Source organism: Cryobacterium frigoriphilum (assembly GCF_004403305.1).
In the GTDB taxonomy this organism is placed as follows: Bacteria; Actinomycetota; Actinomycetes; order Actinomycetales; family Microbacteriaceae; genus Cryobacterium; species Cryobacterium frigoriphilum.
Map to the genome: position 1 here is coordinate 56,108 of NZ_SOHE01000053.1, position 56,797 is coordinate 112,904.

A 56,797-nucleotide genomic window follows, 5' to 3' on the forward strand; every position below is an offset into this window, starting at 1 on the left:
GCTCGTGCGGGTCTTCGACGACGTGCTCAAGCCCACACGCGACGTGCAGGTCACCCACGTCGGTGAATCCCGCTACCTCGTCGAGCGGGTCCAGGTGGAACAGAAGGTCACGGACGTATTCGAGACCCGGTTCTACCGACCCATGCTCAACCTCCTCCAGCGTTTCGGCATCATCGTGCGGCACGTCGCCAACGGCAGCATCCACCGCTACCTCACCTACTCCTTTACCGCCCTGTTGATCGTGCTGATTGTGGTGTCGCTGTGACTGTGCAGGATCTGAACTGGCCCGCCGTGGTCATCGCCCTCGTGCAAGTCGTGCTGTTCGTCGTGATCTCCCCGCTTCTGGTCGGCCTGATCCGTCAGGTGCGCGCCCGCATCGAGGGCCGCCGCGGTGCCGGCATTCTGCAACCGTGGCGCGACCTGCGCAAGCTGCTCGGCAAGGAGCCGGTGCGTGCCGTCGACAGCAGCTGGATGCTGCGGGTCGGCCCGGTCGCCCTCGTCGTCTCGAGCCTGTTGCTGTGCGTGCTGCTGCCGCTCGTTGGCGCCCTCTCGCTCGATTTTCTGCCGAGCGACCTGTTCGTGATCGTCTCCGTCATGCTCATCGGAGTTGTCGCCCTGGCCCTCGTCGGCCTCGACGGCGGCACCGCGTTCGGCGGCATGGGTTCGAGCCGGCACATGACGGTCGCGGCGCTTGTCGAACCGACCCTGCTGCTCTCGGTCTATGCCCTGTCGATCCCGGCCGGCACCTCGACGCTGTCGCTCATCGTCGGCACCCGGCTCGACTCCCCCGGGGTCATCATCTCGCCGGTCAGCGTGCTGGCTCTCGTCGCCCTGTCGATCGCGATCATGGCCGAGACCGGGCGGCTGCCCATCGACAACCCCGGCACCCACCTGGAAGTCACGATGTTGCACGAGGCGATGACGCTCGAGGCCTCCGGCCGTGATCTGGCCTGGCTCGAACTCGGCTCCTGGCTGAAGCTCGCTGCCCTGCTCGGCCTCGTCGGCAACCTCGCCTTCCCGTGGGGTGTCGTCACCGAGTTCAGCGTGCTCGGCGTGTTGATCGGTGCCGCCGCAATCACCGTGAAGGTGCTGCTGCTCGGCGTGCTGCTGAGCGTCGGCGAGGTCTTCCTCGCCAAGGTACGCCTGTTCCAGGTGCCCGAACTTCTCGCGGGGTCGTTCGCCCTCGCGTTCCTCGCCGTAACCGCTTCCTACCTGGTCGCTTAGGAGCATCCGTGTTTGACAGTGTGTATGCCCAACTGGTCGGTCTGTGCACCGGCGCCCTGCTGCTGACGAGTGCCCTGATGGTGTGGCGACACACCCTGCTCGCCTCGATCCGGCTGTTGTCGGCGCAGGGCCTGTCCCTCGCCGCCCTCGTCGCCGTGATCGGCGTGCAGGAGAACGAGGTCGAGCTGCTCTTTGTCGCGCTGCTGATCGTGGCGACGAAGGGCGTCGGCCTGCCCTGGGTGCTGGCCCACGAGTCCGAGGCCGGCGTCAGGGCGATCAAGGAAGCGCCACGGCTCAACCCGACGGCGTCGCTGCTGATCGTGACGATCCTGACCATCCTCAGCTACATCGTGGTGAGCCAGTTGATCGGCCTCGGCACGAGCGTCACCTCGCACGCCGCGCCAATCGGCCTGGCGATGGTGCTCATCGGTTTTCTGCTGCTGATCTCCCGCCGCCGCGCCCGCTCGCAGCTGATCGGCTTCCTGCTGCTCGACAACGGCATCGCGACGATCGCCTTCCTGACCAGCGGCGGCGTTCCCATCCTTCTTGAATTCGCGGTGTCGCTCGACGTTCTGCTCGTCGTCGTCATCCTGTACGTCTTCGCCGGCCGCATGCGCACCAAGTTCGGCGGAACCGACGTCGATCAACTCAGAGAGCTGCACGACTAATGTCATTCGCCCTATTGACTCCCCTGGTCGGCCCGCTCGTGCTGGCCGTGCTCAGCCTTGCCCTCGGGTCGAGCCCGCTGCGCCGGTTCCTCGGCCTGGCTTCGAGCATCGTCGTGCTCGGCTCCGGCATTGCGCTCGTGACCGCGGTCATGAACGATCAGGTCCCGACGGCCGGCGGCGGCATGCTGCGGGCCGACGCGCTCTCGGCCTACATGCTCACCGTCGTGGGCGCCGTCGGCCTGATCTCCACCTGGGGCGGGCTGAAGACCGCTGCCGACAGCCGCGGGCAGGGTGCCGGCATCTTCGAGGCCCTGATCTCGCTGTTCCTGGCGGCGATGAGCCTCGCGGTGCTCGCCGACAGCATCGGCCTGATGTGGGCGGCGATCGAGGCGACGACCATCACCACCGCCTTCTTGGTCGGTCACCACCGCACCCGCACCTCGCTCGAGGCGGCCTGGAAGTACGTCATTCTCGGCAGCGTCGGCGTCGCGATCGCCCTGCTGGGTATCGTGCTGATCTACGCCGCGAGCCGGGAGACAGAGACTCCCACGCTGTCCTGGCTGCTGCTGAGCCAGGCTGGCCTCTCCCTTGACCCCGCCCTGATCACCGCCGGTGGCGCCCTCGCCGTACTCGGATTCGCGACCAAGGCCGGCCTCGCCCCGATGCACAGCTGGCTGCCCGACGCACACAGTCAGGCGCCGGCGCCGGTCTCCGGGCTGATGTCCGGGGTGCTGCTCGCGGTCGCGCTCTACGCGATCCTGCGCATCCAGACCATCACGAACCTCGTCATCGGGCCGGATTTTCTGCGCACCATGTTGAGCATCGGTGGTCTGCTCTCACTCGCAATCGCCGCGTCGCTGCTCATCCGCCAGGTCGATTACAAGCGGATGCTCGCCTACTCCAGCATCGAGCACATGGGCCTGATGGCCCTCGGTGTCGCGATCGGCCCGGCCGCGCTGCCCGCCGTGCTGCTCTACATGCTTGGCCACGGCCTGATCAAGGCGACGCTGTTCGTGATCTCCGGCCGCATCCTGCACATCGAGGGCACCCCGGTGATCAGCAACGTGCGGGCGCTGCTCGCCCGCCGGCCCGGACTTGCCGTGCCCTGGCTCGCGGCCATGGCCGCGCTCGTCGGGTTTCCGCCGTTCAGCATCTTCTTCTCCGAGGTCGGCATCATCATGGCCGGCTGGGCCGAAGGCATGGGCCTGGTCGTCATGATCGCCCTGTTCCTGCTGCTCGTCATCTTCGCCGGACTGACCCGCCTGACGGTGGGCATGGTTCTCGGCTCGCCGACGCCAACGCCCACGCCCGCCTTCGTGTCGGCGACGGGCTCGATCCCCTCCGGGTCAACCCAGTCGATCGCGACAATCCAGTCAGGGCCGGGCGACGAGACCCTGCTGGTGCGGGACTTCTCGACCCACGGGCCGATCCTGCCGATCATCCTCGCCCTCGCCGTCACGGCGAGCGTCGCCTTTATCGCCCACCCGATCGGGGACCTCCTCGAACGTGCGGTCTCCGTTCTGGGAGGGACGAACTGATGACAGAACCCCTGACCAGTCCTCAGAAGACCCAAGCCCCTCTGGCACCGATAACCGAGTTTCGCTCGGTCAGCCGCGACGACCTCAGCGCGGCGGCATCCGCCCTGCTCTCCCCCGGCGCGGCGGGCGAGAGCTTCCGGCTGGCGCTCGTGGCCTGCCACGACGAGGGCGATGAGTTCCGCATCGTCTACGTCTTCGCGGCCACCGCACGCCTCGTGGAACTCACCGTGCGCATCCCGAAGACGGATGCCTGGATCCCGTCCCTGGCGCACCTCTCGCTCGCCGCCGGTAACTTCGAACGCGAGATGCGCGACCTGTTCGGCGTGCGCCCGCACAACCACCCGCAGCCGCACCGCCTCGTGCGTCACGGGCACTGGCCGCGCGGCTGGTACCCGATGCTCGCAGGCCTCAACCCGATGCCCGAGTTCGAACCCGATGTGGAGTCCTTCCCGTTCGTTGAGGTCGAGGGCCCCGGCGTGTACGAGATCGCCGTCGGGCCGATTCACGCCGGTGTCATCGAACCTGGACACTTTCGCTTCTCGGTCGTCGGCGAGACGATCGTGCGCATGGAGGCCCGGCAGTATTATCTGCACCGCGGTATGGAGAAACTGTTCCAGGGGCGCGAGCCCGCCCGTGGCATCGAGCTGGCCGAGCAGATCAGCGGCGACACCGCGATCGGGCATTCACTCGCCTATCTGATGGCCGTCGAGGCAGCCGCCGACATCGAGGTCAGCGAACCCGACCGTCTGGTGCGGGCCGTGCTGCTCGAGATGGAGCGTTTGTACAACCACGTCACCGACCTCGGGTCGCTCGCCAACGACACGGGTTTCGGCGTCGTCGACGCGCACGCCCAGCAGCTGCGCGAGACCCTGTTGCGCATCAACAAGTCGGTCACCGGCCACCGGCTGCTGCGCGGCGCGCTGAGCCTCGGCGGCGTGTCGGTCCGTACCCTTCCCGACCCGGTCGAACTGCGACGCATCGCGGCCGCGATGGCCGAAATCGTCGCCGTCACCCTGAGCCACGCCATTGTGCGTGACCGGTTCACCGGCACCGCTGCGCTGCCCACCACGCAGGCTCGCACGATCGGCACCCTCGGCTATGTCGCTCGGGCCTCTGGCCTCGGCGTCGACGCCCGGCGTGATCACCCGTTCGTCGAGCTCGGCGACGCCTTCGAGGTCGTCACCGAAACCGGCGGCGATGTACTCAGCCGCTACCAGGTACGGGCACGGGAATTCCAGGTGTCGACGGCCGTCATCATCGGGCTCATCTCGCGCCTCGACGTGGCGTTCCCCGAAACTAGACTCGGCAGCGGTCGCGTCGCCGAGGTCGGTGCTGCTACCGGTATCCGCTCGGGGCTGGGACTTGTCGAGGGTTGGCGCGGCACGATCGCACACCGAGTGGAACTGGCCCCCGACGGCACGGTCGGCCGCGAAAAGGTCGTCGACCCGTCGTTCCTGAACTGGCCCTCGCTGCCAATCGCCCTGGCCGTGACGATCGTTCCCGACTTCCCGCTCGCCAACAAGAGCTTCAACCAGTCCTACGCCGGAAACGACCTGTAGCCTCTGCAGCTCAGTCGGAAGCCACCCGTGGGCGGGTCTCGCCGCCCTCAGGCGCCGCTGCCGTCAGACTCCGCACAAGTCAGGCTGTGGTCTGGCACCACGCCGCTACCGGGTTCGCCACCTGCAGGTCTGCGACGAGCACCACCGAGGGACGCGCGTCGACGCGGTGACCCACAACGCCCTCTCCCCTGGGCGCGCGCGTCGGTGCCACCACGCTCACGTGCACACGCGAATCCCCCTCCAGAGCCTTGGGCAATGACAGGCCGTGGAGCACGGCCGCTGTGGAATGGCTGAAGAAGCCGGCCAGCGGCATCCTCGCCTGGAACGCCCGGCAGCGATCGAACAGGGTGCGCACTGTCATGACTCCACGCGTTTCGCGCGGGTGAGGCGTCACAGTGTGGTTGCGAGATCGGGCGCCCGTGCGGACTACTTCGGTTCCTGCTCGAGGGTGCGCAGCACGGCGTGCGAGTCCGTGAGGTTGGCCACCAGCATCCGCCTGGCCGCATCGAGCAGCTCGGCGACGTTCCCGTCGCGCAGGGCATAGAAGATGGTATTGCCCTCGCGGCGGGTGACTACGACGCCGGCGCGGCGCAGCACGCCGAGCTGCTGCGACAGGTTGGAGAGTTCGCAGCGCAGTTCCTCGGCGAGGCTGCCGACCGAACGCTCGCCGTCGACCAGTTCTTCCAGAACCTGCACGCGTAGCGGATGCCCCAGCGCCTTGAACAGGTCGGACTTCAGTTGGGCGACGGGCTGGCCAGGAGATAACACAGGTTTAGCATATCGCTAACTTGCAATTCTTTCAACTAGGTTACTCCTGACCCGGCACCACGCCTGCCGCACAGCTATGGCCGCCGCAGCACCCCCTCGTTCAGCAGCGCCCGGTAGTAGCCCAGGGAATTGCCGAGTGCGTTCGGGTGAAAGTTGATTGCCGCGAGCGGATCAGCGGGATTGTAGGCAATGAACGGAAGGCGAGACCCGATTCCGTGCCCGGCAAACTCCTGCGTCGCATCAACATAGACGACCCGCGGGTTCGCGACGGCGGCGACGGCGAGCTGAATCGTCTGGTTCAACAGCACCGTACCCGCGTTGAATGTGTCGCCGAAGGCAGAGATGCCGGGCTGGAACTGCAGCGGGTAGTTGAGCACGGCGATTCGAGCCGAGGGCAGGGCCTGGGCAATGCCCGCATACGTGCCCACGAGCATCGCACCGACGGCCGGGAGGCTGGCAATACTGGCGTCGATGGCGGCCTGGCACACGGGCAACGCCGGGTTAGGCGCACACGCCGCGGCAATCACGTTCGAGCCGGCGTCGATACCGCCCACGGTGAGCGTCACGAGCTTTGTCGACGGGCTCACGCCGACGAGTTGGGCCTGGATACTTGCGGCACTGGCCCCGGAACACGCCCGGTTCGCCGTGAGCCGGTACGGACTCAGCAGGCCCGTCACTGTCGGGTAGCCGCCGTAGCGGCTCACCAGACACGTGCCCGACGCCGTCGTGTACGGCGGTGCGCCCTGGCCAGAGGTGTATGAATCGCCGAGCGCGACGTATCCGTTCGACGATGTCGTCAAGAGGGGCGCGGATGCCGCCATCGTCCCGGACGGCAGCGACGTTGCCGCCCCGGCCGTGGCCGGTACGGCACCGACGCCGGCGACCAGTCCGAGAATGAGCAGGCCGAGGCCCAGAGCCCCGCGGGCGCCGAAGCGCGACAAAGAAGTGCTCGAATGTGATTTCATGCCGGCACCATACTCCCGTGGCAGAGAATTCCACGGTCTATCCCGGCCTCATCCACCACCGCTCGGTGCCGAGTCCGGTGCCGGGTGCGCAAAAGGCCCGCACTGCCGAAGCAGAGCGGGCCCTTCGTCTTACCGGCACACCTGGCGAGAGGTTGGCCGGCAGACCTTATCTGACTACGCTTCGACGGTTCCGTCGACGCTGACGGATGCCGCAGCGCGGCTGTCCGTGTCAGCAGAATCTTCGAGCACCGGAGCAAGCGACAGCTTGCCACGGTCATCGATCTTGGTGATCTCAACGAGCACCTTCTGGCCAACGCCGAGAACGTCTTCGACGTTCTCAACGCGCTTGCCACCAGCAAGCTTACGCACCTCAGAGATGTGCAGCAGACCATCCTTGCCCGGAAGCAGCGAAACGAAGGCTCCGAACGCGGCGATCTTCACGACGGTTCCGAGGAACTGCTCGCCAACCTCGGGGTTGGTCGGGTTCGCGATGGCGTTGACCTGGGCGCGGGCGGCCTCGGCCGACGGTCCGTCGACGGCGCCGATGTACACGGTTCCGTCTTCCTCGATCGAGATGTCGGCACCGGTGGTGTCCTGGATCGAGTTGATCGTCTTGCCCTTCGGGCCGATCAGCTCGCCGATCTTGTCGACCGGGATCTGCACGCTGATGACGCGGGGCGCGGTCGGCGCCATCTCGTCGGGAGCATCGATCGCGGCGTTCAGCACGGAGAGGATCGTGGTGCGGGCTTCCTTCGCCTGCGTCAGCGCGCCCGCCAGGACCGAGGCGGGGATGCCGTCGAGCTTGGTGTCGAGCTGGATCGCGGTGATGAATTCGCTCGTACCGGCAACCTTGAAGTCCATGTCGCCGAGTGCGTCTTCGGCGCCGAGGATGTCGGTCAGGGCCGCGTAGCGGGTCTGACCGTCAACGGTGTCGCTGATCAGGCCCATGGCGATGCCGGCGACCGGGGCGCGCAGCGGCACTCCGGCGTTCAGCAGCGAGAGGGTCGAGGCGCAGACGGAACCCATCGAGGTGGATCCGTTGGAGCTGAGCGCCTCGGAGACCTGACGGATGGCGTAGGGGAACTCCTCACGCGTCGGCAGCACGGGAACCAGGGCACGCTCGGCGAGCGCTCCGTGGCCGATCTCGCGGCGCTTCGGCGTTCCGACGCGGCCGGTTTCACCGGTCGAGTAGGGCGGGAAGTTGTAGTTGTGCATATAGCGCTTCTTGGTGACCGGGCTCAGCGAGTCGATCGACTGCTCGAGCTTGAGCATGTTCAGCGTGGTGACGCCCAGGATCTGGGTTTCGCCACGCTGGAAGATGGCCGAACCGTGCACGCGCGGGATGACCGCAACCTCGGCGTCGAGCGGACGGATGTCGGCCAGGCCGCGTCCGTCGATGCGCACGCCCTCGTTGAGCACGCGGGTGCGCACGACGAGCTTGGTGACCGACTTGTACGCGGCGGAGACCTGGTTCAGGGCGCTGGCGTCGAGCGTGCCGGCCTCGACCTGGGCCGCGATGGCGTTCTTGACGGATGCCTTGAGCGCGTCATCGGCGTCCTGGCGGGCAACCTTGTCGGCGATCTGGTAGACGTCCTTGAGGGCGTCATACGACAGGGCGGCAACCGCGTCGTAGGTGGCGCTCTGGTAGGGCGGGAACAGGCTGTAGTTACCGGTGGGCTTGGCGGCCTGGTCGGCGACGACCTGCTGAGCGGCAATGAGCTGCTTGATGAACGGCTTCGAGGCTTCGATGCCGCCGGCGATGACCTCTTCGTTCGGCGCGATGGCGCCGCCCTTGATGAGCGTCCACGCGTTGTCGGTCGCTTCCGCCTCGATCATCATGATCGCGACGTCCTGGCTGCCATCGGCATCCGTCACAACGCGGCCGGCGACGACCATGCTGAACACGGCGTCGGAGAGCTGCGAGTGCTTCGGGAAGGCAACCCACTGGCCGCCACCATTGCTGTCGGGCATGAGGGCGACGCGAACGCCACCGATGGGACCGGAGAACGGCAGGCCGGCGAGCTGCGTCGACATGGACGCCGCGTTGATCGCGAGCACGTCGTACAGTTCGTCGGGCTCGATGGCCAGAACCGTGATGACGACCTGGATCTCGTTGCGGAGGCCGTCAACGAACGACGGACGCAGCGGCCGGTCGATCAGACGGCAGGTGAGGATCGCCTCGGTGGAGGGGCGACCTTCGCGGCGGAAGAAGCTGCCCGGGATGCGACCCGCGGCGTACATGCGCTCTTCAACGTCGATGGTCAGCGGGAAGAAGTCGAAGTTGTCCTTCGGCTGCTTGCTCGCGCTCGTGGCGGAGAGCAGCATTGTCTCTTCGTCGATGTAGGCGGCGGCCGAGCCCTGCGCCTGCTGGGCGAGACGGCCGGTTTCGAAGCGGATCGTGCGGGTGCCAAACTTACCGTTGTCGATAATGGTTTCGGCGAATGTGATTTCTGGACCCTCCATGCGGGGGTTCTCTCCTTTTTTTAGACTCGTTTGCCCGTGTGGCGTGCGAGTGGGGCACGGGGACGAGGAGCAGAAACACGCACAGTGCGCTTGCTACCGGCCCGCCCAGGTGCTGCGGCTGGCCCATAATCGGGCCTCCGCAAGCCTAACAGACGCCTGCCGGGCGTCTACCTTGAGCCGGTCGCGGCGGCAGCGGCCAGCCGGCCAGCGTGCGTCGGCCCGCTGGGCACGTTCGCGGGGCGATTCAGGGCAAGCTCACGCCGCAGCACCGGAACGACCTCACCGCCCAGAATGTCGAGCTGTTCCAGCACCGTCTTCAGGGGCAGTCCGGCGTGGTCCATCAGAAACAGCTGGCGCTGGTAGTCGCCAAAGTGATCGCGCATGCCGGCGTAGCGGTCGATGACCTGCTGCGGGCTGCCGACGGTCAGCGGGGTCTGTTCCGTGAACTCCTCGAGAGACGGTCCGTGACCGTAGACCGGCGCGTTGTCGAAGTAGGGGCGAAATTCGTCCACGGCGTCCTGCGAGTTGGCGCGCATGAAAGCCTGACCGCCGAGGCCGACGATCGCTTCGGCGGCGGGGCCGTGGCCATAGTGCTCGAAGCGAGCGCGGTAGTAGCCGATGAGCTTCATATAGTGCTCCTTGGGCCAGAAGATGTTGTTGGCGAAGAAGCCGTCACCGTAGAACGCGGCCTGCTCGGCGATTTCGGGGCTGCGGATGCTGCCGTGCCAGACGAAAGGCGGCACCCCGTCGAGCGGGCGCGGCGTCGACGTGAAGCCCTGCAGCGGGGTGCGGAACTGGCCCTCCCAGTCGACGACGTCGTCGCGCCACAGTCGGCGCAGCAGAGCGTAGTTCTCGAGGGCCAGCGGAATGCCCTGGCGAATGTCCTGCCCGAACCACGGGTACACCGGGCCGGTGTTGCCGCGGCCGAGCACGAGGTCGACCCGTCCGTCGGCGAGGTGCTGCAGCATCGCGTAGTCCTCGGCGAGCTTCACGGGGTCGTTTGTGGTGATGAGGGTCGTCGCCGTCGAGAGAATGATGCGCGAGGTCTTCGCGGCCAGGTAGCCCAGCAGCGTGGTCGGCGACGACGGCACGAACGGCGGGTTGTGATGCTCGCCGGTGGCGAAGACGTCGAGTCCGACCTCCTCGACCTTTTCCGCGATCGCGACCATCGAGCGGATGCGCTCGTGCTCGGTGAGCGAGCGACCGGTCACCGGGTCGACGGTGATGTCTCCGACGGTGAAGATTCCGAACTGCATGAGCACCATCCAATCCCGAGCAGACTCAGTCGTCGCTGTTCCCGCAGGCACCATACGCTGGAAGGGCCCAGCCACCAACGGTGAAAGGAACAGTCCATGGAGGATACCGCCGCCCCGAAGCTCCCTGCGACCCCCTGGTGGACCCGGGCTGTGGTCTACCAGGTGTATCCGCGCAGCTTTGCCGACTCGACCGGCGATGGCATCGGTGACCTCGGCGGCATCCGCGGCAGGCTCGATCACCTGGCCGAGCTCGGCGTGGATGCGATCTGGCTCTCGCCGGTGTATCCGTCACCGCAGCACGACAACGGCTACGACATCAAGGACTACCAGGACATCGACCCCATTTTCGGCAGCCTCGCCGAATTTGACGCTCTGCTCACCGAGGCCCACGCGCGCGGCCTCAAGATCGTGATGGACCTCGTCGTCAATCACACGAGCGACGAACACCCCTGGTTCATGCAGTCGCGCTCCTCGGCCGACAACCCCAAGCGGGACTGGTACTGGTGGCGGCCCGCCGCCGAGGGCGGCGGACCGCCCAACGGCTGGGGCAGCGCCTTCAGCGGCCCGGCCTGGACCCTCGACCCGACCACCGACGAGTACTACCTGCACCTGTTCGCCACGCAGCAGCCCGACCTCAACTGGGAGAACCCCGAGGTACGCCGGGCCGTCTACTCGATGATGAACTGGTGGCTCGACCGCGGCGTCGACGGCTTTCGCATGGACGTCATCAACTTCATCGCCAAGCACACCGAGCTGGTCAGCGGCCCCCAGCGCAGCCTCGACGGCGGCTCCCCGATGGGCCCGCAGATCCACGACTACCTGCAGGAGATGCACGCGGCCGTTTTCGCCGGGCGAAGCGGGGAGCACCTCACGGTGGGTGAGATGCCGGGCGTCACGATCGACGACGCGCTGCTCTTCACCGACCCGGCCCGCGCCGAGGTCGACATGATATTCCAGTTCGAGCATGTCTCGCTCGACCAGGGCGAGTCCAAGTTTCACGCACTCCCCCGCAGCCTGCCGGCCCTCAAGGCCAGCCTCGGGCGCTGGCAGACCGGCCTCGCCGCCACCGGCTGGAACAGCCTCTACCTGAACAACCACGACCAGCCGCGACTCGTGTCGCGCTTCGGCAACGACACCGAGTTTCGCTACGAATCGGCGACCCTCTGGGCGCTCGTGCTGCACCTGCACCGCGGCACCCCGTACATCTATCAGGGCGAAGAAATCGGCATGACCAACGTGCGCTTCGAGTCGATCGACGAGTACCGCGACATCGAATCGCTGAACCACTACCGGGAGGCAGTGGCCGAGGGCGACCAGTCTCCCGCCACCGTGCTCGCGGGGGTGCACGCGATGGGCCGGGACAATGCCCGCACACCGATGCAGTGGGACGCATCCGCTCACGCCGGGTTCACGACCGGCACCCCCTGGATCGCCGCGAACCCGAACTACACGCAGGTCAACGTTGCCGCGGACCGGGCCGGCGACCGGAGCATCTTTCGCTTCTACCAGCGGCTGATCGAGCTGCGACACACCCTGCCCACGGTCTGCCTCGGAGACTTCACGATGCTCGAGCCGCAGCACGAGTCGCTCTACGCCTTCACGCGCACGCTCGGTGCCGAGACCCTGCTGGTGGTGGCCAATGCAGCGGATGCCCCACTCGACATGCCGCTGCCGGCCGACGTGACCGGAGCCGAACTGTTGCTCGGCAACTACCCGGCGAGCAGCGGGGCAGCCCTGCGACCCTGGGAAGCCCGCCTCTACCGCCTCGCGGCTCACACGGCAAATTCATAGCCCGCTCACAGCCCCCGTCCGGTGGCAGAACGATCGGCGACCCTCCAACTGGTGTCAGTCGTGCCCGCAATGTATGACGACAAACGGTCGTTCTGTCCCTACAGTGGGAGTGAACACGGGGGCAGTCATGTTAGAAGTTTCGAGAATATTAATGGCACCGCTGGTGCGCGCGTGGGCCGCACTGGCCTTCGAGGGCAAGGATTCCGTGCCACGCCCAACGGATCGTCCGCGCTCCCACGCGCCAGGTCCGGACCCCGACAGCGTGCTCGTGTTCGGCAGCGGCCCCGCCTCCGGCTGGGGCGTGCGAACCCACGATCTCGCCATTCCGGGCTCCCTCGCCCGCGCACTGGCCGCCCACACCGGTCGCGGCGCGGACGTCGATCTGAACTCCAACCCTCTGGGCAGGATCACCGACGGCTTTCACGACCTGGTCGGGATCGACCTCTCGGGATTTGACGCCGTGATCGTCACCCTCGGCGTCAACGACGCCGTCGAGCTGGTCTCGCCGAAGATCTGGCAATTCGAACTCGCGCGCATCCTGACGCACATCTCCGAACACACCCCGCCGCACACCCGCATCTACCTGCTGGGGATCCAGCCCATTCGCACGATTCCGGTGTTCGACAATCGTTTCTTCGGCACGCTGGCAGACCGCCACGCGACCGCACTCAACAAACTGACCGAAGCGCGCTGCGCGATGATGCCCCGCACCACGTTTGTTCCGCTGACCGGGCGCCCCTTCATCGTCGCCGGACGCTACCGCACGTCAACGGACTACCACCAGTGGGGTGAATTTCTGGCGACCGAAATGGCCGCCAACCTCACCGCGACGAGTCTGAGCCGTCGCTGACGACCGCCGCTGTGGCGGCGTCGACCCTGGCAGCCTCAAGCCGTGCGGCCTCCACTTTGGCGGCCTCAACTTTGGCGGCCTCAACCTTGGCGGCCTTCAGCTTCAGGCCCAGCACCGAGTGACGGCGACCGTACAAGAAGTAGACGGCGAAGCCGATGACCAGCCAGACACCGAATCGTGCCCAGGTCAGGGTCGTCAGGTTGAGCATGAGCCAGACACAGAGCACCGCCGACAGAATCGGCAGGAACGGTGAGAACGGTACCTTGAAGGCCCGCGGCAGGTCGGGGCGGGTCTTGCGCAGCACCACGACGGCGATGCTGACGAGCACGAACGCCGACAGCGTGCCGATATTGATCATTTCCTCGAGCACACCCACGTCGGTGAGCCCGGCGATCAGCGCGACGGCGAGCCCGGAAATGATCTGGATGCGGGCCGGCGTGCGACGCTTGTCCGAGGTGACGCTGAGCCAGCGCGGCAGCAGGCCGTCCCGGCTCATCGCGAACAGCACCCGGGACAGTCCGAGCAGCAGCACCATGATGACGGTCGTCAGACCGACCAGAATGCCCACCGAGATGATCTGCGCGGCCCAGCCCGCACCGACCGAGACGAACGCCGTCGCCAGCGAGGCATTCGGGTCGTCGGCGAGAACCGTGTACGGCACCATACCGGTGAGCACGAGGCTGACGCCGATGTAGAGCACGGTCACGATCGCGAGGCCCGCGAAGATGCCGCGCGGCAGGGTCTTCTGCGGGTTCTTGACCTCTTCGGCGCTCGTCGCGACGACGTCGAAGCCAATGAACGCGAAGAACACGAGCGAAGCGCCGGCCAGCAGGCCAAACAGGCCGTACTGCGCCGGGGCGGCACCGGTCATGAACGAGAAGAGTGACTGCATCCACACGTCGCCCTCCCCCTGCGGGGTCGGCACCGATTCGGGAATGAAAGGGGTGTAGTTCTCGAGCTTGATGTAGAACGCACCCGCCACGATGACGAAGACGACGATCGCGACCTTGATGATCGTGAAGACGCTCGCGACGCGGGCGGAGAGCTGGGTGCCGAGCACGAGCAGGGTGGTGAAGATGGCAACGATGACGAACGCGCCCCAGCTCACGTTGAGGCCGACGACGTTGATGGTCGACGGAACGTCCCAGCCGGCGAGGTCGAAGACCGTGCTGAGGTAGATGCCCCAGTACTTCGCGATCACGGCCGCGGCGGTCAGCATTTCGAGAATGAGGTCCCAGCCGATGATCCAGGCCAGCAACTCGCCGAGGGTCGCGTAGGTGAAGGTGTAGGCGGAGCCGGCGACCGGCACGGCCGACGCGAACTCGGCGTAACACATGATGGCGAGCGCGCAGGTGAAGGCAGCGAGCAGAAAGGCGAGGGTGACGGATGGCCCGGCGTAGCTTCCGGCGGCCTTGGCACCGACCGAGAAGATTCCGGCACCGACGGCGACCGCGACGCCCATGATCATGAGGTCCCAGGTGCCCAGGGTGCGTTTGAGACTGTGGCCCTTTTCCAGCGAGTCGGCTATGGAATCTTCAATACTTTTGGTGCGCCAGAGACTCATCGCTGCTGCGTCCGTTCATTCAACTAGTTCCGCGGAAGGGCCGGTGAGAGGTCGCAGTGCCGCTGAGGTCACCGTCATCACTCGTGCCAAGGATCAATGTTAGACCCGGCATGCAAAACGGGCCGCCACCTGCAAGGTGACGGCCCGTTTTCAAGAAGTTCGCGTTATCGACGAAGTCCGAGCTGTTCGATCAGCTTGCGGTAACGACTGATGTCGATGTCCGAGAGGTAACCGAGCAGACGGCGACGCTGACCAACCATGAGGAGCAGGCCACGACGCGAGTGGTGGTCGTGCTTGTGCTCCTTGAGGTGCTCCGTCAGTTCGACGATGCGTGCAGTGAGCATCGCAATCTGAACTTCAGGGGACCCGGTGTCACCGGGATGGGTAGCGTACTTTTCGATGATCGCCTTCTTAGCGTTGGGCTCGAGTGCCATAGATGGGATCCCCTTTCTCTCACTGCGCGGTGCCCTTGGCAGAATGCCTGAGCTCTCTTTGTCCGCGGCCGTTGAACGGCAACCTCAATACTTTAGCAGAGTCTTGAGCTGGCCTCAGCGTCGGGGCGGCGCCGCGACCAGGTTGAGCCGGCGCAGCGGTTTCGCCGACAGCGCGGCGACCGCGTCCGTGAGGCTCAGGAAGGTGCTGAACTCAATCAGCGAGCCACCGATCCTGGTGACCTCGTAGCTGCCGCCGACGAGCTGGATGAACCCCAGGATCGCCGAGGAGCTGCCGACCGCGGTGGAGGAGTCCGAGACCATCCATTCGGTCGGGGACAGCTCGGTCGTGCTGCCGATATCGGGCTCGGAGATTGTGGCGCGAGTGCGACGCGACGACACCGTGTGTGAGGCCGGCACGGTATGAATGGACAGTCCGCGTAGAGGCATGAACAGCTCCGATCTGCAGGTGGAAAAACTATCATCCGCTGATGAGGACAGACTATCCGAACGTCCCCGCCACCGATATCGCCGCCACACCCCCCAAACTCCCGGCACTAACGGGGGGTCGAACTGCCCCTGTCAACCCGTATCGCTCAGGGGTTTTTCTCTCCATACTGGGGTCTGATCAAAGGAGATATATTCGTGCTGATGACCTGCCCGCACTGCCGTGCCGCCGCCAAACTGGCCCCAAACCCGTCCATCCAGGGGTTCACGTCCGAACCCCGCTATCGTCTGACCTGTTCCGGCTGCACCGAAACCACGGTGGGCCAGCCCGCGAACGCGGCGGGCAGCATCCGGTCGGCGATTCTCGTAGCGGCCTGAACACAGCAGCGACCTGAGAAAAGTCCCATCGTGTTCCCCGACGCCCGCTAGGGTGAAGCAACACTGGGGGCACGATGGGCACACTGCTGTACGGCAATTCCGGCATCGTGATCAGCTTTGACGATCGCGCTTTAATGCACCTGCAAATCGTCATCAGCGCCAAGCTCCGTCGCCGGGAGAGCTTCGTTTTCTCGTGGATCGACGCGGCCGATGCCAGCAGCGGTCGCAGCGCCATCTGGCTCGACCCGGCGAGCACCCTCTACTATCGGTACTTCGGCAGCCGCGTTCCCACCATCAACCGGGAATGGATCGACGCCCTGATGCTCTCGGCCAACAGCGCCGGCGGGCTCGTTTTCATGTCCGAGCCGCCTCCCGCGGTGTCGGGCGCGGGGCCGCAGCACGTCGTCCCGGCATCGCCGGCACGGTGATGAACACGATGGCTGCCACGATCGTGGCGCCGTGGACGGCCACCCTGACCGAAGCGCAGTACCTGCTCACGCAGTACTTTCTGGTCTTGGCGGGTCTGGCCCTGTTCGCCGGCTTCGTGCGCACCTGGATGACCCAGGGCGAGGTCGGAGCGCGCTACCGGTCGGCCGTCGTGGCTCGTCTCTCGGTCATGGGCGTCGCGTTTCTGAGCTACGTCTATATGCTGATCAACCTCCGGCTCGGGTACGACCTCACGGTGTCGGGGTACGTTCCCAACGAACTGGCCATCAACGCGATGGTGCCCCGATTCATGGAGTGGTCGCTGACCGTTCCCCTGCTGAGCGTCGAACTTCTCACCGTGTGCACGCTCGTCGGCACGGCCGCGCGGCGCACCCGCATCGCGGCGATGGGCGGCGGGTTCCTGATGATCTTCACCGGCTTCCTCGGGGCGGTCGTGATTGGCGGCGGCACGAGCCTGACCGCCCTGCTCGTCTGCGGCAGCCTCTGCGCGGTGTTCTGGATCTTCACGATGAGCGTGCTGATCCGCCAGGTGCGGCGCTCCCTGCCACAGCTGACCGTCGAGTCGGCCGACCTGCTGCGCTCGGCAACCATCGTGCTGCTCTCTGGCTGGTTCATGTATCCGGTCATGTTCATGATCCCGATGCTCGGTTCGGGCGGTGCCTGGACCACCGCCATGCAGATCGGCTACAGCGTCGCCGATATTTTCGTCAAGGTCATCTTCTGCGGACTGGTGCACCGCGTCGCCAAGCTCCGCACCGCCGAAGACGTACGCTCCGGTCTCGACGTGCACCCCGAAGCGATCTGGATCTCCTCGATCAAACAATCGGATGCCGGACTCCCCCGCGAAGTCTTTCTCGACGACGCCTCGACCGTTCACCACCGGCGGCCCAGGCCGCCGCTGAGCTCAGCGGTCGCGGCCGCGCCGACCAAGATGCCCGGCTACACCGAAACCTGACCCGCCGCGCATTTGTGCCGCGTCCCGCCGGAGGTGGTTTCATTGACAAATGCAGACTCGCCCGTTCGATCTCCAGCTCGTCGCCGCTCCAATGCTGAGTTACGCGCTCGCGCACAACCGTCAGAGCGTGCTGACGAGCGTCACCATCACCAATTCGGGGCCAGCGGTGCGGGCGGCCGTGCTGCGACTCACGGTCGAGAGCGCCGGCCAGTCACTCGCGGCGGCGTGTGAAATTCTGGTCGACCTCGCGGCGCAGCGCCCGGTCACGCTGACCGAACTGAATCTGCGCGGCGACCCGGCCATCATGCTCACGGTCGAGGAACAGCGCCCGGCCACGATTCACGCTGCGCTGTCGATCGGCGACGAGGTTGTCGCCGAGGCCCGACACGACATCCAGCTGCTCGCGGCCCAGCAGTGGATCGCGCGCCCGGTCGAACTCGGCCTTGAGATGCTGTCCGCACACGTGCTGCCGAACCACCCGGCAATCTCGACGCTGCTCGCCGAGACCGCCGACCTGCTCGAACGCACCACCGGCAGCGGCTCCCTGCAGGGCTATCAGGCCGGCGAGACCCGCGTCGACCAGATCGTCGAGGCGGTCTTCGATGCGATGCGGGGCCACGGCATCCGCTACAGCAACCCGCCCGCCAGCTGGGACGTTGACGGCCAGAAGATTCGCACCCCCGGCGAGGTGTTGCACGGCCGGGCCGGCACCTGCCTCGACACCACGGTCGTGATGGCCGCCGCGCTCGAACAGGCGGGCCTGCACCCGCTGCTCATCGTCGTCACCGGCCACGCCTTTCTCGGCTACTGGCGTGAGGAGCAGACGCTCGGCTCCCCCGCCGTCACCGACGTGGATGATGTCATCAATCTCATCGACCTCGGCCTGATCGCGCTCGTGGAGACGACGGATGTCACCACCGACCGTTCCGAGGTGCCGTTCGCCCAGTCGCAGCGCGCGCCCTACGTCGCGCACCTCACGGGTGACCTGTCGGCCGTGGTCGGCATCGCCGACGTCGTGCAGGCCCGACTGGGCGGCATCATCCCGCTGCCCGCTCGCACGACGGATGCGGCCGGTACGGTCATCGTGACGGAGTACCGCCCGGCCGCCGCGTCGACGCCCGCCGCGGAACGGCCGGGCCGGACTCCCGGCATCGGCACGGAGTCCATGCCGATCCCGCCGCGCGTCGAACAGTGGAAAAACTCGCTGCTCGACCTGAGCCTGCGCAACCGGCTGATCAACTTCACCGATCGCGGCAAACTCGCGCTGACCGTTCCCGACCGCACCCTCTCCGCTATCGAAGACCAGGTCAACGCCGGCACCGGGCTCGGCCTCGTGCCGAGCGACCGGGTGTCGCAGGTTGACCGGGAGCGCGGCATCCGCTTCGGGCGTGATCTGCCGCTGACCCAGCTCACCGCACTGCTGCAGGAGAAGCGGTCGGTCTACGCCGATGTCACCGAGGCCGCCTACGACACCCGACTGCGCGGGCTTGCCTACAAGGCCCGCACAATCGTGCAGGAGACCGGAGCGAATAACCTCTACCTGGCCTTCGGCACCCTGGTCTGGACCGTGGCCGATCGAGAGCTGCGGTCGCCGCTCGTGCTGGTGCCGGTCGTGCTCGAAGCCACCCGCGGCGGCTACCGCATCGCGCTCGACGAGTCGGGGCAGTCCACGCCCAACTATTGCCTGCTCGAGAAGCTGCGTCAGGTGCACGGCCTGCACATTCCAGGCCTCGAAACGCCGAGCGATGACGAGTCGGGGCTCGACCTGGAGGCCGCCTTCCGCGCCACCCGCGAGGCGCTCGTCGAGGCCGGCCTGCCCTACCGCGTCGACGAGACGCTCGACCTGTCGATTCTGCAGTTTGCCAAGTTTCGACTGTGGAAAGACCTCGACGACAACTGGCAAACCCTCGCCGAGAATGCGCTCGTTGGTCATCTGATTCACTCGCCGACGCTGCCGTTCACCGATCCGGCACCGGCACCGGTTGCTCCCGACCTGGACGCTCTGGGCGCCCAGTGCCCGGTTGCCGGTGACTCCTCACAGCTGGCCGCCGTCGCCGAGGCCGTCGCCGACCGTACCTTCGTGCTCGAGGGCCCGCCGGGCACCGGCAAGAGCCAGACCATCACCAACCTGCTGACCCGCGCGGTCGCCGACGGCAAGAAGGTGCTCTTCGTCGCCGAGAAGCGCGCCGCCCTGCAGGTCGTGCAGAAACGCCTCGACGAGGTCGGCATGGGTGCCTTCGCCCTCGACCTGCACGACAAGGCCAGCAAACCCGTGCAGGTGCGCGCCCAGATCCGGCGCGCCCTCGAACATCGCGTCGACGTCGATGCGCAGGGGCTGAAGAGTGACCTCGACCAGCTCGGCACCGCCCGCCGCAGCCTCGCCCGCTATGCCGCGCGACTGCACGAGCAGAACCCGGCCGGCCTCTCGTTCTACTCCGCCCGCACGCAGGCACTCGCGGCCGCTGATGTGCCGGCCCTGCCGGTGCCGAGCAGCCTGCCCGCGACCGTGACACCGGAGCAGCTCACCGCCCTGCGCCACACCCTGCGCGACCTGCCCGGCGTCACCGAACCCGCGAACCCCCGCCGGGGGCACGCCTGGGCATTCATCGGCGCGCACTCCATCACAGCGGATGCCCTGGCGGCCATCGATTCGCAGACCGTCGCGGCCGCCGCCGCGCAGCTCGACGCGGCCTGCGCGGCGCTGCCGGGCGGTGCGGCTGCACTCGGCGCCGCCGAGGCTGCCGCGGTCGTCGCGACGCTGTCGACCCCGAGCGAGTTCGCGGCCCTCGGCACCCTCGCCGCCTCCGGTCGACGACCGCTTGAGGTGCTCGACACGGTTCGCGGTGCGCCCTGGATTCGCGATCACGCCGCCGCCACGGCCGCCGTCGACGCTTTCGTGCAGACGCCCCACCCCGCGCTGCTGCTGTGTACCCCGGCCGCTCTGGTGCTCGACGTGCACGCCATCCACGCGGCGGCGTTCGCCGCGGACTCCTCCGGATTCTTCGGGCGCGCGAAGCGCCGGCGGGCCGTGCTCGCCGAGCTTCAGGCCACCCTGCGGCCCGATGCTCAGGTCGCCCTGCGGCATCTCTCCGTTCTCACCGGACAACTCGTCGAGACCCGCGTGCGGCTCGATGCCCTGCACGCACGGGTGTCCGCCCTGCCCGGCGTGCACCTCGCCCCCGATTGGAATCCGCTCGCCGCGGCCGACGGAACCCTGCTCGCGCAGCAGCTCGCCTGGCTGACCTGGGCCGCGAGCGTCGTCGCTGCGCCGTCCGAATCGACCGCCGGTGCCGCGGCCACCGGATCAGTACCGACCGGATCAGCACCGACCGGATCAGCACCCACCGCGCTCGGCGACGAGTTCGTCGCCGCCCTCCGCGCCTATCTCGGCGCCACCACCGAGAGCGACCCGGATTTCGGTGCGGCCGTGTCCCGGGTGGCCCAGGCCCTGCAGGACCTCTCGCTCGCGACGAGCGCGACCGCCGACGAGCTCTCGGATTGGGCCGGGCCGGGCGGCCTGGTTGCCGCGTGGACGACGGCCGGCACCGAACGGGCGAGCACCGTCCCCGGCCTGCCGTCATTGCGGCGCTGGCTGGCGCTGCTCGCCCACCTGCAGCCGCTCAGCGCGCTCGGGCTCACCGAAGCCCGCACCATCGTGCTCGAGGGCACACTCGACTCCGGGGATGCGACGCTCGCGTTCGAAAAAGGGCTGGCCGTGGCGGCCCATGACGAGCGTGGCGCGGCGACGGCACTCGACCGGTTCGACGTGGACGCCCACAACCGGGCGATCACCCGCTTCACCGGGGCATCCGCTGCCGTGCGGCAACACCTGCCGACCTTCATCCCCTCGACCGTGCTCGACCAGCGCACCTTCGGTGACGCCGTGACGACCGGTCAGATCGGGCTGCTGAAACGCCAGCTCGACCGCCAGCGTGGCGGCATGGGCGTGCGAGATTTGATGAGCACCTTCGGCGACCTGATCACCGAGATCATGCCCTGCATGCTCATGAGTCCCGAGTCCGTGGCACGGTTCTTTCCCGCGCAGGCTGCGCTCTTCGATATCGTCGTGTTCGACGAGGCCTCGCAGGTGCGGGTGGCGGATGCCGTCGGCGCCATGGGGCGGGCACGCTCGGTCGTGGTCGTCGGCGACAGCAAGCAGATGCCGCCGACCGCCTTCGCCGAGTCCAGCATCAGTTCATTGGAAGACGAAGCGGTCAGCGTCGAGTTCGTGCGTGACGAGGAGTCGATCCTGTCGGAGTGCGTGCAGGCGCAGGTGCCGAGCCGGTGGTTGTCGTGGCACTACCGCAGCCAGGACGAGTCACTGATCGCGTTCAGCAACCGGGAGTATTACCGCGGCGCTCTCTCGTCGTTCCCGGCGCCCCGGCACGGCCGCGCGGGCACCGACACGAGCACCGCCACCGGGACCGAGGACTACGGCGTCAGCCTCCGCCGGGTCGACGGCACCTTTCTGCGCAGCGGGGTCGGTAAGGCCCTGCGCACGAACCCGGTCGAGGCCGACGCGGTCGTCACCGAGATCATCCGCCGTTTCGCGGACTCGCCCGCACAGACGCCGTCGATCGGTGTCGTCACCTTCAACCTGCAGCAGCGCACCCTCATCGAGGGCCTGCTGCGGGACAGCGGCGATGACCGCATCACGGCGGCCCTCGACGTGGACACCGACGGCCTCTTCGTGAAAAACCTCGAAAATGTTCAGGGCGACGAGCGTGACACCATCCTGTTCTCGACGGCGTTCAGCGCCGACGCGAGCGGGCGCCTGCCGCTGAACTTCGGCCCCCTCAACCTGCCGGGCGGCGAGCGCCGCCTCAACGTGGCCGTCACTCGGGCCCGCCGCCAGATCATCGTGTTCAGCAGCTTCGCGCCGACCGACCTGCGCAGCGAAGAGACCGTCTCGCTCGGCATCAAGCACCTGCGCAAGTACCTCGACATGGCCGCCCTGAACGGCACCGGCGCCTGGCAAGACGAGGCTCGCCGGGGAACGGCGATCGATCGCCACCGCGAAGACATCGCCGCTGCCCTGCGTGAGCGCGGCCTCGTCGTGGCGACGGATGTCGGCCTCAGCGACTTTCGCATCGACCTCACCGTGGCCATCGACGCGGATCCGCACCACCCGGTCATGGCGATCCTGCTCGACGGCCCGACCTGGGCCGCGCGGCACACGGTCTCTGACCGCGACGGGCTGCCCGTCGAGGTACTCTCGAAGCTTCTGCGTTGGCCGGCGGTCGAACGGGTTTGGATGCCCGCGTGGCTCGAAGACCGAGAATCGGTGCTCGATCACCTCACCGCGTCACTCGCGGCGGTGAAGACGGCACCGCCGGCAACCCCGGCTGCCCCGGCACCGTCAGCAACCCCGACCCCGCCAGCGGCTTCGAAAACTCCGGAAGCAGCGAACGCGGCCGCCACACGTCTCGCACCGGTCGCGCCGGTCGCCGGGCGGGCCGCGACCACCGCCGGCCTGCTCGACGGCGGTGGCTCATCCGTCGCCCCGGCCGGGCGCAGTACCGGCCTCGAGCGCGACTACCACCCCTGGCCGGAGCGCATGCTGGGGCCGATCTCGGTGCTCGACGCCTTGCCGGCCCGCCGAGCGGCGGCCGCGGTCGCGGCGGCTCTGGGCGAAATCGTCGAGGCCGAGGGCCCCATCCATCACGCCCGCCTCGCGAAACTGCTCGCGTCGAGCTTTGGTCTGACCAAGCTCAGCGCGGCACGGTCGAGGTCAATTCTGGAGCAGCTCCCGAATGACCTGACCGGCACGGATTCGTTCGCCTGGCCGAGCCGCATCGATCCCGAAACCTGGCGCGGCTACCGTCGCACGCCCGCCGGCCTGAGCCGTCCGCTCGAACAGGTCAGTCCGCGCGAGATCGTCAACGCCATGGTCGACCTCGCGCACACGTCGGCCGGCATGAGCGAGGACGAGCTCAAGCGCGAGGCCCTCGGCGTGTTCGGCGGCACCCGCATGACCGCCGGCCTCGTCACCGTGCTCACCGCAGCCCTGCAGCAGGGTCTCGCCGAACAACGTCTCGAGGCAACGGACACGGGAATCATCGTCGCCAGAATCCGCGAGTGAGCAGCACGTGGTCGAGAACAGCACGTGGTCGAGAACAGCGCGTGGTTGAGAACGCCGAGCGGTCGGCGCCCGGCGTAGGCTGGAAGCACGCCGAGACGTACGCACTCTGTGTCATTCGGGCACGACAGTTGCAACACGTTTCGGCCAAGGAGCGCACCATGGCATCACTCATGAAGGCCGCACGTTTTCACGGTCCCCACGACATTCGCATCGAAACCATTGCCGTTCCCGAGCTGCGAGCGGGCGCCGTGGCCATCGACGTCGCCTGGTGCGGCATCTGCGGCACCGACCTGCACGAGTACCTCGACGGGCCGATCTTCATTCCGGCGGCCGGCCACCCGCATCCGCTCTCACACGAAGAAGAACCCGTCACGCTCGGGCACGAATTCTCCGGCACGATCACCGCGCTCGGCGAGGGCGTTACCGGCTTGACCGTGGGCGAGAACGTCGTCGTCGAACCCTACTTCGTCTGCGGTGAATGCGCCCCGTGTCTGGCCGGCAACTACCACCTCTGCGTCAAGATGGGCTTCATCGGCCTCGCCGGCGGCGGTGGCGGCCTGAGTGAGAAGGTCGTCGTCGACCAGCGCTGGGTGCACCCGGTCGGCGAGATCCCGCTCGACCAGGCCGCCCTGATCGAACCTCTCTCGGTGGCTCACCATGCCTTCGTGCGCAGCGGTGCGAAGGCCGGAGACGTCGCCCTGATCGGCGGCGCTGGCCCCATCGGCCTGCTCGTCGCCGCGGTACTGAAGGCCAAGGGCGTGACTGTGATCATCTCCGAGCTGAGCGAGGCCCGCAAGGCCAAGGCGCTCTCCACCGGCGTCGCCGACTACGTGCTGGATCCGCGCGAAGGGGATGTCGCCACCCGCGTTCGCGAGCTCACCGACGGTGCCGGCGCCGACGTCTGCTTCGAGTGTTCGAGCGTCCAAGTGGTGCTCGACACCCTGTTCGACGCCGTGCGCCCCGCCGGCGTCATCGTCAACGTGTCGATCTGGGGCAAGCCCGCGAGCCTCGACATGCAGAAGCTCGTGCTCAAGGAGGTCGACCTGCGCGGCACGATCGCCTACGTGCGCGACCACCCGGCCACGATCAAGCTCGTGCAGCAGGGCCTCGTCGACCTCGCGCCCTTCATCACCGGCCGCATCGCGCTCGACGATCTCATCACCGAGGGCTTCGACACCCTCATCAACCACAACGACACCGCGGTGAAAATCATCGTGCACCCCTAACCAGCCCTGCACGTGGCGCGGAAGCGCGGGGACGCAGCGGCTAGAAGACGCGGGCGGCGATCTCGGCGGGAGCCTCGAGCAGGCGCTCAATTTCGTCGTCGAGCTTGACCAGGGTCAGGCTCGCACCGGCCATATCGAGCGAGGTGCAGTACTCCCCGACATAGCTGCGGCCCACCTCGATGCCGCGCTGCCGCAGCTGTTCGTGTGCCCGCCCGTACAGAATGTACAGCTCGCTGATCGGGGTGCCGCCGAGCCCATTGATCATCAGCGCCACGCGGTCGCCGGCCCGGTACGGCAGATCGCCCACCACCGCGTCGAGCAGTTCGTCGGTCATCTCGTCGGCCGTCGTCAACTTGGCCCGGCGCCGGCCCGGTTCCCCGTGGATGCCGACCCCGACCTCGATCTCGTCGTCGCCGATCTCGAACAGCGGCGAGCCCTTCGCCGGCGGCGTGCACGAGGTCAGCGCGATACCCATCGTGCGCGTCACACTGTCGACCTTTTCACCGATCCGAATCAGCTCGTCGAGGTCGGCCCCGGCTTCAGACGCGGCCCCGACGGCCTTCATCACGAAGAAGTTGCCGGCCACGCCCCGGCGACCGACCGTGTACGTCGAGTCCTGCACGGCCACGTCATCGTCGATGAACAGCGTCTTCACGTTGATGCCCTCCGCGGCGCTCATTTCCTGCGCCATCTCGAAGGCCATCCGGTCGCCGGTGTAGTTGTTCACGAGCAACAGCACCCCCTTCGGCGATGCCATGAGCTTCGTGGTCTCGTAGACGTAGTCCATGGGCGGCGCCGCGAAGACATCACCCGGGCACGCCGCATCCAGCATGCCCCGCCCGACCGTCATGACGTGGGCCGGTTCGTGCCCCGATCCGGAACCCTGAATGATGGAGACCTTGTTCGGGTTGGGGCCGTCGGCCCGCATGATCAGGTTGTACTCCGGTACGTAGCGCAGCTTGTCCGGGTTGGCCAGGGCGATGCCCTTCAGCATCTCGGGCACGTACTGCTTCGGGTCGTTCACAAACTTCTTCATCGCTCTCTTCCACCGTTTCCGGGTTCACCAGATCTCTGATTTCCCCGAACCGGGTGGCCCGGGATCCGTTGCACGCACACAGCTCAGCTCAGCTCAACGACCACTCCGCGGCCAGTCGTTCGAGGATCACCGCGACCGCGACCGCTCCGGGGTCGGGCGAACCGATGCTGCGTTCGCCGGTGTAGCTGGCCCGACCGCGCCGCGCCTGCATCGAGGTCGTCGCGTCGGCGCTGGCCCGCGCCACGACGGCCGCTCGTTCCAGCGCTCGCTGCGCATCCGTTCCCGCGATCAGTTCGGCCTCGAGGGCATCGGTCGCCGGAACCAGAGCGTCGAGCAGGGTCTTGTCGCCGAGATCGGCCTTGCCCCGCATCTTGATTCCCTCGATCGCGGCCCGAAGCATGGCGACGACATCGGCGCCGGTGAGTTGTTCCTTGTCTTTCACGGCGGCCGCCGCGCGCAGAAAGGCGGTTCCCCAGATGGGCCCGGAGGTTCCGCCGATACGGCCCGCGATCACGAGGGCCACCTTCTGCAAAAACACCGACGGGGTGGAACGATCGAGGGCGTCCCACTCCTGCAGCACGATCTCGAAACCGCGCGCGAGAGAGAACCCGAAGTCACCGTCACCGACGACGGCATCCAGATCACCGAACTCGCGTTCCTTGTCGACCGCGGTCTGCGCGATGCTGTGCACCACGAACGCCGTGATCGACACACTCGAGCTGATCATCAGATCTCCACCTCACTGGCATGGTCGAGCAGCGGGTCGGCGCTCGGAGTGCGCGTCAGAATCGACTCGAGCACCCCGAGGTCGACGATGGCTCCGGGGCGCAGTCGGAAGGGATCCGCGAGCGTGATGGTCTCGAGAACGTCGGGTTCACCGAGCGATGACACGACGAGCGCGGCCCCCGCAAAGTTGTCGTCGACGGTGTAGCCGCTCACCGTCACGAGGGTGCGGAGGCCGGCTCCGAGCGCGGCCCGCAGTCCGTTCGCGCTGTCTTCGACCACGACGACACTGTCCGGATTCAGCCCGCCGTTGTCCGTGCCGAGCGCGTCAAGCGCGTAGCGGTAGATGTCGGGTGCCGGCTTCTTGGCGGCCACGATGTCGCCGGCGAAGATCGTGAATCGTGCGGCGAGGTCCGGTCCCACGGTGTGCTCGAGCACGGCGCGAACGGATGCCGCGGCCGAGGTCGACGCGACGGCCAACCGCCACCCCGCCGCCGCGGCCTCACTGGCGAGACGAAAAACCCCCGGCCGCGCGGGGAGATCCCCCGCGATCACCCGCTCGGTGTAGATCTGGGTCTTGCGTTGGTGCCAGCGGGCAATCATCGCCGCCCGGGCGGCCGTGAAATGCGGGCTCATCGGATCGAGCCCGAGCCGATGGCAGAGCTCGGGGGTGAGGATGCTGAGCATCCGCTCCTTGCCGCCGCCGATCAGCAGTTTCTGGGCGTAGTCCGCATCGCTCCAGCGCACGGGCACGAAGAACTCGGCGAAGGTCTGGTTGAAGGCGGGCAGGTGGCCGTACCGCTCGGTGTCGGCGAGCACCCCGTCGCAGTCGAAGATGAGCGTGGGCACGGTCAGGCCTTTCCCGCGCTGCCGAACTGCACGGCAAGATCCCTGGTCAGAGCGGCGACATCGTGGTGCACGTGAGCGAAGAGCGCCGGCGGATCCCACTTGTCGCGGGCCTGGGCTTCGGTGAGAAAGCTCAGGCTCGATTTCATGAAGGTGATCTTCAGCGCCGTCGAGATGTTGACCTTGGCGCACCCACGGCGAATCAGATCGGAGAACTGGGCCTGGGTCATGCCGCTGCCGCCGTGCAGCGCGATCGGGATCGGGTGTTCGCCGACGATGTCACTGACTCGCTGAAAGTCAAGCACCGGCTCGTGCGTGTAGACGCCGTGAGCATTGCCGATGGCGGGAGCGAAAACATCCACGCCGGTCTCCTCGATGAAACGCAGCGCCACCTCGAGGTCCTGCCGAGCGGACGCGGTGTCGGATCCGATGCCGTCCTCCACACCGGTGATCGCCTCGATCTCGCCCTCCACGTGGGCGCCATGGGCGCGGGCCTCCCGCACGACCTCGATGGTCTGGCGCTGGTTCTCTTCGACCGGAAGCACCGAGGCGTCAAAGAGTACCGAGTTCCAGCCTCGGTCCAGGCACTCGGTGATCACGGCGCGGTCCGGACAGTGGTCGAGGTGCAGCACGACGGGAACCTCGATACCCGCCGTCATCGAGGCCCACATGCTGGCGAGCACGTTCGAGCCGAGGGATTTCACGGTCTTCACCGAGGTCTGCACGATGACCGGCGACCGGGCCTCGACGGCACCGGCCAAAACCGCCTCCATGGTCAGGTCATTGACGATGTTGATGGCCGGTACGCCGTAGCGCTCGGCGAAGGCACGATCGACGACTTCTTTCAGGGTGGATACCGGCACGTCCAGCCTCCTTGCGCAGTTGCCGAACATCGTAGGCTCAATGCACCTACTCGACAATGCCTACGGCGCCGCGCGGCGCATCCGTCGCCGTCGCCGACGACCTATTTCTTGCGTGAGCGACGCGGCGGCCGGGCGACCAGGGCAACTTCTTCGCGGTTCCAGACCTTCGCGATCGCCCAGACGACGGCTGCGATCGGCACGGCCACCACGGCGCCGACGATGCCGCCGACGATCGTGCCGCCGGTGAGGGCGACCAGAATGACGAGCGGATGCAGGTTGAGCGATTGCGCCATCACGACCGGCTGCAGCAGGTTGCCTTCCAACTGATTGACGGCCACGACGATGATGATCACGATGAGGGCGATCACCGGGCCGCTCGCCACGAGGGCCACGAGGGCCGCAAGCACGCCGGCGAGGGTCGCACCGATGAGCGGGATGAAAGCACCCAGAAAGACGATGACGGCCAGCGGCAACGCGAGCGGCACCTGCAGGATGGTCAGCCCGATGCCGATGAAGAGCGCGTCGACGAAGGCGATGATCGCCGTGCCGCGCACGTAGCCGCCGAGCACTCCGATCGATGTCTTTCCGATGCGACGACCACGAGCGAGGCGCTCACCGCCGAAGGGCTTCAGGAAGAACTCCCAGATCTTGTCGCCGTCCTTGAGGAAGAAGAACAGGATCACGATCAGCAGCACCGCGGAGGTGAGGACCTCGATGACCGCCGTGGCGCCGGCGAGTGCCCCGGTACCGAACTGGCTGCTTGTGACGAAATCGACGACGGCGTCCCGCGCGCCGTTGATCTGCTCCTCGTTGATCGGGATCGGGCCCTGGGTGACGAAGGCGATGAGCTCATCGATACCATCGGTGGCCGCGACGGCGAGTTCGTCGAACTGGTCCTGAACGGCGAAGACGATGAGGGTGATGATGCCGCCCAGGATGCCGATGACGGCCAGCAGCGTGATCCAGGTCGCGAGGATCGCGGCCAGCCCCCTGCGCCTCAGAAAGGAGACGATCGGGCTCAGCGCCGCCGCGAGAATAATCGCGAGCAGCACCGGAATGACGACCAGTTTGAGCTGCACCATGCCATAGATGAGCACGGCGGCGAGCGCGATGACGAGCAGGATCTGCCCGCTGCGCAGGCCCAGCCAGCCCAGATTGTCGGTGAGGGTCGTGCGCGGCGCCCGCGGGGGCGTGGGTTCTTTTGCTCGCATCACCCCAGCCTAGACACCTGCTGTGAGTCCCTTGTCAAGATCGAGGGTCGGGGGTCAAATGAACGTATCCCTCCCACCACCTCTCGCGCGCACCTGCGCGCACAGTCGTGTGTCACACGATGTCCTGCGCCAACGATGTATCTAGGAGGATACAAAATGACAGGAAACATTGCAGTTGCTTACAAGGGTCCGGGCAAGGTCGAGGTCATCGAGATCGACTACCCGAGCTTTGAACTGAAGGACGGTCCGGGTGTCAACCCGGCCAACATCGGCCGCAAGGTGCCGCACGGAGTCATCCTGAAGACCGTGACGACCAACATCTGCGGATCCGACCAGCACATGGTTCGCGGCCGCACCACCGCGCCCAAGGATCTGGTGCTGGGTCACGAGATCACCGGTGAAGTGGTCGAGGTCGGCCGCGATGTGGAATTCATCGCGGTCGGCGACATCGTCTCGGTGCCGTTCAACATTTCGTGCGGTCGCTGTCGAAACTGTAAGGAAGGCAAGACCGGAATCTGCCTCAACGTCAACCCCGACCGCCCCGGCAGCGCCTACGGCTACGTCGACATGGGCGGCTGGGTCGGCGGCCAGTCCCAGTTCGTGCTCGTGCCCTACGCCGACTGGAACCTGCTGAAATTTCCCGACCGCGACCAGGCCCTCGAGAAGATCATGGACCTCACCATGCTCTCCGACATCTTCCCGACCGGTTTTCACGGCGCGGTGTCGGCCGGAGTCGGCGTGGGCTCGACGGTATACGTTGCCGGAGCCGGGCCGGTCGGCCTCGCGGCAGCGGCATCCGCTCAGTTGCTGGGAGCGGCCGTCGTCATCGTCGGTGACCTCAACGAGGACCGCCTCGCCCAGGCCCGCAGTTTCGGCTGCCAGACCGTGAACCTCACCCGCGGCGAGCCACAGGATCAGATCGAGCAGATTCTCGGTGTGCCGGAGGTCGACGCTGCCGTCGACGCCGTGGGCTTCGAGGCGCACGGTCACGGCAAGAACTCCGGCACGGAACAACCCGCCGCGGTCCTGAACTCGCTGATGTCGATCACCGCGGCCGGTGGGGCCATGGGAATCCCCGGCCTGTACGTGACGGGTGACCCCGGCGCGAAGGACAAGGCCGCGCAGGAAGGCTCACTGTCGCTGCGGCTCGGTCTCGGCTGGGCCAAGTCACTGTCGTTCACGACGGGCCAGTGCCCCGTCATGCGCTACAACCGCAAGCTCATGATGGCGATCCTCAACGACAAGGTACAGATCGCGCAGGCAGTGAATGCCAAGGCGATTCCGATCGAGGATGCCCCGCGCGGCTACGCCGAGTTCGATGCCGGCGCGGCGACGAAGTACGTACTCGACCCGAACGGGTACGTGCTGGGCAAGAAGTAGCCAGCCAACGCCGGTCGCGACATCGGCGGCAGGCCCGGCCCGCGGCATCCGTCGCGGGCCGGCCCTGTCGTCGTTCGCGCGTTCAGTTGGGCGTGAAGGGCTCGGCCAGCCCGTAGACCCGGCTGCGGTTCGGCGTGACGAAGCGGGCAGCGACCTCGTCGAGCACGTCTTCGTCGCCGGCGTAGATGCCGTTCTCGCGCGGCCAGTGGCTGATCACGTCGGTGAATCCGAGTTCCGCCGCCCGGCCGACGGCGTCTTCGAAGGCCGCAACGCTCTGCAGCGAATAGGCGCCGCCGCTGTCGAGCGACAGGTAGCGGTCGATGCTCGCGAGACCGCGCCCGTCGGCACCGGCCACGTCTTCGAGGCGTCGCAGCAGGTCGTGCACGCTCGTCCACCAGTCGTCGCCGCTGACGCCGTCTCGCCCTGTGGTCACCCAGCCCTGACCGAATTTACTGACCAGCCGCAGGCCTTTCGGCCCGTTCGCGGCGATGACGAAGGGCACTCGCGGTGACTGCATCGGTTCGCCGACCATGCGGGCGTTGACGGCCGTGAACCAGTCACCGGTGAAGCTGATGCCGCCGGAGCCCGGCTGCTCGAAGCGCAACAGGGCGTTGAGGCCGCTCACGAATTCCGCGAAGCGGGCGTGCCGTTCAGCGGGCGTGTAGGCGGGTTGACCGAGTACCGTCGCGTCGAATCCGGTGCCGCCGGAGCCGACGCCGAGCAGAAACCGGCCACGGGCGACATCGTCGATCGAGGCGATCTCCTTGGCAAAAGGCACCGGATGCCGAAAATTGGGCGAGGCGACGAAGGTGCCGAGCCGAATGTGCTGGGTGACCGCGGCGGCCGCCGTGAGGGTCGGCACGGTCGCGTGCCACGGTTCGTCGGCGAGGGAGCGCCAGGACAGGTGGTCGTAGGTCCAGGCGTGGGCGAATCCGTATTCTTCGGCGAGCCGCCAGCCGGCCCGGGCGTTCTGCCACGAGTCCTGGGGCAGGATGACGATTCCACAGCGCATGAGGCGAGTCTACGAGCCGGTGACCGACATCCGCACCCGATCCACGGCCTGCGCTGGCGTGATGCCGGTGGGTGCTGTCAGAATCGGGCCCATGACAGGCAGACGCTCCCCCACCGCGGCACCCGCGCACCACCGCTGCGGGATCGTGCCGCCGTACCTGCTGCTGAGACTCGCGCAGGTTGACGATCCCCGGTTCGCGGTCGCCGCCGAGGCTGCCCGAACCTCGCTGCTGCGCGACCAGCCCGTGCGCGAGCATCGCGCCCTGCTGAGCACGACGGCCAGACCGCCGGTGCACGTGGCCGCCGGCCGCCTGGCCGGCAGCGTCGACCGCAGCATCTACGACGCCGGCGCCCTGACCCGCCTGCCCGGCCGCCGCGTGCGCACCGAGGGCACGCCCGAGCTGACGGATGTCGCGGTGAACGAAGCCTACGACGGGCTCGGCCAGACGCAGGCACTGTTCTGGACCGTGTTCGGCCGGGACTCGATCGACGGCTCCGGCCTGCCCCTCGATGCGACCGTGCACTACGGCCACGAGTACGACAACGCCTTCTGGGACGGGGAGCGCATGGTGTTTGGCGACGGCGATGGCCAGGTCTTCACCCGCTTCACGGTGTCGCTCTCGGTGATCGCGCACGAACTCACCCATGGCATCACCGAGTTCACGGCCGGTCTCGCCTACGAGGCCCAGTCCGGGGCGCTCAACGAGTCCCTCTCAGACGTCTTCGGCTGCCTCGTGGAGCAGCATGCCCGCGGGCAGTCCGCTGTCGATGCGAGCTGGCTGATCGGCGAGGGCCTCTTCACCGACCAGGTTCAGGGCCTCGCACTGCGCTCGCTGCGCGCTCCCGGCAGCGCATACAACGACGATGTGCTGGGCACAGATCCGCAGCCCGACCATATGTCGGGCTTCGTCGACACCGAGGACGACAACGGTGGTGTGCACCTCAACTCGGGAATCCCGAACCGAGCGTTCTACCTGACCGCGACAGCGCTCGGCGGTAACGCCTGGGAGCGCGCCGGCCGGATCTGGTTCGACACGCTGACCGGAGGCCTCCTGCACCGTCACACGGACTTCGCCGGCTTTGCCCGGGCCACCCTGACGAGCGCCGCGGCACGGTACGGTACCGGCAGCGCCGAATGGACAGCGGTGCAGTCTTCGTGGAACCGGGTTGGGGTAGACAGCGCTGCGGGGGGTAACATCGCTGCATGAAAGTGATCGTCTCCCGCAGTGGTGGAACCGCCGGCATCCGTCTCACCTGGGAAGTGCGCGTCGACGAACAGGTCGACGCGCTCAACTGGGCCGATTTTCTCGGATCGTTGCCGTGGAATGACGTCACCGACAGCGAGCCCCTGCCCGACCGGTACCTGTACCGCATTCGATGCGCCCCCCACGAGGTGGTACTCGCCGAACCCGAGGTCAACGGCCCCTGGCGGGACCTGATCGACCGCGTACAGGCCGCCAACGGCCGCATGTAACCGTCGCTTCGCCTCGGCCGCGGCTCAACTCGCCGCGGCTCAACCGGCGGCGGCTCAACCGTCCGCGGCTTAACTGGCCGCGAGAGCGGGTGAATCGTCGGTCTGGCGGTGCCAACTCGACGATTCACCCGCTCTCGCGGGATCACGGGTGGTGCGGGTGGTGCGGGGCTAGATGACGATGCGCAGCGGCTCTTCGAGCAGCTTCGTCAGGTCGCGCAGGAACCCCGCGGCCACGGCACCGTCGAGCACGCGGTGGTCAACGGTCAGGGTGATCTTGACCTTGGGCACGGCCACGAGTACGCCGTCACGCACGACGGGCACGTCGGTTGCCGCTCCGATGGCCAGGATCGCGGCCTCCGGCGGATTCAACACGGCCGTGAACTGGTCGATGCCGAACATGCCGAGGTTGCTGATCGAGAAGGTTCCGCCGGTCATGTCGTTCAGGCCGAGCGATCCGGTGCGGGCCTTGCCGGCCAGAGCCACGCTCTCGCCGGCGATCGTGGCGAGCGACTTCGTGTCGGTGTCGCGGATGACGGGTACGAGCAGCCCGTCGTCGGTGGCGACGGCGATGCCGACGTTGACGTGCGGGTGACGCAGGATCGCGTCACCGCCCCAGGAGGCGTTCACCTCGGGGTGCTGGCGCAGCGTGACGGCCGCGGCCCGCACGAAGAGGTCGTTGATGCTGACCTTCTGGCCGAGGGCCGCGAGCGAGGCGTTGACCTCGGCGCGGAAGGCCACGAGACGCTCCACATCGACCACGCTGGTGAGGAAGAAGTGCGGAACGGCCTGGCTCTCGGTGAGGCGACGCGCGGTGACCTTGCGGATCTTGCTGATCGCCACCACCTCGTCGCCGGCGCCGGGAGTCACCGTCGCGGCCGCTGCGGGTGCGGCCGCCGGCGTGACGGATGCCGCGGGTACGGCAGCCGGGGCAGCCAGCCCGGCCTCCAGCTCGCTGATGCGGGCCTCGACGTCGGCGCGGGCGATGCGGCCCTGCGGACCGGTTCCCGTCAGCGTCGCGATGTCGATGTTGTGCTCCTTGGCGATCTTGCGGGCCAGCGGCGAGGTGCGGAGGTCCTTCGGCGCGACGGGGGCGGCCGCAGTTGCGGGGGCGGCGGGGGCAGCAGCAGGAGCGGCTGCCGGAGCTGCCGCCGTCGTCGGTGCGGCAGGAGCGGCGGGAGCCTGTGCTGCGGGAGTCGCCGCGGCGGGGGCTTCTGCTGCCGGGGCGGCCGGGGCATCCGTTTCGACGATGTGGGTGCCATCGCCGATGACCGCGACGGCCTGGCCGATCGGCACGAGGGCGCCGGCCGGCACGAGCAGCTGCTCGAGGATTCCGTCGTCAAAGGCCTCCAGGTCCATGGTGGCCTTGTCGGTCTCGATCTCGGCGAGCACGTCGCCCTTGTGGATCTGGTCGCCGACCTTCTTCATCCAGCGGCTGAGTTCGCCCTCTTCCATGGTGTCGGAGAGGCGGGGCATGATCACTTCAGGCATGGGCTGTCCTACTTCTCGAGCGGTGCACTGTTGACAGGTGCGATGTTGAGTACCTCACGCACGACCTTGGCGAGTTCGGCGGCGTGGGGCAGCGCGGCGAGCTCGAGGGTCTTGGCGTAGGGAAGGGGAACCTCGGCGGCAGCGACGCGGCGCACGGGTGCGTCGAGGAAGTCGAAGACGCCCTCACCGATCGTGGCCGAAATTTCGGCGCCGATTCCGTAGCTGAGCCAGTCATCTTCGAACACGACCGCGTGGCCGGTCTTGCGCACCGAGGCGCAGATCGTCTCGCGGTCGAGCGGGCGCAGGCTGCGCAGGTCGACGACCTCGATCGAGAGCCCTTCGGCTTCGAGCTTGTGCGCGACCTCGAGGGCGGTCGTGGTGCCGCGGGAGTAGCTCACGATCGTGAGATCGGTGCCCTCCTTGACCACGGCGGCCTTGCCGATCTCTGCAATCTGCTCCCCGTCGGGGACCTCGCCCTTGGAACTGTACAGGGAGAGGTTTTCGATGAAGATGACCGGGTCGTCGTCACGGATCGCCGCGGTGAGCAGCGCCTTAGCGTCGGCCGGGGTCGAGGGGGCGAGCACCTTGAGCCCGGGGATGTGGGCGAACCACACCTCGAGGTTCTGCGAGTGCGTCGCGGCGAGCTGCTGGCCGCCGCCGCCCGGCATCCGAATGACCATGGGAACGGACACCTGGCCGCCGAACATGGAACGCATCTTGGCGGCGTGGTTCACGATCTGGTCGATCGCGATGAGGCTGAAGTTGATCGTCATGATCTCGACGACCGGGCGCATGCCGATCATCGCGGCGCCGAGTGCGGCACCCACGAAGCCCTCTTCGGCGATCGGGGCGTCGACGACGCGATCCGGGCCGAACTCGGTGAGCAGGCCGGCGGTGATCTTGTAGGACCCTTCGAAGACTCCGATCTCCTCACCGATCAGGAACACGTTGTCATCGTGCAGCAGTTCGGCGCGCAGCGTCTCGTTGAGGGCCTGACGGTAGGTGATCACGCGGGTGGCGGGCGGGTCGGTGACCGGCGCGGCTTCGATACTCATAGTGCTTCCATAACGGGGTCGCCGGGCAGAGCGGATGGCGCGTTGGCCACGGGAGTCGCATACACGTATGCGAAGAGGTCGGCAGGGTCAGGGTCGGGACTCGCGTCACCAAACTCGACGGAGGCGTCGACGATCGCGTCGATTTCGGCGTCGATGGCGTCGGCCGCGGCATCGTCAAGAATGCCGGCCGCGATCAGCTGGGCTCGGAACACCGGAACCGGGTCGGACTTCTGGGCGATCGTGGTCTCTTCCGCGGAGCGGTAGCGCGCCGGGTCGACGACCGAATGACCACGCAGGCGGTAGCACATGAGCTCCAGCAGCACCGGCTGGCGCTCGGTGCGAGCGCGCGCGAGTGCGGTCTCGGCGGCGTCACGCACGGCAAGCACGTCGTCGCCGTCGACCCGGATGCCGGGGATACGGTACGACGCACCGCGCTTGTACAGGTCGGGTTCGGCCGAGGCGGCTTCGACGGTGGTTCCCATGCCGAGGCGGTTGTTCACGATCACGTAGACGATCGGCAGATTCCACAGACCGGCCAGGTTGAGCGATTCGTGGAAGGCACCGATGTTGGTCGTGCCGTCCCCGAGCAGGCACATGACCGCGTCGGACTCGGCACCGGCCTGCTGCTTGGCCTTGATGGCCAGGGCAACGCCGGTCGCCGGGGGGATCTGACCGCCGACGATGCCGTAGCCGCCAAAGAGGCGCGCTTCACTGTCGAACATGTGCATGGATCCACCGCGGCCGCCAGAGACGCCGGTCGTCTTGCCGAACAGTTCGGCCATGACGCGTCCGGGTTCCAGATCGCGCATGAGCGCGTAGCCGTGATCGCGATAGCCCGTGAAGAGGTAGTCGCCCTTGTTGATGGCGGCCATCAGGCCGACCACGGTCGCTTCCTCTCCGAGGTTCAGGTGGCAATAGCCCCCGATCTTCGCTCGCGCGTACATCTCGCTCGATCGCAACTCAAAGTTGCGAATGAGCGACATGCTCCGGTAGTACCCTCGCAGAACATCCGCGGGCGTATCGCCCGGGAATGTCTGCACTTCAGCCGTTCGTGCACGGGTTTTGGCCGCCATGAATCCGCCTCGCTTCCGACATAATGTCTCCAAAAAGCTTACGCCGAATACTTGCCTAACAAGTACACGCGTTGCCTGCCCGGTGCCGCGCCCTTACCGGCACCGGAAAGGGCCGAGTCGCGGGTGCGACTCGGCCCAGATCATCCGCTTGCTGCGACCACTGGCCGGTTTAGACCTGCGGGGGCTGCTTGCGCCCGAGGCGCCAGCGCTTCTTCGAATCGTCCGCCAGGGACGGATCGGACAGCGCCGCACTGATGCGGTCATCCACCTGGTCGCCGAAGTGCTCGTCGAAGTTCTCCTCGAGGTGCTCCGTGACCTTCTCACCGATGCGGCGGGAAAGTTCATCCTTGCGTGCACGACGTTCTGCACGCACGAGAACCTGGTGTTCGGCACTGAGCGCCTTATATGTAGCGATACACATACCGATCATCACGATGCTCACCGGAATGGACGTGAGGATGGCACCGGTCTGCAGCGCGCCCAGTCCGCCGGCGAGCAGCAGAGCGATCGCGACGAGCCCGCCGAGGCTGGCCCACATGATGCGGCTCCACTTGGGCGGGTTGGTGTCGCCGCCGGAGGCGAGCATGTCGATCACGAGAGAACCGGAGTCCGCGGAGGTGATGAAGAAGATCGCGATGACGATCACCGCGAGAACCGAAAGGACAACGCCGAACGGCAGGCTGCCCAGCAGGTTGAACAGCACGTTCTCGGGAACAATGCCGGCTTCGGGGTCGAAGAGACCGCCACCGTCACCCTCCCAGGCCTGACGGATGGCGCTGCCGCCCATCACGGCGAACCAGACGAAGGTCACGAAGGTCGGAACGAGAAGCACTCCGGCGATGAACTGACGAACGGTACGGCCGCGCGAGATGCGGGCGATGAACACGCCAACGAACGGGGCCCACGAGATCCACCAGCCCCAGTAGAAGACGGTCCAGCCGCCCTGCCAGTCGAGACCGGCCTGGCCGGTGTACGCACTCGTGGCGAAGGTGAGACCGACAACATCCTGAAAGTAGCCGCCGATGGACTGCACCAGAAGGCGCAGCAGGTACATCGTCGGGCCGAGCAGCAGCACGGCGAGGAGCAACAGCCCGGCCATGCTCAGGTTGATGTTGGAGAGCCACTTGATGCCCTTGCCGACACCACTGACGACCGAGGCCGTCGCGATGATGGTGATGACCACGATCAGGATCACGAGAAGCGTGTTCGTGACGTCGCCGACGACACCGAGGTAGCTGAGGCCGGCGGCGATCTGCTGCACACCGAGGCCGAGCGAGGTGGCAACACCGAAGAGCGTACCGACGATGGCAATCACGTCGATCGCATCGCCGAGGCGCCCCTTCACCCGGCGGGTTCCGAGCAGCGGCTCCAGCGCCCAGCGAATCGACACCGGACGGCCCTTGCGGTGGATCGAGTACGCGAGTGAGAGGCCGACGACGGCGTAAATGGCCCAGGCGTGGAAGCCCCAGTGCAGGAAGGTCTGCGACATGGCCGCGGAAGCGAGCTCTGCGCTGTCTCCGTCGACGCCCGGCTTGGGGTTCGTGAAGAAGGTGAGGGGCTCTGAGGCACCCCAGAAGACGAGGCCGATGCCCATGCCGGCGGCGAAGAGCATGGCGAACCAGCTCATGATGCCGAACTCGGGCTCGTCATCGTCTTTACCGAGCTTGATGTCGCCGAAGCGGCTGAGGCCCATCCAGATTGCGAAGACGACGAAGGCCGCGACAATGATGACGTAGTACGGGCCGAGACCGGCCACGACCCAGCCCTGCAGCAGGGCGAGCACACTGCCGGTGCGAACCGGGAAGGCGATGGCGATGACCACCACGGCGAGGATGATGCCGAGCGCCGGATAGAAGACCCGCGGAGCGGGAACGGCGAACCGTTTACGGGGCGCGGCGGGTCGGTCGGAACCGACCGGCGGCGACGCGTCGGGAAGAACGCTCATGACGCAACTTTCTGGTAGAGCGGGAGCGCAACAGACCCGAATCGGCCAGCATAAATGGCTGCACGTCCAATGGGCAAAGGACAATTATACCCCACGTTGGGGGGTTTCTCTACGCCGTACATGGCGCGACGTGCAACGATGAACCCATGAACATCGATGGCACGGGTCACGAGGACGAAGCCCAGATTCACTCCCTGACGCAGGACGAGTGCTGGGAGGCGCTTCTCTCCAGCAGCCTCGGACGGCTCGCCGTCAGTGTCGGCGGCTATCCGGAAATCTACCCGGTGAACTTCATTGCCGCCGACCGGCGCCTGCTGTTCCGTACGTCCCCCGGCACCAAGCTCGTCGAGCTGACGGTCAACAACCGCGTTGCCTTCGAAACGGACGGGGTGGGCCGCGACGAGGCGTGGAGCGTTGTCGTGAAGGGAACCGCGTCAATCCTTGAGCGCCAGTCAGACATCGACACGGCCGACATGCTGCCGTTGCGCCCGCTGATTCCCACGATTAAGCACATCTACGTCGAGATCAAGCCGACAGAACTCACCGGTCGACGCTTTCACCTCGGCCCTGAGCCGCTTCACTCCTAGGCTCAACCCGCTCAACTGGTTCTCCCCGCTCAGGCGCTGCCCTCGGCGACGGTACCGGCCCGCAGGCGCAGGAGCCACAGGAGTGCCCTCCCGTAGGCATCCGCCACGCTCGAGGCATCAAAGTCGGTCATGAGACCCTCCGCCTCCAGGTCGACCCGATACCCCGCATCGGGAACCCGCTGCAGCACCTGGAATGCGTCGCCGAGCAGACCGCGCAGCTGATCTTCGCGGGGCAGCCAGAGGGCGTCTTCAAGGGCGAGGGAGTCGAGCGCCCACTCCGTCGTGCCGTTGAAGCCGAGAATCGTGCCGGTGTCGAATTGGTGCGGTTCGATGGTCATCTCGCTGACGTGGAACACATCACTGTCGAGGTCGGGGCGTTCGATGCGGAAGGCGTCCCCCGAGGCCGGGTGCCACTCCAGTCCGGCCTTACGCAGAGCTCGGGCAATCTCGATAGTGATCATGGAACATTATCTGCGCGCGCTAGCGTGGTATCCAGAGCGCGGGTGAAATATCCATCCGCGATCCGTCCAGCTCCGAATCTGAAAGTCGGGTGAGCATCACGCTCAATCTCACGGTGCACGTCAAACCGGGTAGCCGCAAAGGCCCGCTGGTGGTCACTGACGACGACGCGGATGATTCGGTGACCGTTTTTCTGCAGCAGCGCGCCGTCGAGGGCGCCGCCAACGATGCCCTCGTCAAGATTCTCGCCAAGCACTTCGGCGTGGCGAAACGGGACGTGGACATCGTTCGCGGCCATGCATCACGCATCAAGCACGTACGGATCGACCGTACGGTGTGATCGGTGCGTGCGGTTCGGTTCTAGCTGACGCCGCGCAGGTCGATGATGAAGATGAGCGTCTGGCCGGAGAGACGGTGCCCCGAGCCGGCGGGACCGTAGGCCAGGTGCGGCGGCACGACGAGCTTGCGGCGGCCGCCGACCTTCATGCCGGGAATACCCTGCTGCCAGCCGGCGATGAGGGAGCGCAGCGGAAAGTTGATGGTCTGGCCACGGCTCCAGGAGGAGTCGAATTCGTCGCCGGACTCGTACTCGACGCCGAGGTAGTGCACGTCGACGGTGGCGCCGGCGAGAGCTTCGGCGCCGTCGCCCTCGACAATGTCGACGATTTCAAGCTGTTCGGGCGCGGGGCCCTCCGGGAAGTCGATTTCTGGCTTGGCATTGAGATCTGTCATCCCCCTATCCAATCGGATTTCCGTCCGCGGTGCACGTTACTGGGCGCGCGGATCCGCCGGGCCGGCGAACATCGTGCCCGGATTCAGCAGCTGCAGCGGGTCAAAGACGGCCTTGAGCCGACGCTGGAGGTCGAAGCCGGTCTCGCCGAGTTCGTCGGCGAGCCACCGACGTTTCAGCACGCCCACCCCGTGCTCGCCCGTGAGGGTGCCGCCCAGCCGCAACGCCGCCCTGAAGAGTTCGTCGGCGGCCGCCCAGATCTCGTCGGGAACGGCCACGTCGACATCCGCCGCCGTTGACGGCCCGGGAATCATGAAGTTGGGGTGCAGATTGCCGTCACCGGCGTGGGCCACGGTCGGAATCGAGAGTCCGGTGCGCGCGCTGATGTCGGCGATGACCGCAAACATCTCGGCCATGCGCGAGCGTGGCACACAGATATCCTCAATCAGCACGGTGCCGTGGCTGGCCAGGGCCGGATGCATCGCCCGGCGAATCGCGAGCAAACGATCCGCGGCGACCGGGTCGGACTCCAGGCGGGCGTCCCCGCCGGCCGCACGCAACACCGTCAGGGCCTGCTCTGCCTCGAACCGGGCGGCCGGGCCATCCGTCTGCAGCAGCAGGAACGCGCCGCCAGGGGGCAGATCGGCCGTCGCCTCGGCGCCGAGGTAGTCGCGAATAAGCGCGAGGGCGACCGGGTCGAGCAGTTCCATCACCGCGGGGCGCAGCCGGGCGCGGGTGATGAGAGCGGATGCCGCGGCACCGGCCGTGATCGAGGCGAATACCGCTCCGATGGTCACGGTCTCGCCGGAGCTGATCGGCCGCGCCCGCACAACGGCCTCGACGATGACTCCGAGCGTGCCCTCCGAGCCGGTGATGAGCGCGGTCAGGTCGTACCCGGTCACCCCCTTCACCGTGCGGTGCCCGGTGCGCAGCAGGCTGCCGTCGGCCAGGACCACGGTCAGGCCGAGCACGGCCTCCCGGGTCACGCCGTACTTTGCGCACAGCAGGCCGCCCGCGTTCGTGGCGATATTGCCACCGACGGTCGAGATCGCCTTGCTCGCCGGGTCGGGCGCGAACCACAGGCCGTAATCGGCGAGCGCATCGTTGAGGTGCTGGTTGATCACTCCCGGCTCCACGACGGCGAGCTCGTCGTCGGGGTTGATTTCGAGAATGCGGTCCATGCCGGCGACGCTGAGCACAATGGAACCGTCGGTGCCGCAGGCGCCACCGGCCAGCCCCGTGCCGGCGCCACGCGTCACGACCGGTACCCGAAATTCGGTCGCGATGCGCAGCGTTGCCTGCACATCGGCGACGCTGCGGGCGTTCACGACGGCACACGGCAGGCCAGGGGCCTGCCAGCCCGATTTGTCGGAGCGAACAGCGGCCAGCGCGGCCGGCTCGACCGTCACCGCCGAGCCCAGCTCGGCGGTGAGACGCCGCAGCGCGGAGCCGGCGGTAGTGGCGGTACTTGCGGCCGGTGACGAAGCTGTCATGGTTCCACCCTACTGAGCGCCGCCCCGGCCGAGCACCGGGCAGCCGGGGCACGGTGCCGGAGGCCGAAAGCGATGTCCGTTTTCCGCTGCCGCCCGGGGGTGTTACGTGTCAGGCTGGGGCCATGAACCCCACGCTTCCGGCCACGAACGCCCCGGCCGGGGACCCTGATTTTGCAGAGCGCTTTCGCGCCATGTCGTCGCGCGACACCCGCTTCGACGGCCAGTTCATCACCGGCGTGCACTCCACCGGCATCTACTGCCGCCCCAGCTGCCCGGCGACGACCCCGAAGGCGTGCAACGTCTCGTTCTACCTCACGAGCGCGGCCGCCCACGAGGCAGGGCTGCGCGCCTGCAAACGATGCCTGCCCGACGCGGTTCCCGGGTCGCCCGCCTGGAATCTGCGCGACGACCTCGCCGCCCGGGCCATGCGGCTCATCGGTGACGGGCTCGTCGAACGCGACGGTGTCGGCGGACTCGCCGCCCGCCTCGGCTACACCCCTCGACACCTCACGCGGGTGCTCGTCGCCGAGCTCGGTGCCGGCCCGCTCGCACTCGCCCGCGCGAATCGGGCCCAGACCGCCCGGGTGCTGCTGCTGAGCACCGGGCTGCCGATCACGGATGTGGCGTTCGCCGCCGGCTTCGGCAGTGTGCGCCAGTTCAACGACACGATCACGGCCGTCTACGAGCGCACCCCGACGGCGCTGCGCCGGAGCGCGCCGCATCCGCTGCCCGCAGCGATGCTCGACTCCCGGGCCGGCGGCACCCGCATTACCGTGCAGCTCCCGGCCCGCGCCCCCTTCGACGGCGCGGGGTTGCTGCGCTTTCTCGCCCTGCGGGCGCTGCCCGGCGTAGAGACCGTGACCCGCGCAGCCAGGCCCGAGACGATGACGGATGCCGTGGCCCCGGTCATCGGCTACGGCCGCACCCTGCTGCTGCCGCACGGAGCGGCGACCATCGACCTGACGCTCAACGCCAACGCCAACGCCAACGGAACTGCCGACGGGAACGAAATCGCGCCCGGAAGCCCTGGCGGCGCACCCGGAGTGACCTGCACGGCCTGGCTCAGCAACCTGGCCGATCTGGCGCCGCTCGTGAGTCGCGTACGGCGCCTGCTCGACCTCGACGCCGATGCCATCGCCATCGATCGGGCGCTGGCCCAGGACCCGGTGCTCGCTCCGCTCGTCGCCCGCACGCCCGGCATGCGCGTTCCCGGCAGCGCCGACCCGCACGAGACCCTGTTTCGGGCACTGATCGGCCAGCAGGTGTCTGTCGCGGCCGCCCGCACGGCGCTGACCCGGTTATCGGCGGCACTCGGTGAGAAACTGGTCGGAGCCGACGCCGGTCCCGGCGACACCGGCCTGCTGCGCCTGTTCCCGACGGCGACGGCGATCGCCGCCCACGGGCGTGAGGTGCTGCGCGGACCCGCCGCGCGGGTGACCACGATCGTGCAGACGGCCGAAGCCCTGAGCACCGGCGAACTCGTGCTCTCCCCCGGCGATACCCGCGACGATCTGTCGGCAAAGTTGCAATCCCGGCCCGGAATCGGGCCCTGGACCGCCGGCTATGTGGCGATGCGGGTGCTCGGCTGCCCCGATATCCTGCTGACGAGCGATCTGGCCCTGCGGCAGGGCGCTGGCCGTCTCGGCCTGCCGATCACGCCGGGGGTGCTCGCCACGCGGGGCGCCGCCTGGGCGCCGTGGCGCAGCTACGCCGGTATGCACTTGTGGAGTGCCTACAAGTAGCGGAGCGTGCGGCTGTCGGGTCTCCACAGGCAACCCCGGCGCGAGCCGGATAGCCTAGATGAGTGAAGTTTGCGCACCTGAAAGTCGAAGGCCAGTCCACACCGAGGTTGGCGGTGACGATCGGGGACGCAGCACTGTTCCTCGACGACGTCATGCAAAACGCCCCTCGCGACCTGCAAGACCTGCTCGAGAAGGGCAGCACCGAGTATGAACGGGTGCAAACCAGCACCGCCGTCGCCGTGAGCCGCGGCGCCGCCCTCACTCCGATCGACGAGTTGCGGCATGCCTCAGCCGTGCTGCGGCCGCCGCAGATCATCGCGATCGGTGCCAATTACGCCGCGCACTCCTCGGAACTCAGCCTGCGACTCGAAACGGCCGCGACCGTGTTCTCGCTCTGGCCGAACTCGCTCGCTGGCCACGGCAGCACCACCACCTGGCCCGCCGATCGCACCGGCCAGGTTGACTATGAGGCCGAACTCGGCGTCATCATCGGTCGTCCCGCCCACCGCGTCTCGGTAGCGGATGCCCTCGATTACGTCTTCGGCTACACCGTCGTGAACGACATCACGGCGCGGGACCTGCAGTTCTCCGAAGCTCAGTGGTCGCGCTGCAAGTCATTTGACGGGTTCACCCCGACCGGCCCGATCGTGGTCACCGCGGATGAGATCGGCGATCCGCAGAACCTCTGGCTGACGACCCACGTCGACGGCCGTCTGCTGCAGGACGCCTCGAGCGGCGACATGGTGCGCACCGTCGCAGAAATCATCTCGTACCTCTCGCAGACAGCGACGCTGCTGCCCGGCACGCTCATTTCGACCGGCAGCCCGGGCGGTGCCGGCTACAGCCGCAAGCCCCCCGTTTTTCTGCGCGAAGGCTCCACGGTGACGGTCGCCATCGATAAGATCGGCCTCCTCACCACCCACTGCCGCGAAATCTAGTCAACAGCACGAACGACACCATCTGCAGCAGGTAGGCGAGCGGGCGCAGGTTCGGTACGCGGGCGCAGGTTCGGTACGCGGGCGCAGGATAGAACCTGCGCCCGCGTATCTAGCCTGCGCCCGGGCCGCCGAACGTGCTCGTCAAGGGGCCATCTGTGACACGTGGCGATACCTGCCCGACAAAGCTGTCTCAGCCCTTCCTGACACTCCGGGTCCACAGACATGAAGTGTCAGGAACATCCCGAGACACGACAGGAAGCGGAAAGAGCAACAACTGCTCACTCGCGCGCAGGAGAGCACCGCAAGACGGGTCAGGCGGCGAGGAGCAGTTCGATCGGGCCACGCACGAAGAAGAACACGAAACCGAGTGCGACGACCCAGAGCAGCGGGCTGATCTCGCGGGCCTTGCCGGAGAGGCTGCGCACGAGCACCCAGGAGATGAAGCCGGCACCGATGCCGTTGGCGATCGAATAGGTCAGCGGCATCACGATGATCGTGAGAAACACCGGCAGCACGATCGAGAACTCGCTGAAGTCGATGTGCCGGATCTGCGACACCATGAGCGCACCGACGATGACGAGCGCGGCGGCGGCGACCTCGAGCGGCACGATCATGGTCAGCGGGGTGAAGAACATCGCGGCGATGAACAGCAGGCCGGTCACGACGTTGGCGAAGCCCGTGCGCGCACCCTCACCGATACCGGCACCCGACTCGATGAATACGGTGTTCGACGAAGCGGATGCCGCCCCACCGGCAACCGCGCCGATGCCCTCCACGATGAGCGCGCTCTTGAGGCGCGGAAAGTGGCCGTCTTTGTTGGAGAGTCCGGCCTCACTGGCGAGCCCGGTCATGGTTCCCATGGCGTCGAAGAAGTTGGTGAAGACGAGCGTGAAGACGAGCATCACGGCGGCGAGCATGCCGATGCGCTCGAATGCTCCGAAGCTGACCTGGCCGAGCAGGCTCAGGTCGGGCACCGCCACGATGCTCGTCGGCAGCACCGGGGCGTTGAGGTTCCAGCCGGCCGGGTTGGTGCCGAGCGAGGGGCCGACCTTGAAGATGGCCTCGAGGATCACGGCGATGACGGTCGTCGAGACGATTCCGATGAGCAGCGCCGCCTTGACCTTACGCGCGAGCAGCACACCGGTGATGATGAGGCCGAGCACGAAGACGGCGGTCGGCAGGGTTGCGACCGAGCCGGCGTCGCCGAGCTGCACGGGCGGCGACGCGGCGCCGCTGGCCCGCACGAAGCCAGAGTCGACGAGCCCGATGAAGGCGATGAACAGTCCGATGCCGACGGTGATCGCGATCTTCAACTGGTGCGGAATGGCGTTGAAGATGAGTTCCCGCATGCCCGTCGAGGCGAGCAGCACGATGATGAGGCCGTTGATGACGACGAGGCCCATGGCCTCAGACCAGGTGACCTGACCGACGACGCTCACGGCGAGGAAGGAGTTGATGCCGAGCCCGGCGGCGAAACCGAACGGCAGCCGCGCGATGACGCCGAAGAGGATGGTCATGACGCCGGCGGTGAGAGCGGTCACGGCGGCGACCTGGGCGTTGGGCAGCCAGTTGCCGTTCACGTCGAGGGCTGCCTGGTCGGCGCTGAAGCCGCCGAGGATCAGCGGGTTCAAGATGACGATGTAGGCCATGGTGACGAAGGTGACGACGCCGCCGCGGGTTTCGCGGGCCCAGCTGGAGCCGCGCCCGGTGATCTCGAAGTAGCGGTCGACCCGCGCGCGCAGGCCGGTGCGGGTGTCGGCCGCGGTCGTGTCGGGCGTCGTGTCGGGCGTCGTGACGGATGCCGCCGCGTCGGCGGGCAGGCCCGTGGCGCTGGTGTTTTCAGAGCGTGAAATGGTGTTCTCCCGTGCCGGTTTCGGCGTGACCCAGGTCGAACACGTCGCAGAGGGAATAGTTTACGCGGCCCGGCCCCGTTCGGGGACCGTCGACGGATGACTCAGACGTGCGGCACGAAGGCGCCCCAGGCGAGGCGCCGCTCGGCGAGCGGGTCTGCCTCGATGCGGTCGACGGTATCGATGATGAGCGTCTCCCGGGAAACCTCGTCGTAGCGCGGCCAGTCGGCATCCGGTACCCCGGTCGCGGCGAAGTTCAGCCACCAATACTGCATGCGGGCACCGATCTGCTGAAAGGTGCGTCGGCCGCCGAGTGACGTCATCGCCCGGCCGAACCAGCCGTCGAGCCGGTCGAACAGCGGAAACAGTTCGAGGCCGTGGGTGGCGTCCAGGCCCATCTGCCGCACCAAGCGCGGGGCCGCGTCGAAACGGTAGAAGAACACCGGCGCGTACCGCGAATGCCGTTCCCCGACTTTCACACTCGGGTACCAGAACGAATAGTCGCCGCCGAAGTCGAGCGCCGGACGCAGAGCCGGGATGCCGGGGTACTGCGCCTTGAGCGCCTTGCGGGCCTTCTTCTTGGTCTTCTTGAAAATTGCCCGGATGCGCGGGGGCGTCGTGGCGAGAATATCGATGCGTCCGCTGAACAGCGACCCCTCCCGGGCATTGGTGCCGATAATCAGCGGCACCCGGTGGGCGCGGCCGTCACGAAAGGCGTCGAGGGGGCGTTCGGGCAGAAATACTCCGTCGATGACCGGGCACAGCGGAATCGTTCCGGGGTACCGGTCGGGACTCTGCACGGTGAAGCGCGTGGTGAGCTCGGCGAGTCGTGCGGGCGTGGCCGCGAGCAGCAGCTCGGCGGCGGCCGTGGGCTCCCAGTCGCCGTCGCTGCCATCGGCCGCGAGGCTGTCGACGAATTCACCGGCCCAGACCGCGGTCAGTTCCGGCGGGTAGACCGCATTGGGCGGGGCGCTCTGGGCGATCGCCCGCTGGAACAGCCCGGCCGCGGCGGGCACCGTCATGAGGGTCGTGACCGCATTGCCGCCGGAGGATTCCCCGAAGACGGTGACCTGGCTGGGATCCCCGCCGAACGCGGCGATGTTGTCCCGGACCCACTCGAGGGCGGCCACCTGGTCACGCAGCCCGAGGTTGCTCTCAAACGGCCGTTCTGGCGTGGAGTACCGGCTGAAATCGAGATAGCCGAGCGCGCCGAGACGATAGTTGAGGCTGACGTAGAGAATACCGCCACGCCGCACGAGGCCCTCGCCCTGCCTCGGGACCTCCCGCGATGAACCGACGCTGTAGGCGCCGCCGTGAATGAACACCATGACCGGTCTGAGAGTCGCGCTGGGGGCATCCGGTGCCAGCACGTTGAGGTTGAGGCAGTCTTCACCCTGCGGGATACGCGGGTGAGCGCCGATGAACTGGCCCTTGTGACTCTGCGGGGCGACCGCCCCCCACTCACCCGCATCTCGCACACCCGCCCACGGCGCGATCGGCCGTGGCGCCCGAAACCGCAGGGCTCCGATCGGGGCGGCGGCATAGGGAATACCACGCCAGGCGCGCACTCCGCGCTCGCGGATGCCGCGCAGCACCCCGGTCGACACCGTCACGTCAAGGGGTTCCATGGTGCCGGTCTGGGCGAGTCGACTCATACTTCGATCCTATTTGTTACTACGATCGACACGATTGCCTGAGCACGGCACGGCCTGAACACGGGACGGCCTGAACGGGCTGCAACAAGCGGAACGAGACACCATGGCACGGCCCACCCTCCCCTGGACACTGCACGGCGACGGAAAGACGGTCGGTGCCGACGAGGTCGTCGCCCCCGGCGAACGCCTCAGCTGGCCCCTCACGATCGGCATCGGCGCCCAGCACGTCGTCGCCATGTTCGGCGCCACCTTCCTCGTGCCGTTGCTCACCGACTTTCCGCCGAGCACGACGCTGCTGTTCTCGGGCATCGGCACGCTGCTGTTCCTCATCATCACCGGCAACCGGCTGCCCAGCTATCTGGGGTCGTCGTTCGCGTTCATCGCCCCGATCACCGCGGCGACGGCATCCGCCGGCATGGGCAGCGCCCTGTTCGGCATTCTCGCCGTCGGGGTGCTGCTGGCACTCGTCGGCGTGATCGTGCAGCTCACCGGCACCGGCTGGATCGACGCTCTGATGCCGCCGATCGTGTCGGGTGCGATCGTCGCGCTGATCGGTTTCAACCTGGCTCCCGTCGCCAAGGCGAACTTCGACCTGGCCCCCGCCACGGCCCTCATCACCCTCGTCGCCGTGATTCTGTGCACCGTGCTGTTCCGGGGAATCCTCGGCCGGCTGTCGATCTTTCTCGGTGTGATCGTCGGCTACGTCGCTGCGGTGTTCTTCGGCGAGGTCGACTTCAGCCAGGTCGCCGCCGCACCGTGGATCGGGCTGCCGCCGCTCATGCTGCCGGCGAACCCGTTCGAGAACCCGTCCGCCGTGTTCGGCGTGCTGCCGGCGTTCCTGCCGGTCGTGCTCGTTCTGATCGCCGAAAACGTCGGTCACATTCGCGGCGTGGCACAGATGACGGATGCGAGGGTGAACCGGGTCACCGGTCGCGCCCTGCTCGCCGATGGCCTCGCCACCATGCTCGCCGGGTTTAGCGGTGGCAGCGGCACCACCACCTACGGGGAGAACATCGGTGTGATGGCCGCCACCCGCATCTACTCCACGGCCGCGTACTGGGTGGCCGGTATCGTCGCCGTGTTGCTCGGTCTCTCCCCCAAGATCGGCGCGGTCATCAACACGATCCCGGCCGGTGTGCTCGGCGGGGTGACGACAGCGCTGTACGGTCTGATCGGAGTGATCGGCGTCAAGATCTGGCTCGATAACAGGGTCGACTTCACCAAGCCGGTCAACCAGTTCACGGCGGCGACCGCGCTCATCATCGGCATCGCCGACTTCACCCTGAACGCCGGCACGCTGAGCTTCAACGGCATCGCGCTCGGCACCGTCGCGGCCATCACGATCTACCATCTGATGACCCTCGTGACCCGTCTGCGCACGCCGCGCTCGGAGCCGAGCGAGAAGGATCGCTCCGACATCACGGCGTCGAACAGCACCCCGGCCTAGCCCCTCACGGCCGCAGCGGCTACAGTCAAAGAATGCTCCAGGAACGTGGTTCTACCCCCTCGGGGGTGCGCCTTCGCAACAATGTGCACGTGACGGGTAACGCGTCCGGTCGCCCCTTGATCTTCGCTCACGGTTTCGGCTGCAGTCAGGAAATGTGGCGGGAAGTGGTTCCGGCCTTCGCCGCGGAGTATTGCATAGTGCTGTTCGATCATGTCGGCGCCGGCGACTCCGATCTGACGCAGTACGACTACGGCAAATACGATTCGCTGCACGGGTACGCGGACGACGTGCTCGAGGTCATGGCGGAACTCGACCTGCACGACGCCGTCTACGTGGGGCACTCGGTCAGTTCCATGATCGGGGTACTGGCCGCGACCCGCGATCCCGCACGGTTTGGCGCCCTTGCGCTGGTCTGCCCCTCGCCGCGCTACATCAACGACGGCGTCGATTACGTCGGTGGATTCGATCAGTCCGAAATCGACGGGCTGCTCGACGCGCTCGACGCGAACTATCTCGGCTGGTCGGCCGCCATAGCGCCGGTCATGATGGGCAACGCCGACCGCCCCGAGCTCGGGCAGGAACTCAGCACGAGCTTCTGCAAGACCGACCCCGACATCGCCAGCCACTTCGCGCACGTGACGTTCCTCTCCGATAACCGCCACGATCTGAGCCGGGTGAGCACTCCGACCCTCATCCTGCAGTCGGCACACGACGTGATCGCTCCCCTGCCGGTGGGCGAATATGTTCACCGGCAGATCCCCGGAAGCTCGTTCGTGGTGATGCCGATCTCGGGTCATTGCCCCAACCTCTCCGCTCCGACCCTGCTCGCGACGGAGATCCGGGCCTTCCTCGCGTGACCGAGAACGGCCAGACCCCCGCGGACCTCGACCCCGGCGAAATCCAAGACACCCTCGCTGACCTCTACGACCACGCACCGTGCGGGCTTCTCTCCACGACGCCCGACGGCATCGTGACCGACGTGAACGACACCTTTCTCACCTGGACCGGGCACGCCCGAACGAGCGTGCTCGGCACCCCGTTCGAAGGGCTGCTGACCGTCGGCAGCCACCTCTACTATGAGACTCGCTATCTGCCCGTGCTGCGCCTGGCCGGAGAGGTGCGCGAAGTGGCCCTGACGCTGCGCTGCGTCGGCGGCGCTGCCCTGCCCGTACTGGTCAATTCCACCACCCGGCTGGGGCCGGATGCGCGGCCGCGCCTCGTGCGGACCGCGATCTTCGACTCCACGCAGCGGCAGGACCTGGAGCGCGAGCTGCTTCTCGCGCGCCGTGTCGCCGAGGCCTCCGAGGCGCGCGTGCGGGTGCTGCAGGACGCCGGTGCGGCGTTCGGCGCCTGCGATTCGGAACAGGCAGTCGCCGAAGCCCTCGAACGCAGCGCCCGGCACGCTTTTCGAGCTACCGCGGCGGCCGTGGTGCTCACCGATGAGTCCGGGGAGATGCGGCTGGTTGCCGGGGACCATCCGCTGCTCGAAGCTTTGGCCGGCACGGTGCTGCAGCGCCCGGAGGCCGAAGCGCTGAGCGATGGACTCGCGGTCACGATCACCAGCCTCGAGGATGCCCAGGCCCGGTTTCCCGCCGTGGCCGAGGCGTTGCGAGCGACCCGGCTGGAGGCGCTGAGCGCCATTCCCCTCGTCGGCGGCGAACGGTCCCTGGGCATTCTGCTCTGTTTCTACGGACGCCGGCGTGAGTTCGACGCCGACGCTCTGGCACTGCAGGCGGCTCTCGCCCTGCAGGCGGTGCAGGTCTTCGAACGAGTGCGCCTGCACGCCGAGCTCGAGGACCTCGCCCTGTACGACCCGCTCACCGGCCTCGCCAACCGTAAACTGCTGCAGCACGCTCTGGGGGCAGCTCTCGTCTCCGCCGACCGCAAACACAACCCGCTGGCCGTGGTCTTTCTCGACCTCGACGGGTTCAAGGCCGTCAATGACGGTCTGGGGCATCTGGTCGGGGATGCGGTGCTGGAACAGGTCGCTGATCGGCTGCGCGCGGTCGTGCGGGGCAGCGATACGGTGGCGCGCTTCGGCGGGGACGAGTTCGTCGTGGTCTGTGAAGACATCACTGAGCCCGACGTGCGCCACCTGGCCGAGCGCATCCGTCTTGCCGTGAGGCAGCCCCTGCGAGGCGTCGCGGCCTCGTTCGCCGTGACGGCGAGCGTGGGCATTGCCCTGCACCACGCCGGTGTCGTCGGTCTGGTGCCGGCCGTGCTGCTGAGCGCGGCAGACCGGGCCATGTACAGGTCCAAGGCCGCGGGCAAGGACTCCGTCACGGTGCTGTCGGTCTGAGCCCGCGAGCGGTCACCCGCGGGAGGCCACCGTGGCGAGGTCGGCCGCGAAGGTGAACGTGTCCCGCACGGGCGTGCCGGCCAGCACACCGGGCAGCCAATGCCGGGCGTCGTCCCACATCTGCTCGACCGGCAGTGTGTCCACGTCGAACCAGACCGGGTTCAGCTCGTCGGACTCGCGCGGCGTGCCGCTCCACTCGGTCACCACGAACACGTTCGACACCTGGCTCCACGCCTCGCGGTGGGGAAACAGGTAGGTCAGCACGCCCATTGGCACGAGAGCGGATGCCGCCACGACAAGCCCGGATTCCTCCTCGATCTCGCGCACCGCGGCATCCCGTGCCGTTTCACCCGGCTCGAGTTTGCCGCCGAGACCCACGATATTGCCGAGCCCCAGGCCCTTCTTCTTGCGCCCGAGCAGAACCTGCCGGTCACCGGTCGGGGAGGTTCGGGTCAGGTAACAGACGCACACCTGGGGCAGTCCCGCAAAAACAGTCATGGCCAAAGCCTAAGCTGGGCCCATGGACTTTGTACCGAATACCGGAACCATCACTATGTTCACCACGAACTGGTGCGGATATTGCAAGCGCCTGAAGGTGCAGCTCGACAAGGCCGGCATCGGCTACACCGAGGTGAACATCGAGGAGATCGACGGCACCGCCGAGCTCGTGATGAGCCTGAACGACGGCAACCAGACCGTACCGACGATTCTGTACCCCGACGGTTCGGCGGCCACGAACCCGTCCATCACGCAGGTCCAGGCCAAACTCGCCTGAACCGCCTGAACGGCCTGAACCGCGTGGGTACCGTTCGACGGAGTTCGGCTCGAAAACACTCTTCTCGGGCTGTCCTGACGGTGTTCTCACGGTCACTCTCCGTCGAGAGGTGCGGGCCTGCCCACGGGCAGCGGCGCGGGCCACGGATGTCGCGGCATCCGTCGCCGAATGCGGCGTGCCCGCCCAGCCGAACGCGGTACCGCGCCGGGCAACGGCGCAGCCACAGCGCAGCGGGCTACATACGACGCGGCGCAGGTACCGCGCAGCGGCGCAACGACAGCGCACCGGCCGACATGCGACGCGACGCAGGGGCCGGGCACCGGCGTAACTACAGCGCCGCGGCGCTACTACCGCGCAGCTGAGGCCTTTTTTGCCTTCGAAGGGCGACGAGCGAGGTGCGCGGCAGGTGCGCCGCTACGCCGTAGGCACGCCTACGGCGTAGCGGCGCAGGTACCGCGCAGCTCTTCCGAGCCTCCCGGAAAGTGGCGCAACTACCGCGCTGCGGCGCAGGTACCGCGCAGAGAATCTGAGCCACCGGAGCGGGCTGACCCGCGGCGGGCCGGCACGGAAGCAGCGCGCTGGCCGCCCGAGCTCGATCAGCCGAAGAGTACGGCGGCCTCGTCGTAACGGGCCGGGGAGACCTTCTTGAGGCCGATCGTCGCCGCGGCGATGCTGACCACGTCGATCTCGGTACCGCGCAGCGACACCATGGAGCCCCACTGCGAGTTCTGCACGGCGTCGATTGCGGCCATGCCGAGCCGGGTGGCGAGCACGCGGTCGTAGGCCGACGGCGCTCCGCCACGCTGGGTGTGGCCGAGCACGGTCGCTCGGCTCTCGATGCCGGTGCGCTCCTCGATCATCGGAGCAATGAGCTCACTGATACCGCCGAGGCGGGGGCGGTCGAAGGCGTCGAGCCCCTTGTGGGAGTGTGCCTCCTCCATGCCGGCGAGCAGAAAGCCTTCTGACACCACGATGACGGGGGCGCGACCGCGGTCACGCACGTGCTCAACCCACTCGCAGATCTGCTCGATCGTCTTGGGCTGCTCGGGGATGAGGATCGCGTGGGCGCCGCCGGCCATGCCGGAGTGCAGCGCGATCCAGCCGACGTGACGGCCCATGACCTCGACGATCATGCACCGCCCGTGCGACTCGGCCGTCGTACGCAGCCGGTCGATGGCCTCGGTGGCGATCTCCACTGCGGTGTTGAACCCAAAGGAGTAGTCGGTGGCTTCGAGGTCGTTGTCGATGGTCTTGGGAACACCGACGATCTTGAGCCCGGCCTCCGTCAGACGGTGTGCCGCCGTCAGGGTGCCCTCGCCGCCGATCGCGATGACGGCGTCGATGCCCTGCGAATCCAGGGTGCGCTGAATGTTCTCGGGGCCGCCGTTCTCGCCCTCGAACGGGTTGGTGCGGGAGCTGCCGAGAATGGTGCCGCCCTGACGGGACAGGCCGCGCACGCTGTGCCGGTCAAGCGTCATGAAGTCGCCCAGCACGAGTCCGCGCCAGCCATTGCGAATGCCGACAAACTCGGCATCGTGCGCCCGCACACCCTTGAGCACAGCGCCGCGAATGACGGCGTTGAGCCCGGGGCAGTCGCCGCCGCTGGTGAGGATACCGATCTTCATGTGTGGCCGATCTTGTCAACAGCGGCAAACTGCCGCCCCCTAATGATGGGCCGGGGGGCGGCGGGACTCAAATCCGAGTTATGTGGTGACTTTCGCTCGGGGCCTACAGGTTGCCGTCGAGCGCCTGATTGAGCAGGTAGATGAGGGCGCTGGCCTGCACGGTGTCCTCCGGGCCGACCGGCTCGGTCGAGCCGTCGAGGGCGCGGGCCGCGAGGCCCTCCTTGCTGCCGATGAGGTCGGCGATGCGCGCGTCGATGGTGTGGGCGGCAATGATGCGCCAGGCGGTGACGGGTTCGTCCTGCCCGATGCGGTGCACGCGGTCGATGGCCTGCGTCTGCTCGGCCGCCGTCCAGCTCAGTTCGGCGAGCACGACGTTTGAGGAGGCCTGCAGGTTGACCCCGACACCGGCCGCGGTCAGCGAGCAGACCGCGATGCTGACGTTGGGATCGGTGTTGAATGCGTCGATTGCGGCCTGTCGAGCGAGCGCCGACTGGTCACCCCGCAGCGACACGGTCTTCAGGTCACGCTTGGCGAAAATCTCCTCGGCGGCATCCATGACGTCGATGTGCTTGGCGAAGAAGACCACCTTGCCGACCGAGCGTGCGAGCTGGGCGGCATAGTCGGCCGCGAGACCGGCTTTGGCCTGACCGATCTTGCGCACCATCGTGAACACGTTTTCACCGGTGGTCTGCCCCTTCGAGTCCTCGAGTTCGGCGAGGGCGACCGCACGGATGTACGCGGTGCGGGTCTCTTCGGGCGACAGCGACGAATCGGCACGGTCTTTGCGGGCCGCGATCAGGGCGGTGTAGCGCTTCACGAGGCGGGCGCCGAGTTCACGCTCGGCCTGGCGGATGGAACGGCCGAGGTCGTCGTCGAGTTCCACGGGCAGGTCGGCGATGCGCTTGGCCGGCAGGTCGGTGGCGACGTCGACCTTGCGGCGGCGCACGATGCCCATGTCGATGACCGACGCGCGCGCTTCCGGGTAGAAACCGACATCCGCCGGCGTCAGGCCGGTGTCTTCGAGGGCCTGCAGAAGCTCCGGGGCGGGCTTGTCACCCTCGATCCAGCCGAGGAACTGCCAGATCGCACGAAAGTCGTCGACGTCGTTGATGAGCGGGGTTCCGGTGAGGGCCATCAGCAGCGGGTTGGGCGTGCGGCGGCGAATCTGCTCCGCGAGGGCCAGCACGTGCTTGGAGCGCTGGGACTGCAGGTTCTTGATGAAGTGCGCTTCGTCGACGACCATGCCCTTGAATCCGAGCGAGCCGAGCCAGGCGAGGTGCCGGTCGAGCACGTCGTAGTTGACCACGACGACGTCGGCGAAGGCGTCGAGGGTATCGCCGTCGCCGTGAATGACGGTCGCGCGGCGGTTCGGCGTCCACAGTTCGACCTCGCGCGCCCAGTTCATCTTGACGACGTTGGGCACGATGGCGAGCAGCGGATACGAGTTGGTGACGGATGCCGCCAGCAGGCTCTGCGCGGTCTTGCCGAGTCCCGGCTCGTCGGCGAGCAGATAACTGCGGTGTCCCTGACGTGCGCTCTCGATGAAACGAGCCTGGTGACGCATGAGTTCCATGCCGGGAGGGGACAGCCGGTCCAGTTTGGGCGCTTCGGGCATGTCCATGCTCGCGGCCTGGCCGCCGGAACCGTACTCGAAGGATTTGAACAGCGGGCCGAGCAGTTCCCAGTTCGCGAGGCGGCGGGCGCGGGAGACGGGCGGCGGTGCTGCCGCGCTGAAGTCGGGGGCGAGGAACGGGTTGGCGAGCTGGCGGGCCTTGACCGACTGCGGCACGACCTGGCCGACCGGCATGACCGGCTTCACCTCGGGTTCGCGGCTGATGATGAGTTCGTCGGGGCTCAGCGCGGCACCGGATTCGATCAGCCAGTCTCGACGGAAGCGCTGCGCGACCGTCGACACCGAGGCATCCGGTTCAAGCAGGGTGATGAGGCTGGTGTCGCGCGCGGCGGTGCGGGCGAGAATCTGCGCGATGCCGTCGAGGCGTTTCAGCAGCTCGGCACGGTTGCCGTCGGTCTGGTCGCTGTCGCCCTTGACCCTGGCGCGTTCCTCGCGCATGAGCAGCGCGATGACCTGAAATTTGGTGCGGTTCGTGGGGCCCAGCTTGCCGCCGGTCTGGGCCTTCGCCTCGACCTCGCGCACCTTGCGGGCGAGGATCGGAATGATCGGGGCATCGTCGTCGCGCGAGCGCGGACGGGTGCGCCTCGGCGCATTGTTCCGGCCGGTGCCGGTGGTCTGGTGGCGAGTCTGAGCCATTGTTCTCCACTTCACAGCAGCACGGCACATGTGGGCCGCGCTCATCGGTGGCGGCGGGCATGCACGAGGTTCCGTGGACGTCGACGCGATCGACACGCTGAACCCCGGATCGAGCATCGTCGCGTTACAACAGCAGCGAAACGGTCGAATTGGTGATCGGGTTCTCCAAGCGCGCTTCCAGTGTACGCCCGGAAGCGCGCGCGACCGAACG

49 protein-coding genes (1 of these 49 only partly in view) are annotated in these 56,797 nt (G+C 67.4%); 23 read left to right on the forward strand and 26 right to left on the reverse strand.

Annotated elements, in window-relative coordinates; all coding sequences use genetic code 11:
• The 5 genes in view from E3T55_RS12100 to E3T55_RS12120 are tightly spaced (at most 8 nt apart) and all read left to right on the forward strand, a layout consistent with a single transcriptional unit that may run on beyond the window.
• On the forward strand, positions 1–265 hold the end of the coding sequence (locus E3T55_RS12100; RefSeq protein WP_134519821.1) for a proton-conducting transporter transmembrane domain-containing protein. It extends 1,781 nt beyond the left edge of the window; 265 of the gene's 2,046 nt are visible here — the last part of the coding sequence; its start codon lies beyond the left edge, outside the window; it ends in the stop codon at positions 263–265.
• On the forward strand, positions 262–1,224 hold the full coding sequence (locus E3T55_RS12105) for a respiratory chain complex I subunit 1 family protein (RefSeq protein WP_241993032.1): 963 nt from the start codon (positions 262–264) through the stop codon (positions 1,222–1,224). Before E3T55_RS12100 ends, E3T55_RS12105 begins: the two co-directional genes overlap by 4 nt.
• An 8-nt stretch (positions 1,225–1,232) precedes the next feature.
• Positions 1,233–1,892, forward strand: coding sequence for a hypothetical protein (locus tag E3T55_RS12110; protein ID WP_134519822.1), 660 nt, complete (start codon positions 1,233–1,235; stop codon positions 1,890–1,892).
• On the forward strand, positions 1,892–3,430 hold the full coding sequence (locus E3T55_RS12115; RefSeq protein ID WP_134519823.1) for a proton-conducting transporter transmembrane domain-containing protein: 1,539 nt from the start codon (positions 1,892–1,894) through the stop codon (positions 3,428–3,430). The genes E3T55_RS12110 and E3T55_RS12115 overlap by 1 nt, the downstream gene beginning before the upstream one ends.
• Entirely contained in the window at positions 3,430–4,989 is a 1,560-nt protein-coding gene (locus E3T55_RS12120; RefSeq protein ID WP_134519824.1) for a hydrogenase large subunit, read from the forward strand. The genes E3T55_RS12115 and E3T55_RS12120 overlap by 1 nt, the downstream gene beginning before the upstream one ends.
• 79 nt (positions 4,990–5,068) lie before the next feature.
• Here E3T55_RS12120 and E3T55_RS12125 read toward each other — a convergent pair whose 3' ends face one another.
• The 5 genes from E3T55_RS12125 to E3T55_RS12145 form a co-directional block, all read right to left on the reverse strand.
• Positions 5,069–5,350 carry a hypothetical protein gene (locus E3T55_RS12125; RefSeq protein ID WP_134519825.1) on the reverse strand — a complete coding sequence of 94 codons (282 nt, stop codon included), beginning with the start codon at positions 5,348–5,350 and terminating at the stop codon, positions 5,069–5,071.
• 65 nt (positions 5,351–5,415) lie between these two features.
• On the reverse strand, positions 5,416–5,757 hold the full coding sequence (locus E3T55_RS12130) for an ArsR/SmtB family transcription factor (protein ID WP_134519826.1): 342 nt from the start codon (positions 5,755–5,757) through the stop codon (positions 5,416–5,418).
• A 74-nt stretch (positions 5,758–5,831) separates the two neighbouring features.
• Complete coding sequence (locus E3T55_RS12135) at positions 5,832–6,722, reverse strand: GDSL-type esterase/lipase family protein (RefSeq protein ID WP_134519827.1); 891 nt, start codon at positions 6,720–6,722, stop codon at positions 5,832–5,834.
• A 174-nt stretch (positions 6,723–6,896) separates the two neighbouring features.
• The gene (locus E3T55_RS12140) at positions 6,897–9,185 is read right to left on the reverse strand and encodes a polyribonucleotide nucleotidyltransferase (protein ID WP_134519828.1); all 2,289 of its coding nucleotides are present in this window, start codon (positions 9,183–9,185) and stop codon (positions 6,897–6,899) included.
• A gap of 167 nt (positions 9,186–9,352) precedes the next feature.
• A complete protein-coding gene (locus E3T55_RS12145; RefSeq protein ID WP_134519829.1) occupies positions 9,353–10,441 on the reverse strand; it encodes an LLM class flavin-dependent oxidoreductase in 1,089 nt (362 codons plus the stop codon).
• A 96-nt stretch (positions 10,442–10,537) separates the two neighbouring features.
• Here E3T55_RS12145 and E3T55_RS12150 point away from each other — a divergent pair, with 96 nt between their 5' ends.
• Entirely contained in the window at positions 10,538–12,232 is a 1,695-nt protein-coding gene (locus tag E3T55_RS12150) for a glycoside hydrolase family 13 protein (protein WP_134519830.1), read from the forward strand.
• Between the two features lie 151 nt (positions 12,233–12,383).
• On the forward strand, positions 12,384–13,082 hold the full coding sequence (locus tag E3T55_RS12155; RefSeq protein WP_166791775.1) for a GDSL-type esterase/lipase family protein: 699 nt from the start codon (positions 12,384–12,386) through the stop codon (positions 13,080–13,082).
• On the opposite strand, the gene E3T55_RS12160 is transcribed toward E3T55_RS12155, so the two are convergent.
• The 3 genes from E3T55_RS12160 to E3T55_RS12170 all read right to left on the reverse strand — a co-directional run bounded on the left by E3T55_RS12160 (position 13,054) and on the right by E3T55_RS12170 (position 15,527).
• Positions 13,054–14,646 carry an amino acid permease gene (locus E3T55_RS12160; protein WP_134519832.1) on the reverse strand — a complete coding sequence of 531 codons (1,593 nt, stop codon included), beginning with the start codon at positions 14,644–14,646 and terminating at the stop codon, positions 13,054–13,056. The genes E3T55_RS12155 and E3T55_RS12160 overlap by 29 nt on opposite strands.
• Before the next feature lie 164 nt (positions 14,647–14,810).
• A complete protein-coding gene (gene rpsO / locus E3T55_RS12165) occupies positions 14,811–15,080 on the reverse strand; it encodes a 30S ribosomal protein S15 (protein ID WP_134519833.1) in 270 nt (89 codons plus the stop codon).
• Positions 15,081–15,194: 114 nt separating this feature from the next.
• On the reverse strand, positions 15,195–15,527 hold the full coding sequence (locus tag E3T55_RS12170) for a hypothetical protein (protein WP_134519834.1): 333 nt from the start codon (positions 15,525–15,527) through the stop codon (positions 15,195–15,197).
• Between the two features lie 449 nt (positions 15,528–15,976).
• On the opposite strand from E3T55_RS12170, the gene E3T55_RS12175 reads away from it, so the two are divergent.
• From E3T55_RS12175 to E3T55_RS12190, 4 genes are all read left to right on the forward strand, one after another.
• On the forward strand, positions 15,977–16,330 hold the full coding sequence (locus tag E3T55_RS12175; protein ID WP_134519835.1) for a DUF7882 family protein: 354 nt from the start codon (positions 15,977–15,979) through the stop codon (positions 16,328–16,330).
• An 8-nt stretch (positions 16,331–16,338) separates the two neighbouring features.
• Positions 16,339–17,304, forward strand: a complete 966-nt coding sequence (locus E3T55_RS12180; RefSeq protein ID WP_166791776.1) for a bacteriorhodopsin — start codon at positions 16,339–16,341, stop codon at positions 17,302–17,304.
• A 49-nt stretch (positions 17,305–17,353) separates the two neighbouring features.
• Entirely contained in the window at positions 17,354–23,386 is a 6,033-nt protein-coding gene (locus tag E3T55_RS12185) for a DUF3320 domain-containing protein (protein WP_134519837.1), read from the forward strand.
• A gap of 170 nt (positions 23,387–23,556) precedes the next feature.
• Positions 23,557–24,612, forward strand: coding sequence for a 2,3-butanediol dehydrogenase (locus tag E3T55_RS12190; protein WP_134520038.1), 1,056 nt, complete (start codon positions 23,557–23,559; stop codon positions 24,610–24,612).
• 40 nt (positions 24,613–24,652) lie between these two features.
• Here the strand turns inward: E3T55_RS12190 and dhaK are convergent, their stop codons facing one another.
• From dhaK to E3T55_RS12215, 5 genes are all read right to left on the reverse strand, one after another.
• Entirely contained in the window at positions 24,653–25,648 is a 996-nt protein-coding gene (dhaK, locus tag E3T55_RS12195) for a dihydroxyacetone kinase subunit DhaK (protein WP_134519838.1), read from the reverse strand.
• Positions 25,649–25,736: 88 nt separating this feature from the next.
• The gene (gene dhaL / locus E3T55_RS12200) at positions 25,737–26,375 is read right to left on the reverse strand and encodes a dihydroxyacetone kinase subunit DhaL (protein WP_134519839.1); all 639 of its coding nucleotides are present in this window, start codon (positions 26,373–26,375) and stop codon (positions 25,737–25,739) included.
• Entirely contained in the window at positions 26,375–27,220 is an 846-nt protein-coding gene (locus tag E3T55_RS12205; RefSeq protein ID WP_134519840.1) for an HAD-IA family hydrolase, read from the reverse strand. Before E3T55_RS12205 ends, dhaL begins: the two co-directional genes overlap by 1 nt.
• Positions 27,221–27,222: 2 nt before the next feature.
• Positions 27,223–28,080 (reverse strand): class II fructose-bisphosphate aldolase, encoded by an 858-nt coding sequence (locus E3T55_RS12210; RefSeq protein WP_134519841.1) that lies wholly within the window; start codon positions 28,078–28,080, stop codon positions 27,223–27,225.
• Between the two features lie 101 nt (positions 28,081–28,181).
• On the reverse strand, positions 28,182–29,291 hold the full coding sequence (locus E3T55_RS12215) for an AI-2E family transporter (RefSeq protein WP_134519842.1): 1,110 nt from the start codon (positions 29,289–29,291) through the stop codon (positions 28,182–28,184).
• 156 nt (positions 29,292–29,447) lie between these two features.
• On the opposite strand from E3T55_RS12215, the gene fdhA reads away from it, so the two are divergent.
• The gene (fdhA, locus tag E3T55_RS12220) at positions 29,448–30,671 is read left to right on the forward strand and encodes a formaldehyde dehydrogenase, glutathione-independent (RefSeq protein WP_134519843.1); all 1,224 of its coding nucleotides are present in this window, start codon (positions 29,448–29,450) and stop codon (positions 30,669–30,671) included.
• Between the two features lie 82 nt (positions 30,672–30,753).
• On the opposite strand, the gene E3T55_RS12225 is transcribed toward fdhA, so the two are convergent.
• Entirely contained in the window at positions 30,754–31,683 is a 930-nt protein-coding gene (locus tag E3T55_RS12225) for an LLM class flavin-dependent oxidoreductase (RefSeq protein ID WP_134519844.1), read from the reverse strand.
• 91 nt (positions 31,684–31,774) lie between these two features.
• Between E3T55_RS12225 and E3T55_RS12230 the strand changes: the two genes are divergently transcribed.
• On the forward strand, positions 31,775–32,890 hold the full coding sequence (locus E3T55_RS12230) for a M4 family metallopeptidase (RefSeq protein WP_134519845.1): 1,116 nt from the start codon (positions 31,775–31,777) through the stop codon (positions 32,888–32,890).
• A complete protein-coding gene (locus E3T55_RS12235) occupies positions 32,887–33,156 on the forward strand; it encodes a protealysin inhibitor emfourin (RefSeq protein ID WP_134519846.1) in 270 nt (89 codons plus the stop codon). The genes E3T55_RS12230 and E3T55_RS12235 overlap by 4 nt, the downstream gene beginning before the upstream one ends.
• A 168-nt stretch (positions 33,157–33,324) precedes the next feature.
• Here E3T55_RS12235 and E3T55_RS12240 read toward each other — a convergent pair whose 3' ends face one another.
• The 4 genes from E3T55_RS12240 to E3T55_RS12255 form a co-directional block, all read right to left on the reverse strand.
• Positions 33,325–34,644, reverse strand: coding sequence for a dihydrolipoamide acetyltransferase family protein (locus E3T55_RS12240; RefSeq protein WP_134519847.1), 1,320 nt, complete (start codon positions 34,642–34,644; stop codon positions 33,325–33,327).
• A gap of 8 nt (positions 34,645–34,652) precedes the next feature.
• Positions 34,653–35,699: an alpha-ketoacid dehydrogenase subunit beta gene (locus tag E3T55_RS12245; RefSeq protein WP_134519848.1), complete on the reverse strand. Its 1,047-nt coding sequence runs from the start codon at positions 35,697–35,699 to the stop codon at positions 34,653–34,655.
• Positions 35,696–36,772 carry a pyruvate dehydrogenase (acetyl-transferring) E1 component subunit alpha gene (gene pdhA, locus E3T55_RS12250; protein WP_134519849.1) on the reverse strand — a complete coding sequence of 359 codons (1,077 nt, stop codon included), beginning with the start codon at positions 36,770–36,772 and terminating at the stop codon, positions 35,696–35,698. Before pdhA ends, E3T55_RS12245 begins: the two co-directional genes overlap by 4 nt.
• Positions 36,773–36,941: 169 nt before the next feature.
• Entirely contained in the window at positions 36,942–38,717 is a 1,776-nt protein-coding gene (locus E3T55_RS12255) for a BCCT family transporter (protein WP_134519850.1), read from the reverse strand.
• 146 nt (positions 38,718–38,863) lie between these two features.
• Between E3T55_RS12255 and E3T55_RS12260 the strand changes: the two genes are divergently transcribed.
• A complete protein-coding gene (locus E3T55_RS12260) occupies positions 38,864–39,304 on the forward strand; it encodes a pyridoxamine 5'-phosphate oxidase family protein (protein WP_134519851.1) in 441 nt (146 codons plus the stop codon).
• Between the two features lie 29 nt (positions 39,305–39,333).
• Here E3T55_RS12260 and E3T55_RS12265 read toward each other — a convergent pair whose 3' ends face one another.
• Positions 39,334–39,765, reverse strand: a complete 432-nt coding sequence (locus tag E3T55_RS12265; protein ID WP_134519852.1) for a hypothetical protein — start codon at positions 39,763–39,765, stop codon at positions 39,334–39,336.
• An 89-nt stretch (positions 39,766–39,854) separates the two neighbouring features.
• Between E3T55_RS12265 and E3T55_RS12270 the strand changes: the two genes are divergently transcribed.
• Complete coding sequence (locus tag E3T55_RS12270) at positions 39,855–40,103, forward strand: DUF167 domain-containing protein (protein WP_134519853.1); 249 nt, start codon at positions 39,855–39,857, stop codon at positions 40,101–40,103.
• A 20-nt stretch (positions 40,104–40,123) separates the two neighbouring features.
• Here E3T55_RS12270 and E3T55_RS12275 read toward each other — a convergent pair whose 3' ends face one another.
• Positions 40,124–40,495: an FKBP-type peptidyl-prolyl cis-trans isomerase gene (locus E3T55_RS12275; RefSeq protein WP_134519854.1), complete on the reverse strand. Its 372-nt coding sequence runs from the start codon at positions 40,493–40,495 to the stop codon at positions 40,124–40,126.
• A gap of 36 nt (positions 40,496–40,531) precedes the next feature.
• A complete protein-coding gene (locus tag E3T55_RS12280; protein ID WP_134519855.1) occupies positions 40,532–41,986 on the reverse strand; it encodes an FAD-binding oxidoreductase in 1,455 nt (484 codons plus the stop codon).
• Between the two features lie 122 nt (positions 41,987–42,108).
• Between E3T55_RS12280 and E3T55_RS12285 the strand changes: the two genes are divergently transcribed.
• Together E3T55_RS12285 and E3T55_RS12290 are read left to right on the forward strand one after the other, a co-directional pair.
• The gene (locus E3T55_RS12285) at positions 42,109–43,728 is read left to right on the forward strand and encodes a DNA-3-methyladenine glycosylase 2 family protein (RefSeq protein WP_134519856.1); all 1,620 of its coding nucleotides are present in this window, start codon (positions 42,109–42,111) and stop codon (positions 43,726–43,728) included.
• Between the two features lie 62 nt (positions 43,729–43,790).
• Positions 43,791–44,666 carry a fumarylacetoacetate hydrolase family protein gene (locus E3T55_RS12290; protein WP_241993034.1) on the forward strand — a complete coding sequence of 292 codons (876 nt, stop codon included), beginning with the start codon at positions 43,791–43,793 and terminating at the stop codon, positions 44,664–44,666.
• A gap of 311 nt (positions 44,667–44,977) precedes the next feature.
• Here E3T55_RS12290 and E3T55_RS12295 read toward each other — a convergent pair whose 3' ends face one another.
• Positions 44,978–46,315 carry an NCS2 family permease gene (locus E3T55_RS12295; RefSeq protein ID WP_241993035.1) on the reverse strand — a complete coding sequence of 446 codons (1,338 nt, stop codon included), beginning with the start codon at positions 46,313–46,315 and terminating at the stop codon, positions 44,978–44,980.
• Between the two features lie 103 nt (positions 46,316–46,418).
• On the opposite strand from E3T55_RS12295, the gene E3T55_RS20460 reads away from it, so the two are divergent.
• Positions 46,419–46,619: a hypothetical protein gene (locus E3T55_RS20460; protein WP_134519858.1), complete on the forward strand. Its 201-nt coding sequence runs from the start codon at positions 46,419–46,421 to the stop codon at positions 46,617–46,619.
• A gap of 1 nt (position 46,620) precedes the next feature.
• On the opposite strand, the gene E3T55_RS12305 is transcribed toward E3T55_RS20460, so the two are convergent.
• Positions 46,621–48,171, reverse strand: coding sequence for a carboxylesterase/lipase family protein (locus tag E3T55_RS12305; RefSeq protein ID WP_198418569.1), 1,551 nt, complete (start codon positions 48,169–48,171; stop codon positions 46,621–46,623).
• Between the two features lie 103 nt (positions 48,172–48,274).
• On the opposite strand from E3T55_RS12305, the gene E3T55_RS12310 reads away from it, so the two are divergent.
• From E3T55_RS12310 to E3T55_RS12320, 3 genes are all read left to right on the forward strand, one after another.
• The gene (locus tag E3T55_RS12310) at positions 48,275–49,618 is read left to right on the forward strand and encodes a uracil-xanthine permease family protein (RefSeq protein ID WP_134519859.1); all 1,344 of its coding nucleotides are present in this window, start codon (positions 48,275–48,277) and stop codon (positions 49,616–49,618) included.
• A gap of 89 nt (positions 49,619–49,707) precedes the next feature.
• Positions 49,708–50,475: an alpha/beta fold hydrolase gene (locus E3T55_RS12315; protein ID WP_338145129.1), complete on the forward strand. Its 768-nt coding sequence runs from the start codon at positions 49,708–49,710 to the stop codon at positions 50,473–50,475.
• Positions 50,472–51,917 carry a diguanylate cyclase domain-containing protein gene (locus tag E3T55_RS12320; RefSeq protein WP_166791777.1) on the forward strand — a complete coding sequence of 482 codons (1,446 nt, stop codon included), beginning with the start codon at positions 50,472–50,474 and terminating at the stop codon, positions 51,915–51,917. Before E3T55_RS12315 ends, E3T55_RS12320 begins: the two co-directional genes overlap by 4 nt.
• Positions 51,918–51,929: 12 nt before the next feature.
• Here the strand turns inward: E3T55_RS12320 and E3T55_RS12325 are convergent, their stop codons facing one another.
• Positions 51,930–52,415: an 8-oxo-dGTP diphosphatase gene (locus tag E3T55_RS12325; protein WP_134519862.1), complete on the reverse strand. Its 486-nt coding sequence runs from the start codon at positions 52,413–52,415 to the stop codon at positions 51,930–51,932.
• Between the two features lie 22 nt (positions 52,416–52,437).
• Between E3T55_RS12325 and E3T55_RS12330 the strand changes: the two genes are divergently transcribed.
• Entirely contained in the window at positions 52,438–52,692 is a 255-nt protein-coding gene (locus tag E3T55_RS12330; protein ID WP_134519863.1) for a mycoredoxin, read from the forward strand.
• Positions 52,693–53,288: 596 nt separating this feature from the next.
• Here E3T55_RS12330 and E3T55_RS12335 read toward each other — a convergent pair.
• Positions 53,289–54,317: a 6-phosphofructokinase gene (locus E3T55_RS12335; protein WP_134519864.1), complete on the reverse strand. Its 1,029-nt coding sequence runs from the start codon at positions 54,315–54,317 to the stop codon at positions 53,289–53,291.
• Positions 54,318–54,420: 103 nt separating this feature from the next.
• Positions 54,421–56,586 carry a DEAD/DEAH box helicase gene (locus E3T55_RS12340; RefSeq protein WP_134519865.1) on the reverse strand — a complete coding sequence of 722 codons (2,166 nt, stop codon included), beginning with the start codon at positions 56,584–56,586 and terminating at the stop codon, positions 54,421–54,423.
• Positions 56,587–56,797: the final 211 nt, after the last annotated feature.

What these genes read in the sequence shown, in the direction of transcription:
- E3T55_RS12115 (WP_134519823.1), top strand. Translation starts at nt 1,892, where the DNA reads ATGTCATTCGCCCTATTGACTCCCCTGGTCGGCCCGCTCGTGCTGGCC.
- E3T55_RS12120 (WP_134519824.1), top strand. Translation starts at nt 3,430, where the DNA reads ATGACAGAACCCCTGACCAGTCCTCAGAAGACCCAAGCCCCTCTGGCA.
- E3T55_RS12125 (WP_134519825.1), bottom strand. Translation starts at nt 5,350, where the DNA reads ATGACAGTGCGCACCCTGTTCGATCGCTGCCGGGCGTTCCAGGCGAGG.
- E3T55_RS12135 (WP_134519827.1), bottom strand. Translation starts at nt 6,722, where the DNA reads ATGAAATCACATTCGAGCACTTCTTTGTCGCGCTTCGGCGCCCGCGGG.
- E3T55_RS12140 (WP_134519828.1), bottom strand. Translation starts at nt 9,185, where the DNA reads ATGGAGGGTCCAGAAATCACATTCGCCGAAACCATTATCGACAACGGT.
- E3T55_RS12145 (WP_134519829.1), bottom strand. Translation starts at nt 10,441, where the DNA reads ATGCAGTTCGGAATCTTCACCGTCGGAGACATCACCGTCGACCCGGTG.
- E3T55_RS12150 (WP_134519830.1), top strand. Translation starts at nt 10,538, where the DNA reads ATGGAGGATACCGCCGCCCCGAAGCTCCCTGCGACCCCCTGGTGGACC.
- E3T55_RS12155 (WP_166791775.1), top strand. Translation starts at nt 12,384, where the DNA reads ATGGCACCGCTGGTGCGCGCGTGGGCCGCACTGGCCTTCGAGGGCAAG.
- E3T55_RS12160 (WP_134519832.1), bottom strand. Translation starts at nt 14,646, where the DNA reads ATGAGTCTCTGGCGCACCAAAAGTATTGAAGATTCCATAGCCGACTCG.
- rpsO (WP_134519833.1), bottom strand. Translation starts at nt 15,080, where the DNA reads ATGGCACTCGAGCCCAACGCTAAGAAGGCGATCATCGAAAAGTACGCT.
- E3T55_RS12170 (WP_134519834.1), bottom strand. Translation starts at nt 15,527, where the DNA reads ATGCCTCTACGCGGACTGTCCATTCATACCGTGCCGGCCTCACACACG.
- E3T55_RS12175 (WP_134519835.1), top strand. Translation starts at nt 15,977, where the DNA reads ATGGGCACACTGCTGTACGGCAATTCCGGCATCGTGATCAGCTTTGAC.
- E3T55_RS12180 (WP_166791776.1), top strand. Translation starts at nt 16,339, where the DNA reads ATGGCTGCCACGATCGTGGCGCCGTGGACGGCCACCCTGACCGAAGCG.
- E3T55_RS12185 (WP_134519837.1), top strand. Translation starts at nt 17,354, where the DNA reads ATGCAGACTCGCCCGTTCGATCTCCAGCTCGTCGCCGCTCCAATGCTG.
- E3T55_RS12190 (WP_134520038.1), top strand. Translation starts at nt 23,557, where the DNA reads ATGAAGGCCGCACGTTTTCACGGTCCCCACGACATTCGCATCGAAACC.
- dhaK (WP_134519838.1), bottom strand. Translation starts at nt 25,648, where the DNA reads ATGAAGAAGTTTGTGAACGACCCGAAGCAGTACGTGCCCGAGATGCTG.
- dhaL (WP_134519839.1), bottom strand. Translation starts at nt 26,375, where the DNA reads ATGATCAGCTCGAGTGTGTCGATCACGGCGTTCGTGGTGCACAGCATC.
- E3T55_RS12215 (WP_134519842.1), bottom strand. Translation starts at nt 29,291, where the DNA reads ATGCGAGCAAAAGAACCCACGCCCCCGCGGGCGCCGCGCACGACCCTC.
- fdhA (WP_134519843.1), top strand. Translation starts at nt 29,448, where the DNA reads ATGACAGGAAACATTGCAGTTGCTTACAAGGGTCCGGGCAAGGTCGAG.
- E3T55_RS12225 (WP_134519844.1), bottom strand. Translation starts at nt 31,683, where the DNA reads ATGCGCTGTGGAATCGTCATCCTGCCCCAGGACTCGTGGCAGAACGCC.
- E3T55_RS12230 (WP_134519845.1), top strand. Translation starts at nt 31,775, where the DNA reads ATGACAGGCAGACGCTCCCCCACCGCGGCACCCGCGCACCACCGCTGC.
- E3T55_RS12235 (WP_134519846.1), top strand. Translation starts at nt 32,887, where the DNA reads ATGAAAGTGATCGTCTCCCGCAGTGGTGGAACCGCCGGCATCCGTCTC.
- E3T55_RS12240 (WP_134519847.1), bottom strand. Translation starts at nt 34,644, where the DNA reads ATGCCTGAAGTGATCATGCCCCGCCTCTCCGACACCATGGAAGAGGGC.
- E3T55_RS12245 (WP_134519848.1), bottom strand. Translation starts at nt 35,699, where the DNA reads ATGAGTATCGAAGCCGCGCCGGTCACCGACCCGCCCGCCACCCGCGTG.
- pdhA (WP_134519849.1), bottom strand. Translation starts at nt 36,772, where the DNA reads ATGGCGGCCAAAACCCGTGCACGAACGGCTGAAGTGCAGACATTCCCG.
- E3T55_RS12255 (WP_134519850.1), bottom strand. Translation starts at nt 38,717, where the DNA reads ATGAGCGTTCTTCCCGACGCGTCGCCGCCGGTCGGTTCCGACCGACCC.
- E3T55_RS12260 (WP_134519851.1), top strand. Translation starts at nt 38,864, where the DNA reads ATGAACATCGATGGCACGGGTCACGAGGACGAAGCCCAGATTCACTCC.
- E3T55_RS12265 (WP_134519852.1), bottom strand. Translation starts at nt 39,765, where the DNA reads ATGATCACTATCGAGATTGCCCGAGCTCTGCGTAAGGCCGGACTGGAG.
- E3T55_RS12275 (WP_134519854.1), bottom strand. Translation starts at nt 40,495, where the DNA reads ATGACAGATCTCAATGCCAAGCCAGAAATCGACTTCCCGGAGGGCCCC.
- E3T55_RS12280 (WP_134519855.1), bottom strand. Translation starts at nt 41,986, where the DNA reads ATGACAGCTTCGTCACCGGCCGCAAGTACCGCCACTACCGCCGGCTCC.
- E3T55_RS12285 (WP_134519856.1), top strand. Translation starts at nt 42,109, where the DNA reads ATGAACCCCACGCTTCCGGCCACGAACGCCCCGGCCGGGGACCCTGAT.
- E3T55_RS12295 (WP_241993035.1), bottom strand. Translation starts at nt 46,315, where the DNA reads ATGGCCTACATCGTCATCTTGAACCCGCTGATCCTCGGCGGCTTCAGC.
- E3T55_RS12305 (WP_198418569.1), bottom strand. Translation starts at nt 48,171, where the DNA reads ATGAGTCGACTCGCCCAGACCGGCACCATGGAACCCCTTGACGTGACG.
- E3T55_RS12310 (WP_134519859.1), top strand. Translation starts at nt 48,275, where the DNA reads ATGGCACGGCCCACCCTCCCCTGGACACTGCACGGCGACGGAAAGACG.
- E3T55_RS12325 (WP_134519862.1), bottom strand. Translation starts at nt 52,415, where the DNA reads ATGACTGTTTTTGCGGGACTGCCCCAGGTGTGCGTCTGTTACCTGACC.
- E3T55_RS12330 (WP_134519863.1), top strand. Translation starts at nt 52,438, where the DNA reads ATGGACTTTGTACCGAATACCGGAACCATCACTATGTTCACCACGAAC.
- E3T55_RS12335 (WP_134519864.1), bottom strand. Translation starts at nt 54,317, where the DNA reads ATGAAGATCGGTATCCTCACCAGCGGCGGCGACTGCCCCGGGCTCAAC.
- E3T55_RS12340 (WP_134519865.1), bottom strand. Translation starts at nt 56,586, where the DNA reads ATGGCTCAGACTCGCCACCAGACCACCGGCACCGGCCGGAACAATGCG.